Annotated in this window: 45 protein-coding genes, 1 tRNA gene and 2 pseudogenes; 36 read left to right on the top strand and 12 right to left on the bottom strand. The window is 68.3% G+C overall.

What is annotated here, in order from left to right:
- The 6 genes from U9983_RS05380 to U9983_RS05355 all read left to right on the top strand — a co-directional run.
- On the top strand, window positions 1-690 hold a 690-nt coding region (locus U9983_RS05380), incomplete at its 5' end, for a S16 family serine protease (protein WP_322752949.1).
- A 108-nt stretch (window positions 691-798) separates the two neighbouring features.
- A complete protein-coding gene (gene disA / locus U9983_RS05375) occupies window positions 799-1,878 on the top strand; it encodes a DNA integrity scanning diadenylate cyclase DisA (protein WP_322747676.1) in 1,080 nt (359 codons plus the stop codon).
- Between the two features lie 5 nt (window positions 1,879-1,883).
- On the top strand, window positions 1,884-2,774 hold the full coding sequence (locus U9983_RS05370; RefSeq protein ID WP_322752948.1) for an A/G-specific adenine glycosylase: 891 nt from the start codon (window positions 1,884-1,886) through the stop codon (window positions 2,772-2,774).
- A gap of 305 nt (window positions 2,775-3,079) precedes the next feature.
- Entirely contained in the window at window positions 3,080-3,349 is a 270-nt protein-coding gene (locus tag U9983_RS05365; protein WP_322752947.1) for a hypothetical protein, read from the top strand.
- Window positions 3,350-3,441: 92 nt separating this feature from the next.
- On the top strand, window positions 3,442-4,845 hold the full coding sequence (gene proS, locus U9983_RS05360) for a proline--tRNA ligase (protein ID WP_322752946.1): 1,404 nt from the start codon (window positions 3,442-3,444) through the stop codon (window positions 4,843-4,845).
- Between the two features lie 196 nt (window positions 4,846-5,041).
- Window positions 5,042-5,617 carry a DUF3618 domain-containing protein gene (locus tag U9983_RS05355; RefSeq protein WP_322752945.1) on the top strand — a complete coding sequence of 192 codons (576 nt, stop codon included), beginning with the start codon at window positions 5,042-5,044 and terminating at the stop codon, window positions 5,615-5,617.
- Between the two features lie 65 nt (window positions 5,618-5,682).
- Here U9983_RS05355 and U9983_RS05350 read toward each other — a convergent pair whose 3' ends face one another.
- Entirely contained in the window at window positions 5,683-7,209 is a 1,527-nt protein-coding gene (locus tag U9983_RS05350) for a GGDEF domain-containing protein (protein ID WP_322752944.1), read from the bottom strand.
- Window positions 7,210-8,477: 1,268 nt separating this feature from the next.
- Between U9983_RS05350 and U9983_RS05345 the strand changes: the two genes are divergently transcribed.
- The 4 genes from U9983_RS05345 to U9983_RS05330 all read left to right on the top strand — a co-directional run bounded on the left by U9983_RS05345 (window position 8,478) and on the right by U9983_RS05330 (window position 13,478).
- Complete coding sequence (locus U9983_RS05345; protein WP_322752943.1) at window positions 8,478-10,751, top strand: serine/threonine-protein kinase; 2,274 nt, start codon at window positions 8,478-8,480, stop codon at window positions 10,749-10,751.
- A 166-nt stretch (window positions 10,752-10,917) separates the two neighbouring features.
- Entirely contained in the window at window positions 10,918-11,676 is a 759-nt protein-coding gene (locus U9983_RS05340) for an HD domain-containing protein (RefSeq protein ID WP_322752942.1), read from the top strand.
- Window positions 11,673-12,299, top strand: a complete 627-nt coding sequence (locus U9983_RS05335) for a potassium channel family protein (RefSeq protein WP_322752941.1) — start codon at window positions 11,673-11,675, stop codon at window positions 12,297-12,299. Before U9983_RS05340 ends, U9983_RS05335 begins: the two co-directional genes overlap by 4 nt.
- A 222-nt stretch (window positions 12,300-12,521) precedes the next feature.
- On the top strand, window positions 12,522-13,478 hold the full coding sequence (locus tag U9983_RS05330) for a TQO small subunit DoxD (protein ID WP_322752940.1): 957 nt from the start codon (window positions 12,522-12,524) through the stop codon (window positions 13,476-13,478).
- 247 nt (window positions 13,479-13,725) lie between these two features.
- Here U9983_RS05330 and U9983_RS05325 read toward each other — a convergent pair.
- Both U9983_RS05325 and U9983_RS05320 read right to left on the bottom strand, forming a co-directional pair.
- Window positions 13,726-13,802: transfer RNA gene (locus U9983_RS05325), tRNA-Pro, on the bottom strand.
- Window positions 13,803-13,900: 98 nt separating this feature from the next.
- On the bottom strand, window positions 13,901-14,842 hold the full coding sequence (locus U9983_RS05320) for a metallophosphoesterase (RefSeq protein WP_322752939.1): 942 nt from the start codon (window positions 14,840-14,842) through the stop codon (window positions 13,901-13,903).
- Window positions 14,843-14,970: 128 nt separating this feature from the next.
- On the opposite strand from U9983_RS05320, the gene U9983_RS05315 reads away from it, so the two are divergent.
- Window positions 14,971-15,426, top strand: a complete 456-nt coding sequence (locus U9983_RS05315) for a GatB/YqeY domain-containing protein (RefSeq protein WP_322747688.1) — start codon at window positions 14,971-14,973, stop codon at window positions 15,424-15,426.
- A 36-nt stretch (window positions 15,427-15,462) separates the two neighbouring features.
- On the opposite strand, the gene U9983_RS05310 is transcribed toward U9983_RS05315, so the two are convergent.
- The gene (locus tag U9983_RS05310; protein ID WP_416211281.1) at window positions 15,463-17,949 is read right to left on the bottom strand and encodes a penicillin-binding protein; all 2,487 of its coding nucleotides are present in this window, start codon (window positions 17,947-17,949) and stop codon (window positions 15,463-15,465) included.
- Window positions 17,950-18,332: 383 nt separating this feature from the next.
- Between U9983_RS05310 and U9983_RS05305 the strand changes: the two genes are divergently transcribed.
- Window positions 18,333-18,689 carry a WhiB family transcriptional regulator gene (locus tag U9983_RS05305; protein WP_322747691.1) on the top strand — a complete coding sequence of 119 codons (357 nt, stop codon included), beginning with the start codon at window positions 18,333-18,335 and terminating at the stop codon, window positions 18,687-18,689.
- A gap of 442 nt (window positions 18,690-19,131) precedes the next feature.
- On the opposite strand, the gene U9983_RS05300 is transcribed toward U9983_RS05305, so the two are convergent.
- Both U9983_RS05300 and U9983_RS05295 read right to left on the bottom strand, forming a co-directional pair.
- A complete protein-coding gene (locus U9983_RS05300; protein WP_322752937.1) occupies window positions 19,132-20,334 on the bottom strand; it encodes an ArsA family ATPase in 1,203 nt (400 codons plus the stop codon).
- A 14-nt stretch (window positions 20,335-20,348) separates the two neighbouring features.
- Window positions 20,349-21,368 carry an ArsA-related P-loop ATPase gene (locus U9983_RS05295; RefSeq protein ID WP_322747710.1) on the bottom strand — a complete coding sequence of 340 codons (1,020 nt, stop codon included), beginning with the start codon at window positions 21,366-21,368 and terminating at the stop codon, window positions 20,349-20,351.
- A gap of 182 nt (window positions 21,369-21,550) precedes the next feature.
- On the opposite strand from U9983_RS05295, the gene U9983_RS05290 reads away from it, so the two are divergent.
- The 5 genes from U9983_RS05290 to U9983_RS05270 all read left to right on the top strand — a co-directional run bounded on the left by U9983_RS05290 (window position 21,551) and on the right by U9983_RS05270 (window position 28,177).
- Window positions 21,551-21,718 (top strand): DUF4177 domain-containing protein, encoded by a 168-nt coding sequence (locus U9983_RS05290; protein WP_322747694.1) that lies wholly within the window; start codon window positions 21,551-21,553, stop codon window positions 21,716-21,718.
- Window positions 21,715-22,221 (top strand): RidA family protein, encoded by a 507-nt coding sequence (locus U9983_RS05285; protein WP_322747695.1) that lies wholly within the window; start codon window positions 21,715-21,717, stop codon window positions 22,219-22,221. Before U9983_RS05290 ends, U9983_RS05285 begins: the two co-directional genes overlap by 4 nt.
- Before the next feature lie 3 nt (window positions 22,222-22,224).
- Complete coding sequence (locus tag U9983_RS05280; RefSeq protein ID WP_322752936.1) at window positions 22,225-23,118, top strand: NUDIX hydrolase; 894 nt, start codon at window positions 22,225-22,227, stop codon at window positions 23,116-23,118.
- A 31-nt stretch (window positions 23,119-23,149) separates the two neighbouring features.
- Window positions 23,150-24,055 carry an MBL fold metallo-hydrolase gene (locus U9983_RS05275; RefSeq protein ID WP_416211280.1) on the top strand — a complete coding sequence of 302 codons (906 nt, stop codon included), beginning with the start codon at window positions 23,150-23,152 and terminating at the stop codon, window positions 24,053-24,055.
- Between the two features lie 252 nt (window positions 24,056-24,307).
- Window positions 24,308-28,177 carry a tetratricopeptide repeat protein gene (locus U9983_RS05270; RefSeq protein ID WP_416211279.1) on the top strand — a complete coding sequence of 1,290 codons (3,870 nt, stop codon included), beginning with the start codon at window positions 24,308-24,310 and terminating at the stop codon, window positions 28,175-28,177.
- A 237-nt stretch (window positions 28,178-28,414) separates the two neighbouring features.
- On the opposite strand, the gene U9983_RS05265 is transcribed toward U9983_RS05270, so the two are convergent.
- The gene (locus U9983_RS05265; protein WP_322747713.1) at window positions 28,415-29,104 is read right to left on the bottom strand and encodes a Crp/Fnr family transcriptional regulator; all 690 of its coding nucleotides are present in this window, start codon (window positions 29,102-29,104) and stop codon (window positions 28,415-28,417) included.
- Between the two features lie 221 nt (window positions 29,105-29,325).
- Window positions 29,326-29,562, bottom strand: coding sequence for a hypothetical protein (locus U9983_RS05260; RefSeq protein WP_322752935.1), 237 nt, complete (start codon window positions 29,560-29,562; stop codon window positions 29,326-29,328).
- Window positions 29,563-29,614: 52 nt separating this feature from the next.
- Between U9983_RS05260 and nth the strand changes: the two genes are divergently transcribed.
- The 4 genes from nth to U9983_RS05240 are packed head-to-tail and all read left to right on the top strand — an operon-like array spanning window position 29,615 to window position 33,034.
- The gene (gene nth / locus U9983_RS05255) at window positions 29,615-30,418 is read left to right on the top strand and encodes an endonuclease III (protein ID WP_416211278.1); all 804 of its coding nucleotides are present in this window, start codon (window positions 29,615-29,617) and stop codon (window positions 30,416-30,418) included.
- A gap of 26 nt (window positions 30,419-30,444) precedes the next feature.
- Window positions 30,445-31,287: a CoA pyrophosphatase gene (locus U9983_RS05250; RefSeq protein WP_322752934.1), complete on the top strand. Its 843-nt coding sequence runs from the start codon at window positions 30,445-30,447 to the stop codon at window positions 31,285-31,287.
- Window positions 31,288-31,340: 53 nt separating this feature from the next.
- The gene (locus U9983_RS05245) at window positions 31,341-31,838 is read left to right on the top strand and encodes a cupredoxin domain-containing protein (RefSeq protein WP_322752933.1); all 498 of its coding nucleotides are present in this window, start codon (window positions 31,341-31,343) and stop codon (window positions 31,836-31,838) included.
- A gap of 20 nt (window positions 31,839-31,858) precedes the next feature.
- Window positions 31,859-33,034 carry a MarP family serine protease gene (locus tag U9983_RS05240; protein ID WP_322752932.1) on the top strand — a complete coding sequence of 392 codons (1,176 nt, stop codon included), beginning with the start codon at window positions 31,859-31,861 and terminating at the stop codon, window positions 33,032-33,034.
- A gap of 26 nt (window positions 33,035-33,060) precedes the next feature.
- Here the strand turns inward: U9983_RS05240 and U9983_RS05235 are convergent, their stop codons facing one another.
- Window positions 33,061-34,050 (bottom strand): alpha/beta hydrolase, encoded by a 990-nt coding sequence (locus tag U9983_RS05235; RefSeq protein WP_322747702.1) that lies wholly within the window; start codon window positions 34,048-34,050, stop codon window positions 33,061-33,063.
- 306 nt (window positions 34,051-34,356) lie between these two features.
- Entirely contained in the window at window positions 34,357-34,839 is a 483-nt protein-coding gene (locus U9983_RS05230; protein ID WP_322752931.1) for a phage holin family protein, read from the bottom strand.
- Window positions 34,840-35,512: 673 nt separating this feature from the next.
- Here U9983_RS05230 and U9983_RS05225 point away from each other — a divergent pair.
- The 8 genes and pseudogenes from U9983_RS05225 to U9983_RS27725 form a co-directional block, all read left to right on the top strand.
- Window positions 35,513-36,433, top strand: a complete 921-nt coding sequence (locus tag U9983_RS05225; protein ID WP_322752930.1) for a hypothetical protein — start codon at window positions 35,513-35,515, stop codon at window positions 36,431-36,433.
- A gap of 446 nt (window positions 36,434-36,879) precedes the next feature.
- Window positions 36,880-37,998: a septum site-determining protein Ssd gene (gene ssd / locus U9983_RS05220; protein WP_322752929.1), complete on the top strand. Its 1,119-nt coding sequence runs from the start codon at window positions 36,880-36,882 to the stop codon at window positions 37,996-37,998.
- Window positions 37,995-39,380, top strand: a complete 1,386-nt coding sequence (locus U9983_RS05215; RefSeq protein ID WP_322752928.1) for a TadA family conjugal transfer-associated ATPase — start codon at window positions 37,995-37,997, stop codon at window positions 39,378-39,380. The genes ssd and U9983_RS05215 overlap by 4 nt, the downstream gene beginning before the upstream one ends.
- Window positions 39,374-40,312, top strand: coding sequence for a type II secretion system F family protein (locus U9983_RS05210; RefSeq protein ID WP_322752927.1), 939 nt, complete (start codon window positions 39,374-39,376; stop codon window positions 40,310-40,312). The genes U9983_RS05215 and U9983_RS05210 overlap by 7 nt, the downstream gene beginning before the upstream one ends.
- Window positions 40,309-41,280, top strand: coding sequence for a type II secretion system F family protein (locus U9983_RS05205; RefSeq protein WP_322752926.1), 972 nt, complete (start codon window positions 40,309-40,311; stop codon window positions 41,278-41,280). The genes U9983_RS05210 and U9983_RS05205 overlap by 4 nt, the downstream gene beginning before the upstream one ends.
- A gap of 457 nt (window positions 41,281-41,737) precedes the next feature.
- Complete coding sequence (locus U9983_RS27730; protein WP_416210104.1) at window positions 41,738-41,875, top strand: DUF4244 domain-containing protein; 138 nt, start codon at window positions 41,738-41,740, stop codon at window positions 41,873-41,875.
- Window positions 41,876-41,907: 32 nt separating this feature from the next.
- A complete protein-coding gene (locus U9983_RS05195; protein WP_322752924.1) occupies window positions 41,908-42,399 on the top strand; it encodes a TadE family type IV pilus minor pilin in 492 nt (163 codons plus the stop codon).
- A 71-nt stretch (window positions 42,400-42,470) separates the two neighbouring features.
- Window positions 42,471-42,875 (top strand): annotated as a pseudogene (locus U9983_RS27725) (Rv3654c family TadE-like protein); the annotation flags it as partial.
- Window positions 42,876-42,947: 72 nt separating this feature from the next.
- On the opposite strand, the gene U9983_RS05190 reads toward U9983_RS27725, so the two are convergent.
- The gene (locus tag U9983_RS05190) at window positions 42,948-45,371 is read right to left on the bottom strand and encodes a DEAD/DEAH box helicase (protein ID WP_416211277.1); all 2,424 of its coding nucleotides are present in this window, start codon (window positions 45,369-45,371) and stop codon (window positions 42,948-42,950) included.
- A 307-nt stretch (window positions 45,372-45,678) separates the two neighbouring features.
- On the opposite strand from U9983_RS05190, the gene U9983_RS05185 reads away from it, so the two are divergent.
- From U9983_RS05185 to U9983_RS05175, 3 genes are all read left to right on the top strand, one after another.
- Window positions 45,679-46,020, top strand: coding sequence for an anti-sigma factor antagonist (locus tag U9983_RS05185; protein WP_322751973.1), 342 nt, complete (start codon window positions 45,679-45,681; stop codon window positions 46,018-46,020).
- Between the two features lie 160 nt (window positions 46,021-46,180).
- Window positions 46,181-46,687: an ATP-binding protein gene (locus tag U9983_RS05180; RefSeq protein WP_322752923.1), complete on the top strand. Its 507-nt coding sequence runs from the start codon at window positions 46,181-46,183 to the stop codon at window positions 46,685-46,687.
- Window positions 46,688-47,205: 518 nt separating this feature from the next.
- Complete coding sequence (locus tag U9983_RS05175; protein WP_322752922.1) at window positions 47,206-49,545, top strand: sodium-translocating pyrophosphatase; 2,340 nt, start codon at window positions 47,206-47,208, stop codon at window positions 49,543-49,545.
- Window positions 49,546-49,832: 287 nt separating this feature from the next.
- Here the strand turns inward: U9983_RS05175 and U9983_RS05170 are convergent, their stop codons facing one another.
- Entirely contained in the window at window positions 49,833-50,276 is a 444-nt protein-coding gene (locus tag U9983_RS05170) for a hypothetical protein (protein ID WP_322752921.1), read from the bottom strand.
- On the opposite strand from U9983_RS05170, the gene topA reads away from it, so the two are divergent.
- The 4 genes and pseudogenes from topA to U9983_RS05150 all read left to right on the top strand — a co-directional run.
- Window positions 50,242-53,067 (top strand): type I DNA topoisomerase, encoded by a 2,826-nt coding sequence (topA, locus tag U9983_RS05165; RefSeq protein ID WP_322752920.1) that lies wholly within the window; start codon window positions 50,242-50,244, stop codon window positions 53,065-53,067. The genes U9983_RS05170 and topA overlap by 35 nt on opposite strands.
- Window positions 53,067-55,418, top strand: a complete 2,352-nt coding sequence (tmk, locus tag U9983_RS05160; protein ID WP_322752919.1) for a dTMP kinase — start codon at window positions 53,067-53,069, stop codon at window positions 55,416-55,418. The genes topA and tmk overlap by 1 nt, the downstream gene beginning before the upstream one ends.
- Window positions 55,419-55,515: 97 nt before the next feature.
- On the top strand, window positions 55,516-56,754 hold the full coding sequence (locus U9983_RS05155; RefSeq protein WP_322752918.1) for a DNA polymerase III subunit delta': 1,239 nt from the start codon (window positions 55,516-55,518) through the stop codon (window positions 56,752-56,754).
- Between the two features lie 498 nt (window positions 56,755-57,252).
- Window positions 57,253-57,480: pseudogene (locus tag U9983_RS05150) on the top strand (3-oxoacyl-ACP synthase); the annotation flags it as partial.

The raw sequence follows: 57,480 nt of genomic DNA, 5'->3' as shown, positions 1-57,480 counted from the left end.
GTCGACGTCGTTCTGCACTTCGAAGGTGAGCGGCATTCGTCGCTGCGCCTGGTCCGGGCGAGCAAGAACCGTTTCGGCCCCTCCGACGAGGTCGGCTGCTTCGAGATGGGCGACGGCGGCATCCGTGGGATCGCGGATCCCAGTGGGCTGTTCCTGTCCCGCTGGCACGACGGTGGGCCGACGGAGGGCGTCGCGGGCACCTGTGTGACGGTCACGGTCGAGGGCCGCCGACCGCTGGTCGCCGAGGTGCAGGCGCTGGTGGCAACGTCGACGGCGACCGTGCCGCGACGAGCCGTGTCCGGGCTCGACTCGGCCCGGGTCGCGATGATTCTTGCTGTGGTCGAGCGCCGCGGTCGACTTCAACTTGGCAGATCGGACGTATACGCGGCTACCGTCGGTGGGGTCCGGCTCGCCGAGCCGGCCGCCGATCTCGCCGTCGCGCTGGCCACGATCAGCAGCGTTGAGGACCGTCCCATTCCGGCGAACCTCGTCGCCGTCGGCGAGGTAGGTCTGGCCGGCGAGGTCCGGTCGGTGGGTGCGGTCCGCAGGCGTCTGACGGCCGCGTCCCGCCTGGGTTTCCGCTGGGCGCTCGTGCCTCCCGAGGCGGGTCCGGCGCCCGAGGGCATGACGACGATCGAAGTGTGCGACCTGAACAGTGCAATACGGCATATGTACGGCGGTAATGAGTGAAAATTACGGCAGGTAAAAGTATGGCTACAACATCACGGGGGCAGCATGGCAAAGCAGCCCACCCGATACCATCACGATGGCGGAACGCCGAGATACAGAGGGAGCCAGATGGCAGGACCACCCGGGGATGACATCTTCCGGGCGACACTGGCCGCTGTCGCCCCAGGGACCCCATTCCGGGATGGCCTCGAGCGCATCCTTCGCGGCCATACCGGCGGCCTGATCGTCCTCGGCCACGACAAGGCGGTCGAAGGCATCTGCACCGGCGGATTCGAACTGGACGTCGAGTTCTCCGCCACCCGACTGCGGGAGCTCGCGAAGATGGACGGCGCGATCGTCCTGTCGTCCGACCTACAGCGAATCGTCCGGGCCGCCGTCCACCTGGTGCCCGACCCGACCATCTTCACCGACGAGTCCGGTACCCGGCACCGCACGGCCGAACGAGTGGCCAAGCAGAGCGGATACCCGGTGATCTCGGTCAGCCAGTCGATGCGGATCATCGCGCTGTACGTGGCAGGTCTGCGCTACGTTCTTGATGACTCGGCCGCCATCCTGTCCCGGGCCAACCAGGCGCTGGCGACGCTGGAACGGTACAAGATGCGCCTGGACGAGGTCGCCGGCACACTGTCGGCACTCGAGATCGAAGACCTCGTCACCGTCCGTGACGCAATTTTGGTGAGCCAACGGCTGGAGATGGTTCGGCGGATCGCGGACGAGATCGAAGGCTACGTGGTCGAACTCGGTACCGACGGCCGGTTGTTGTCCCTCCAGCTCGAGGAACTGATGGCGGGAGTCGAGACCGAACGAGAACTCGCCGTCCGCGACTATCTGCCCTCAGGGGGTAAGACAGCCACCGCCGCCGAAATCCTCGCCCGGCTCTCCGGGATGTCATCGACCGATCTGCTGGATCTGACCGTGCTCGCCCGCGCACTCGGCTTCCCCGGGGGCGCGGATGTGCTCGACAGCCAGGTCAGCCCCCGTGGTTACCGGATGCTGGCCAAGGTGCCACGACTGCCCCGAATGGTCGTGGACCGACTCGTCGACCACTTCGGCACCTTGCAGAAACTGCTGGCAGCCGGCGTGGACGACCTGCAGACCGTCGAGGGTATCGGCGCCGCACGCGCCAGGGCCGTACGCGAGGGGCTGTCCCGGCTCGCCGAGTCCAGCATCCTCGAACGCTATGTGTGAACCGCATGGGTGAACCGCCCGCACTCGCCGACGCCGTCCTCGACTGGTACGAGGTCTGCGCCCGGGATCTCCCCTGGCGAGACCCGCGGGTGAGCCCGTGGGCGGTGCTCGTCAGCGAGATCATGCTGCAGCAGACGCCGGTCAACCGGGTTCTGCCCGTGTGGCACGAATGGACCGACCGCTGGCCCACCCCGGCCATGCTTGCCGCCGAGCCGGCCGGCGAGGCCGTACGGATGTGGGGGCGCCTTGGCTACCCAAGGCGGGCGCTGCGGCTGCACCAGACCGCAGTCGCCGTCACGCAACGCCACGGCGGAGCAATCCCCGGGGATGTGGACGAACTGCTGCGGCTACCGGGAGTCGGCACCTATACAGCCCGCGCCGTCGCAGCGTTCGCCTTTCGGCAGCGCCACGCGGTGATCGACGTCAATGTCCGGCGGTTTGTCAGCCGTGCGATCGATGGCCGCGACGACCAGCGGACGGCGACATCGCGTCGGGATCTGGAGCGGGTCGAGTCACTGCTGCCCATGGATCCGCAGACCGCGGCCCGGGTCAGCGCGGCATTCATGGAACTCGGGGCGCTGGTCTGTGTCGCGCGGAGTCCCCACTGCGATGCCTGCCCGGTGACGGAGGATTGTGCGTGGCAGCGGGCGGGCCGCCCGCCCGCTGACGGCCCGCCCCGGCGCCCGCAGGGCTATGCCGGGACCGACCGTCAGGTACGTGGACGCCTGCTCGCGGTCCTGCGCGAGGCACCCGGCCCGGTACGCCACGAGCTCCTCGACGCAACGTGGGACGAGCCGGTGCAGCGCGGCCGGGCGCTGGAAGGCCTGCTTGCCGACGGTCTCGCCATGCTGGTCGCGCCGGGTGTCTACGCGCTGCCCGGGCATCGCGCGATCTGAGGATCATCGCGCGCGATCATGGACCTGCCAGCCTGCTGACAAAAACCTGAAAGAGCACCTGACAGCCATATACCGCAGGGTGCCAAAAGTGACCCCACATACCCCTGGATCACGCCACCCTCCGAGTATTTGCTATAAAGCAATATCGATGGCGTCATGCATCCGACAACACGACTGTCCGACCGGTGAGAAAAGGAACCAAAGCGACAACGCGGAACACCTGTGCACGACTCGTGGAAGGACCACAAAGTCGGCTGCACGCGCATCGATCCGAGTTGCTACGTTCACACCGAGGAGGCCCGAAAATGGACACCGACGGCGACCTTGTACCCGAACCCCGAGGCGTACCCGGCGCGGCACCGACCCCACTCGCCGAGGTGGTGACCGTCCGACACGGCCTGCTGGTCGAGCACGAACTCGTCCTTGCAGCCGGCGCCACCGCGGCCGATCTGACCTCCGCCATGATCGTGGTGCCACCGCGAGCAGCGCTGGTCAACTTCCACGGCGACGTCGACCTGTCGCTGGTCTTTCGCGAAGTACCGGGTGACGATGACAACACGCCAGGCCAGGCCTGACGCCGACCCGAGCTGACCAGGGCGGTGCCCAGGTCGAGGCAGCGGCTGGCCTGGTGCGTCGACCCGGCACCGTCAGGCAATATCGTGGGTAGGTGGCCATACTTACTCCCCGCGGCGAGGACTTCCCCCGCTGGTACCAGGATGTGCTCGCCAAGGCGGAACTGGCCGACAACGGCCCGGTCCGCGGGACCATGGTCATCCGACCGTACGGCTACGCGATCTGGGAACGGATGCAGGCCGACGTGGACGCCCGGATCAAGGCGGCCGGAGCGGTCAACGCCTACTTTCCGTTGCTCATCCCCGAAAGCTACCTCCGCCGGGAGGCCCAGCACGTCGAGGGCTTCAGCCCCGAGCTCGCCGTCGTCACCCACGGCGGCGGCAAGGAGCTGGAAGAGCCCGTAGTGGTCCGGCCGACCAGCGAGACCGTCATCGGCGAGTACATGGCGAAGTGGACGCAGAGCTACCGGGACCTCCCACTGCTGCTCAACCAGTGGGCGAACGTCGTCCGGTGGGAGCTGCGCCCCCGGCTTTTCCTGCGCACGAGCGAGTTCCTCTGGCAGGAGGGGCACACCGCGCATGTCGACGAGGCGGACGCGGCCGCGTACGCCCGGCGCATCCACCTCGAGGTCTATCTGGACTTCATGACCTCGGTGCTCGCCATACCCGTGTTCATCGGCCGGAAGACCGCCAAGGAGCGGTTCGCCGGCGCCACCAACACCCTGACCCTCGAGGCGATGATGGGTGACGGCAAGGCGCTGCAGATGGCGACCAGCCACGAGCTCGGCCAGAACTTCGCCCGCGCGTTCGACATCGGCTTCCTGGGCGCCGACCGTGCGCAGCACCTGGCGTGGACGACGTCCTGGGGCTCCTCAACCCGCATGGTCGGTGGTCTGATCATGGCTCACGGGGACGACAACGGGCTGCGGATCCCCCCGCGGCTCGCGCCGACGCAGGTGCTCGTGCTGCCCGTCAAGGATGACCCTGCGCTCACCGAACGCGTTTCCCTGCTCGCCGACGGATTGCGGGCAGCCGGGCTGCGTTGTGGCGTGGACGCACGCCCTGGCCTGTCGTTCGGCCGGCGGGTCACCGACGCCGAGCTGAAGGGCATCCCGGTACGCGTGGAGCTCGGCCCGCGCGATCTCGCGGCCGGTGCTGTCACGCTCGCCCGCCGCGATACATCCGAGAAGATCGTCGTTCCACTCGACGATGTGATGACCAGGGTGCCGACGCTGTTGGACGAGATCCAGAACGCCATGTACGAAGCGGCGCTGGCGACCCGGGACGCTCGTACCCGCGACGTCACGACCGTCGACGAGGCGATCGAGGCGGCATCGGAAGGCTTCGCCCGCCTGCCGTGGGCGGCCGTCGGTCCCGGCGGTGAGACGCGACTCGCCCAGGAGTCACTGACCGTACGCTGCATCCAGCGGCCGGACGGCACCATTCCCGACCGCGACGACGAACCCGATCTCGTCTGCCTGGTCGCCCGCTCCTACTGATCCACCGACTGATCCACCGAATTGATCAGCCGCGCTGATCCTCCGTGAGCGAACTGCCGGTTAGCCACGCCGTTCCCGGGTAATTCGAAGATCAGGCTTATCACAGGCGAGGGCCGCTCCGATGGGCGTCGATGCGATCGAAGATCTGTCGGACAGGTCGCGACCAGCCTGTGCCCGAAGATGCGGGAGGACGCTCGTGGCCGAGAATCCGGATTCGATCAAGACTGAGATTGACACAACCAGAACACGGCTCGCCGACGAGCTCGCCGCCCTGTCGGAGAAGGTACGCCCCGCGAAGGTCGCGGGACGTACCGCCGAAGATGCCAGGATCGTCGCCGCCCACACGTGGGAGCGGGTGGCCACCGGCGCGGCAGGCGCTCGGGTGCGCCTGGCCGGGGCGACCGAGGACCTTGGCCCCAGGGCATCGGCAACCGCCCACAAGGCGTCGGCCACCGCTCACCGGGCGAAGGACACCGCGGGCCGGACCGTACACCGGGTCGGGCAGAATCCTCAGGTCGCTGGAACCGCCCAGCATGCCAGGGCCGCCGCCAGCCAGGCTGCGACAAAAGTCGGCCACAATCCGCACGTGACCGCGACCGCCGAGAAGATGCGGGAATCCACCGAGCACACGGCGCGGACCGTGGCGACCGTGCGCCAGCGGGCCGTCGACAACCCCCGCGCGACCCGTGCCGCCGTGGCAGCCGGCGTGGCGGGCATCGCGGTGACAGCCGCGCTGGTCGTCGTCGTCCGCAGAAGATGCCGCGCCCAGTGACCGCGCCCAGTGACACGGCGCTGCGACAGCAACATCACAGCTGACGACGGTAGCAGCTCGTGAGGTTACCAGCTCAGACCGGTAGCCTCACGGGCTCCGTCAGCAGCTGCCGTACCGGTAGGCGGGATCTCGGCGATCACCACTCGGTCCCGCCCACCTGCCTTCGCGGCGTACAGTGCGCGGTCCGCCATGGCTACCAGCTCGGCCTGATTCGAGACGTGGGTCGGGAAGGCACAGGCTCCCACCGACACGGTGGCGAAGATCATGGTGTCGACGTCCACGGCGATCGGGCTTTCCGCCACCCGGGCACGCAGCCGTTCGGCGAGCGCGCTCAGCTCGCTCAGGTCCACGTTGGACGCCAGAAGCGCGAACTCCTCGCCACCGTGGCGGGCAAGGACGTCGCCTGGTCGGGTCGCTGCGCGCAGCCGGGCGCCGATCTCGGCCAGGACCCGGTCACCCGTGGGATGACCATGCTCATCATTGATCGACTTGAAGTGGTCGACATCAATGATGACCAGGCCCAGCGAACCTCCGCCACGACGCACCCGGGCGACCTCCACGGGCATCGCCGCCTCCAGGAAACGACGGGTGTACAGACCGGTCAGCGGATCGATCATCGCCAGCCGGCGCTGGTCGGAGACGAGCACCGCCATTCGAGCGATCGTCAGCAGAAACATCAGTGCGCACGCCATGGCCATGACCGGAATGTCATGCGTGATCCCACGGGAATATTCGATCATCATCGTGACCGGTGCAGCCAGCGCGGCCCCCAGCAGCGCGGCCAACCGAACACCCCCGAGGTCCTGCTCCGCCGCGGGCGCGGGTACGGCCAACCGGACCATCGTCGGATGAAGTGCCGCCGCACCCAGGGTCACGTTGGCGGCAAGCCACATCCCATCCAGGAAGTTTCCCGCCCGGTAGGTACCAGCGAGCTGCTCCAGTCCGTAGACGGTGTCCGCAACGGTGATCAGGCCAAGATTGCCCATAAGCAGGAAGCATGCCGGCGGCCGGCGGCCGGGCCCGAGAAACAGCCTCAGTCCGACCGCGAGCAGGGCAATATCCATTATTGGATATCCGACCAGGGTCGTAGCCTCGAGCAGCCGGCCGGATCCACCGCGAACATAGGGCCCGATCAGGTACAGCCACGACAGCATGAGAGCGGCGACGGCCAGCGTACCGGCCTCCAGCAGGCCGGGCAGGTCACGCCCGGGAGTGCGATAGCGAATGAAAAGGACGAGACCGGCCAGTGCCAGCGGGTAGCGGGCCAGACCGAAAACGATGGAAAGGACGGGGACGTCCATGACACCAACGATGTCTCTCAGGTCGACTCCGACAACCTGGTGTGGCGAAAAAATGGCTGTTCCAGCGATCACGTACATAATCTGGCTGGCGGCCAGCAACAGCCAGGGCAGCCGCGGTGTGGGCCGGAACCAGCCGACGCCGACGAACACCGCCACCGCCGTACAGACGCTGACCAGAAAGTAGCTCACAACGCGCACCGCACGTCCGCCACCATGTGGCGGCACCAGATGGTAACCGACAATCAGACAGAACCCGAGTATCAGGTAAAGCAGCCATGACTGGCTTGCCACCAGCCGTCTACGTCCTTTTCCCGACCTCATCAGATCGTCCCGTTTTAGCCAGTCTCTCCATGCCGTGGAAGGCGCGGAAGGCGCGGAAAAAACCATTGGTGCGCCGTCTCCAGGAAGTCGGGTGGTACCCGGGACCAGTCGGTCCGCACGGTTCGGCTAGGTGTCGGAGTTCGTGTCATCTGGGCAGTGACCTTCGCGGCGATTCGGCCGTCTCGGGCCCGTCCCGGAGCGCGGAAGAATCATTCCGGGGACTCGACGCGCAGGCTCTGCCGCAATGGCGATAAAACGCGTTTATCACTGGACAACCGGTTCTCCCGAATATAGCCTGGTTTCCTGTGAACGTCCCGTGAGGGTCGACCCCACCATTTGATGATCTTCTGTGGCCGCCTCCGAACCGGGCCATCCCGTCCTCGCCACGATGCGTAACGGAAATCGGCTCTTCCTCATGTGTCCAGCACCCCCTTTGCCGACCGGCAGCCTGTCCCTGGTCGGCAGGCCCCCCGCCGACCAGGGACAACGGCCAGCACCGGCAAAGCGGTACGTGACCGACATCCCTTGTATCGAGTTGTACATCCATCTTCGGTCCCAGTGAAACAGTATGGGGGGGTGGTTTCCGCAATCGACATATGGGGCCGTATCCGCGCAACGGTCGCCGAGCGCGACCATGAGATCAGGGCGCTGCGCGCCGCTCTCGGCCCGCCATGGACGCGGCGGTGGCACCGGCGACCGCCCTGGCCGCACAACCGCCACGACTGGACGAACATCGCCTGGGAACTCGGCATCCGGCGCAAAAGGACGGTCGGCAACCTCGTCCTGGACACCGACGGCAGCTCGGATGCGACCTGCGCGACACACCGGAGCCACCGCCTCCGACAAAGTGATCAGAAACACCACCGGCAACTGACAAGCCGCGAAGCCGATCCACAGCGGGCTCGTGCGCGAACTATCTTCCAGGGTTCCGATCCCGAAAACGGCCTTTTTGATCTACAAAGTTCGAAAAATCCCATGCGGGGACTACCACGGCCCCGCCGCCGGTCCCCTGGTGCCATCTGACGATCAATTCGATCACGATCGACCGACGCCTGGACAACCTTTTACCTATACACCTCAACCATCCGGCGACATACGGGTGTGATCGATCATACGTTTGTGTTCTGTGATCGGGTTGTTACCTGCTCGAGAAAGTTGATGCGCCCACAGTCGCAAACCCCGCCGGGCTCGGTAGCGTGATCCCCGAGTGGGGTGCGGGTCGTAGGAGAGGAGCGGGCGTGCTGGCGCCGCTGACCGACGCTGATCCCCGAAAAGTCGGGAGGTACCGGCTCCAAGGACGACTGGGCGCCGGCGGGATGGGCACCGTCTATCTCGGCTTTGACGAGGATGGCCACCCAATGGCGGTGAAGGTCATCCGCCCGGAGCTGCTCGGTGACGCGGACTTCCGGAAACGGTTCCGCCGCGAGGTCGCGGCGGCGCGCCGGGTCCGCGGGAACTATGTGGCCGAGGTGCGTGACGCCGACGTCGACGCGGAACGCCCGTGGATGGCGACCGAGTACGTCGACGGTGTGAGCCTTGCCACGGCCGTGGCCGAACGCGGCCGGCTCGGCGGCTCCACACTGGTCAACCTCGCCACCGGCCTGGCAGACGCTCTCGTCGCCGTCCACGGGGCCGGGCTTGTGCATCGTGATCTGAAACCGTCGAACATCCTGCTGGCCTGGGATGGCCCGAAGGTCATCGACTTCGGAATCGCCCATGTCGTCGACACAACCGAGCACACCCAGACCGGTCACGTCATCGGGACCGTCGCCTGGATGGCACCGGAGCAGCTGCGCGGCGAACGGGCCGGGCCCGCCGCCGACATCTTTTCCTGGGGTATGTGCGTCGTGTTCGCCGCGACCGGGCGCCACCCCTTCGCGGCGGACACACCCACCGCCTCCGCGCTTCGCATGCTGCGGGAAGAACCCGACCTCAGCGGCATTCCCGATGGCCTGGCACCGTTGACACGACGTGCACTCAACAGAGATCCGGGCCGGCGACCCACCGCCGTCGAACTGGTCACCGGTGTGGTCCGCAATTATGTGGACAGCGTCGATCTCGCGGATCAGGTCACCCGGCATGTCCTGATCACACCGCCGCCGCCACCACCGTCGACGCCCACACCGCTACCGGTGGCGATTCCCGTACCGACGGTTCCGGCGGTAGCTGCCCTACCTGGGACACCGGCCGTGCCTGCGATGTCAGCCGTGCCTGCGACGTCAACCGTGCCACTGACACCGGAGGTGCCGTCGGCCGATCGCGCGGGGAACCCCGCCGCGGCCGACCGGGTAGCCCGCCGAGTGGGCCGCCGAGTGGGCCGAGGGACCGCCACGCACAGTCCACCTGGCGCCGGGACCGCCGCGGCCGGCCGCGTCACCACTCCCGCACGCCGTTGGCAGCTGGCGCTGGTCACCGTCGCCGCGGGGATCGCGCTGGGTATCAGCGCCGGACTGGTGGTCGCCGTGGCACTGCGAGTCGCTCCCGGTACCAGCACGGGCGCCAGTGGCGCCGTCCCGGCGCCCGCGGGCAGGCCCGTCCCGAGCGGCGGCATGATCCCTCCAACCGTTGCGGGGTTGTGGACGTCCAGCCGGCCGATGGACTCCGCCAGACCACCGGTGGACGCGCCGTCGGTAGCCGGCGAGGGCATGTCATCGATGCAACCGGCGGGCGTCCCGTCACCGCCGGCCGCCGAGCCGGTGGCACCTGCGCCCAACGCGGCGAACGTGCCCAACGCTGCGAACATCGACAGGACGTCGCCGCGGCAGCCGGCCACGTCGATCCAGCCGGAGCCCACGCAGGCGCCCGCACCGGCCCCGGCCACCACGAGCCCGGCGCAGTCACCGCCCAGGCCATCGCCGACCCCACCCGAGGCGACCCAGACGAGCGCACCGCCGCCGGTGGCCACCACCCCGGCACAGCCGCCACCCACCACCGCATCCAGCGCACCAACAACCTCAGCACCCAGATCTCCGTCCGCCACGACGTCAAAGCCTGCGGCGACAACGATGCAACCGGTATCCACGCAGTCGGTGCCACCGTCAGCGACTGGCTCGAACGTCACGCGATCCGCCGAGCCACGGCCACGGCGGATCGCGCCCTTAGCGCCGTCCCCACGGCGGACCGGAACCCACCACGGCGTCAAAATCGCAAAAGATACGATCGGGACCCAGGATGTCAGGAACGGCGTCACGCGCTGCCCACCTCGCGGTCAGCCGCCTTCCGGTCGTGACACCGAGTGGCTGCTGCGCATCCTGGAGATCGAAATGCCGCGCGGCGCCGGCTGGAGGAGCGACGTCCACAGGCCGGCCGTTCAGATGTCGACCGTTCAGATGTCGACCGTGAATATGCGGTCCGTTCTCATGTGCGCCGCAACCGCCCGATTCTCCGAATTTCTCCAAGCCACCGGGACCGCGGCGGGAGCGGGCACGACCGGTTGTTACTCGCAAATCGTAAGATATCGGAATGAACGAGTCATAACATCTGCAGGTAGCTGTACCGACTTCTCGATATGATCTTCTCTGCCGGGATCGACGCGGCCAGAATGAGCCGGCCTGTTGGGTGATGGGACGAGCCTGGACGGGCATACCGCTCCCAGGCCCGGCGGCTTGTCGTTGCCCAGAATCCAGCACCCAGGCTGCGGCTTGGGCGCCGCCGTGATCCCCGGACACGGAGGACCCTGTGACCGACTCCAGCACCGATCTCACCGGCAACGGCCACCGGCACGGCAGCTCCATCTCGTCGCCACCGCACCGGTTCGACGCGACGATCGCCACCGCCCGGACGATCGCCTACCTGCTCCTGGCACCGCTGCCAGCCCGCTGGGCACACTCTGCGACGGTGGCGGCCCAGGCAGACGAGATCGCGTCCACTGTCGCGTCGTCCGACCGGGGCCTGCTGGTCTCCGCGGCCTGGCTGCACGACATCGGCTACTCCCCACTGCTGATCGATTCTGGCTTTCATCCGCTTGACGGCGCGCTCCACCTCATCCGGGCCGGCGCACCGATGCGGCTTGCCGCGCTGGTCGCGCATCACTCCGAAGCACGGCTGCTCGCGCAACCACGCGGGCTGCTCGACGCTCTCGATGAGTTTCCACGGGAGGACGGATCTGTCACGGACGCGCTCGCCTACGCGGACATGACCGCGGGACCAACCGGTGAGATCATGTCCGTGGCACGACGCTTCGCCGACATCCGCGAACGGCACGCCGATGAACCTCCGGACCTGTTCGCCGCACGGCGCCGGCGAGAGCCACAGCTCCTCGCCGCGACGGCACGCGCCGCGCGGCGCCTGCGAGGCTGCGGACCGCAAACGTACGTCCCCGAGTCGGCGCGGGACCTGACGTACGCCGGTTCGGCTGCGATCCATGGCACCACGATCCGTGGCACCACCGGCGACAGCACCACCGGCGACAGCACCACCGGCCGTGCACACCCGTGATCTCACCGGAGCCACGGGGCACAGGCACGAACGCACGGCACGAGGCTCGGCGGCCGGCGCGACGCCGTCGGGCCATCCTGCACTCCATCCTGCGTGCGTTACTGACCACGACAGTGCTGGTCGTGCTCTACTACCTGCTGCCGCTGGACCGCCCGCCCGCAAGCAGCGCCGGCGCAGCCGTCCGGGTGGCCGTCGGTCTGGTCGTGTTCACCACTGTGATCAGCATTCAGGTCTGGCAGATCGCCCACGCCCCCTACCCAAGACTGCGTGCCGTGGAGTCCATCGCCGCGTCCCTGCCACTGTTTCTACTGCTCTTCGCAATCACGTACTTCCTGCTCGCCCAGGAACAGGCAGCCGCCTTCACGGAGCCGTTGACCCGTACGGACGCCCTGTATTTCACGATCACCGTGTTCAGCACGGTCGGATTCGGCGACATCGCGCCCCGGACCGAGGCGGCCCGGGTCATAGCAATGATTCAGATGCTGGGCGACCTCGTCGCCATCGGCGTGATCGCACGAATCTTCGTCAGTGCGATCACAGCCGGGCTCCAGCGCCGATCCACAACGACGACGGAACCCGACAGTGAATCGGTCGACACCGACCCATCCACGATTGACAGGTGACGACCACCACGAGGATGCGCTGACATCACGTCGGAGTCCTTCGCAGTCGTTCAACGGTGTTCGAAGGCGTCCGAAGGCGTCCGAAGGCGTCCGAAGGCGATTCGCCCGGACGGGTGGTTCGGGTCCCCCCGGATCCTCGGGGCACGCGACGCGAGCCATGATCGCATACCCTGCGGCCCTGCGGATGGGCACCACGGGTAGCCTGCACCGACCGTGAAGAGCATGGACAACGCCACGAACGCGGGCGGCAACCGGCGGAGCCGACTCACCGAGCCGGGCTGGCTGCTGCTGCCGTTGCGGGTGTTTCTCGGCGTCACGTTCACCTTCGCCGGACTGCAGAAACTCGCCGACCCCGCTTACCTCGACCCGGCATCGCCGACGTCGGTCCATCGACAGATCGGGTCCTTCGTCCATTCCAGCCCGATCGGAGCACTTCTCGGCCTGGCCCAGCCGTATCCGGACACCGTCGGAATCCTGATCGCAATAGGCGAGGTCGCCGTTGGCATCGGGACCCTCATCGGCCTGTGGGCCCGGCTCGCCGCCGTCGCGGGCACCGTCTTCTCCCTGATATTCCTGCTCACGGTCAGCTGGCATACGCGGCCGTACTACTACGGCTCGGACATCGTCTTCGTCGTCATGTGGTTGCCGTTCACCGCGGTGGGCAGCGCCGGGGTGCTGTCGGTGGACGCCTGGCTCATCCAGGTGCACGGTCACGACGCTCGGCGCCGCGCGCTGCTGCGTCAGGGTGCGGTGACCGGCCTCGCAGCGCTGGGCGCTCTGGGCACCGCTGGCCTGACCGCCTGGCTAGGCCGGGCGGTCGGTGGGCGTACGGTTTCCCATCCAACGGTAGCGGCGGCACCCGACGACAACGTCGGCGGCACAGTTGTCGCGCGGACGGACGAGATCGATCAGGGATCGGCGAAGAGCTTCACCAACCCCCGTTCCGGGGAGCCGGCCTGGCTCGTCCATCTACCGGCAGGTGGATTCGCCGCGTTTTCGGCCGTGTGCACCCATGCCGGATGTGCCGTGAGCTTCCAAACCTCTGACCAGCAGTTCGCCTGCCCCTGCCACGGCGCGTTCTACTCGGCCTCGAGCGGGGCGGTCCTCGGTGGCCCGGCGCCGTTCCCGCTGACCCGCCTGCCGCTGCGCCTCGACGGCGACAACGTCGTCGTCGACTGATCTCAAAAGTCATCCGCGTGGGATGTCAGCCCGGTCGGTTGGTCGAAGGATGTGAATCTCATGCTGCTGGAACAGCATCAGATTCACATCGTCAGGAGTGCCGCCACGAGGAGCGCTCGCCACGATGATCATCGATCAAGAAAGGGGGCTCAGGCCCTGCTGACTTTTCGCTGACCTCCGAGCCTGAGCCGGACCTCGAAAACGAGGAAGACCCTCCACCGGAGGGTCCATGGCCTGCGAGAACAGATGGTCGGGGTGGCGGGATTCGAACCCACGACCTCTTCGTCCCGAACGAAGCGCGCTACCAAGCTGCGCCACACCCCGCGACCATCACGAAGTCTACCTGATCCACCGACGGGCACGGGCACGGGTACGGGCGCGGGCACCGGCGCCGGGCAGCGGCGCCGGGCACCGGCCAGCGCTCAGGCCGCGGCGGTGAGGCTGATCAAAGTAGCCTCAGGTCGGCAGGCGAAACGAATCGGCGCGAACGGCGAGGTCCCCAGGCCAGCGGACACGTGCAGCCACGACGTCCGCCCGCCCGCCTCGTACCGGGAGAGTCCGCGCACACGGGCCCGGTCGATGCCGCAGTTGGTCACCAGCGCCCCGGCGAACGGCACCCGGATCTGGCCGCCGTGGGTGTGGCCCGAGAGGGTCAGCGCCACCCCGTCGGCGGTGTAGGCGTCCAGAACCCGCGGCTCCGGAGTGTGTGACAGCCCCAGCCGCAGATCGACATCGGCGTCGTCCCGGGCACCGAGCACTGAAGGCACATCGTCCCTGCACAACCTGGCGTCGTCGACGCCACGCACGTCGATCTGCCGTCCGGCGACGCGCATCACAGTCCGGTAGTTGGTGAGGTCGATCCATCCGCTGTCGGCCGCCAGGGTCTTGGCGAACGCCGCCCAGTTCAGCGGAGGCCCCTTCGGCATGGTGTCGTCCTTCGACGAAAAGTAGTGATGCGGGCTCTTCAGCGTCGGCACGAAATAATCGTTGTTCCCCGGTACGAACACACCGGGAAAGCCGAACATCGAGGACAGTGCCGCCAGGGTCGGCTCCGCTGAATCCGGATGCGACAGCACGTCACCGGTCAGGGCCACGAGATCGGGCATCAGCCGGGCCAGGTCCGAGATCCACGCAAGTTTTCCGCGCTGCTTGGGGGTGATATGCAGGTCGGAGATGTGCAAAATGCGCAACGGGCCGGCCCCGTCAGCAAGCGCCGGCACCACCAGACGGCGCAGCGTGTAGGCAGTCCGCTCATAGCCTGCGGCGTAGGCAAGGCTCACCGCACCTGCTACGCCAAGCCCGGTGGCCGCACGCCCGGCGGCCCTTCGCAGCGTCCCCGAGGAGAACCGTCGCACACTCGTCATTGGACCAGTGTGGCCCAGGTTCCGCCCATTGCAGGCGTTCTCCGCGCCGCGCCACGCGGGCAGACGGCCACGGGCAGCCTGACGATCGTGAACACCAGGGCGCCCGGGAGGCGTTAGGGTCAGGTCGCGTGAGCGAACTCAAGGATCGCCTGCGGGCGGATCTCACCACGTCGATGAAGGCCCGGGACGCGCTGCGTACCTCCACTCTACGGATGGCCATGGCCGCGGTGAAGGACGAGGAGGTAGCCGGTCGCAGCGCACGGGAGCTGTCCGACGCCGACGTTGCGAAGGTGCTCACCCGCGAGGTCCGCAAGCGGCGCGAAGCCGCGGACGCGTTCGCCGCAGCCGGGCGTGCGGCCCAGGCCGAACAGGAGCGGAACGAGGGCGAGATCCTCGCCGGCTACCTTCCCCAGCAGTTGAGCGACGACGAGCTCACTCTGATCATCGAGAGAGTGCTCGCCGCGCAGGACCTCTCCGGCCAGCAGGCGATGGGTGCCGCGATGAAGGCTGTGCAGTCCGAGGTGGCCGGGCGAGCGGACGGATCCCGGGTGTCCGCCCTGGTCCGTGCCCGGCTGACCTCCTGACACGATCGGGCCACACCTCAGTTCCCGCTGAACACCTCAGTTCCCGCTGAACACGTCGAAGATGCTCTTGCCTCGCCTGCGCGTCGGGCTCGGAGTCACCGTCGCGGGCTGTTGAGTGGGTACCGTCGCCGCGCCCGGCGACAGGGTTGAGGTTGCGCCGCCGTCCGATCGGGGCTGGGAGTCAGGACCCTGCGAGACCATCAGCACCACGTTCGAGCCAGCCTCGACATCCTGGCCGCCCGACGGATTCATCGCCAGCACCGTACCCGCCGCCGCCGGGTTGTCGACCTGCTGGACCGTCACCCGGAAACCCTGCGCGGTCAACAGCACCCGCGCCAGAAGAACGTTCTGACCGACGACATCGGGCAGCATCTCCTTGGGTGGATTGGGTTCGCTGTCGTCGGGAGCGGGCATGGCCGCGACCGGCAGGTTGAGCCCGTCGATCGTGCCGCGCATGGTTCTCGCCCACGCCGCGGCGGGCAGGTCACCGCCGTAGACCTGGTTGAGGCCCTGCACGTTGCGCAGCGGGTAGGTCGTGGGCGACCGGGGGTCCGCGAGGGTCACCGCGACGGAGAGCTGCGGGATGTAGCCGGCGAACGACGCGGTACTGAAGCCCTGCGCCGTCCCGGTCTTGCCGGCCGCAGGTCTGCCGATCTGCGCGTTTTTCGCTCCGGTCCCGTGCAGGATGACCCCCTCCAGTACCGAGGTGACCTTGTCCGCAACGTCTGGCGCGAGCACCTGGCGGCACGCCTGGGGCGTCGTGTAGGTGACCGGCCGGTCCGTACCGCCGACCCGCTGAGTAATCGATTCAAATGGTTGTGGATCGCAGCGGACGCCACGAGCTGCGAGCGTGGCGTAGGCGGTCGCCAGGTCCATCGTGGAGATCTCGTTGGAACCGAGGACGGCCGAACCGTCGCGCGATCCGATACCGCCGGACGGGCAGCGCTGGCTGAGAGTCGGCGTCTGATCCTGCACCCGGCACGACGTCACACCGAGTCTGCGCGCCATCTCGGCGGTGTTCTGGATGCCGACATTCTCCGCGAGCTGGATGTAGTAGGTGTTCACCGAATGCCAGGTTGCCGTCGTCATCGAGTACAGACCGGCCTCGGTGGGGTCGGCGTTGCCGAAGCAGTCCGCGGGGCTCGCCCGCGTGCTCCCCTCTGCCCGAGGATTGTTGAAGACATTCGAGTGATAGCACACCGGCGAGTAATACGTCGTGCCCAGCGGCATCCCCTTCTCAATGGCCGCCGCCAGGGTGAAGACCTTGAAGGTCGACCCCGGTGAGAACGAGGTCTCCTCGAGCGGAATGATCTGCTTTGTGTGGGTGAAGTCGGTGGTCCGATCCGGCGCCAGCCCGTCCGAGGACGGTCCGTAGACCCGGTTGACGGCCAGCGCCAGCACCTTTCCGGTACCAGGCTGGATCATCGCCACACCCGCGGCGACCCGGTTACCCGGCGGCAGAACCCCGGTCACGGCGTTCTGCGCGGCGGCCTGGGCAACCGGATTGAGCGTGGTACGGATCGTCAGACCGCCTTCGAACAGCAACCGCTCACGGTCCGCCCGGGTCGCGCCGAACCGGTCGTCCGCGAGCAGGGTGCGCCGGACATAGGCACAGAAGAACGGAACCGACGACAGCTGGCAGGGGTCTACCGCCTGGGGCGGGCGGTTCAGCTTCAAGGGCATTGCCCGGGTTTCGCTCAGTTGGCCGTCGCTGAGATGGCCGAGTTCGTGCATACGATCCAGGACGATGTCACGGCGGACGGTCGCAGCCTGCGGATGCAGCACCGGATTGTAGGCCGTGGGATTCTTCACCAGGCCGGCCAGCACTGCCGCCTGCGGGAGGGTGAGCTGACTCACGTCCACGTTGAAGTAATGTTTCGCCGCGGTCTGCACACCGTAGGCGCCGTCCCCGAAGTACGCTATGTTCAGATACCGTTCGAGAATCTGATCCTTGTTCAGGTGGTCCTCGAGGTACAACGCGTAACGCGCTTCACGAAGCTTTCGCTTGACCGTTTGTTCGGTCGCGGCCTCTTTCGTCTCCCTGGTGGTCGCGGCCTGGAGCAGGACGTTCTTCACGTACTGCTGCGTAAGAGTGGAGCCACCCTGCGTGACCGAACCGGATTCCTGGTTGGTTACATAGGCCCGGATCAATCCCTTGTAATCAAGGCCGGTGTGTTCGTAGAAACGAGAGTCCTCAATGTCGATGATTGCCTGACGCATCACCATCGGCACCTGGTCAAGTGCCACGATCTCCCGGTCCTGCTCACCCCGCAGGTACCCGATCACATTTCCCTGGGAATCCAGCATGCGGGAGGCCTGGGGCAACGGCGGAACGGTGAGATTGGCCGGTAGCTCCAGGAACGAGTCGGCCCCGCCCTTGGCCGTCAGACCCACCAGAGCCGCGAACGGCACCGCCACGAAGGCAAGCAGGACGCCGGCCAGCCCAGTGATGATCACGAACCGCGCGGCCCGGCCGACAGCTCTCCGGACCCGCGACCGAAGCGTCCGGGGCCTCGCCGGCATGCGACCGCCGGCGGGTGCGCCGCGCCTGGCGGTGCCGGAACGACCGGAACCGGCCGGAGGCTCCGGATACCGACGGTGTGACTCCGTCGTCGCTGTCACGTCCGGGAACCTCCAAACGGGCCCCCCTCGCGACCACTCGGCCGCGCAATCGGCACAAGCCTATGACCCCAGCCGCCAGACACGTGACTGTCACGCGGACGACACGAACCAGTGACAGAACGCACCACATTCACGACCCGGATCAATGGCCCGGACGGGTCATTTGAACAACCACCCGTGTGGGGTCTGTGCCGTGGCAAGGGCGCTCCGTACGGTTTCGGGCGAAGCCACGTCACCACCCGCACGGGCCCCCTGACCCGGACTCGAGAAGAAAGGCAGGTGGCATGACCAGCAGCCTGGCTACCCGCACCAGTGCCGCACGACGTGCCAGCACAACCCAGCTGATCGGCTCGACCGTCGACGGCGACTGGACAGCGAACGCGGCCTGCCGCGATCTGGACCCCGACGATCTCTTCGTCCAGGGTGCCGCGCAGAATCGGGTGAAAACTCGCTGCTTTGGATGCGTCGTTCGGACCGAATGCCTCGCCGACGCCCTTGACAACCGAGTCGAATTCGGAGTCTGGGGCGGCATGACTGAACGGGAACGCCGCGCACTTCTGCGGCGGCGGCCCGATGTCGCGTCCTGGCGGAAGCTGCTCGCAGACGCGCGTGCCCATCATGGGACCGCCTCCGCGGGTTAGGACCGTCCGCACTCAGGGTCTGTCCGATGGATCTTCGATCACGCGGATCAATGCCCGGAAGGCGCCCCGCCACGTTGTCGTCGTCACCGATAGAACACCACTATCGGCTCCTCCTCCGCCTCGCGGGCCGCTTTCTGGATCATCGCTCGCATCGACCAATATCCATCGGACGGACCCTAGCCCCCAGTCTGACGATCCAGCCTCCGACTCGTCCCTCGCACCTCATTATCACACCCCGATGAGGTGCGCGGGATGGCGACGCCCCCGAAGAGACAACTTCTCGATGACGGCGTCCCGGGAGGCCCGACAGCGTTCCGGGGACTTCGGCCTCCGGGCGCGCGATCTGACGATCGTCGCGCACCCTTTGGCCCGATATTCAGGTGGCGAGGTGCGTGCCCCCGTCCTGCGACGCCGCGTCCGCTATCGCCGGCCCTTGATCAGGTCAGCCGGCATGGTGGAGAACGTACTCCCCGACGAGCGCGGCACCGACCTCGCGTAGTCCAGCAAGATCGTGAACATCTCCGGCAAGCGCGTCGACCTCGACCAGCGGCGTATCAGGATGCGCGCTGGTGAAACGCTCGCGCAACCGGTTCTCGCGAGTGGACAGCCGTACTCTTTCCGCATGGACCCGCAATACCGCCGCTGCCAGCGGATGCTCGGCGTGCTCGACAAGTGTTTCCGCCGCAGCGAGGCTGCGTTCCACGGTCAGCCCGCGGGCCCCGCGGCGCACCGGGTGAACCCGATTGATGACGAGGCCCGCCAGCGGCATTCCGTCCGAATCCAGCCGGTCGACAAAGTAGGACGCCTCCCGCAGGGCGGCAGCCTCGGGCGCGGCGACCACGACAAATGAGGTGCCGGGCGCACCCAACAACTGGTATGTCTGCTCGGCGCGCTGGCGAAAACCGCCGAACATGGTTTCCATGGCCGCCACGAACTGACTGACATCCGCCAGGAGCTGCGCACCGACAATCCTGGTCAGGATCTTGCCGAACACGCCGAGCCCGACCCCGACGACTTTCAGGTACATCTTCCCCCCGGCCTTCGCCGGGGCGAGCAACAGGCGGAGCAGCCGACCGTCCAGAAATGCTCCCAGCCGGGTGGGCGCGTCGAGGAAGTCCAGAGCCGACCGGGTCGGCGGGGTGTCGACGACGATGAGATCCCAGTCTCCCGTCGCGTCCAACTGGCCGAGCTTCTCCATCGCCATGTATTCCTGGGTACCGGCAAAGGATGACGACAACGACTGGTAAAATGGATTGTCGAGCAGCTGCCGGGCCCGCTCCGGAGTTGCGTGGACCAGAACGATCTCATCAAACGTCCTTTTCATGTCGAGCATCATCGCGTCGAGGCGGCCACCGGCCGATCGGTCGACCCCGGCGACCTCCCGCGGAATGTTGTCCAACTCCGTCAGGCCCATGGACTGTGCCAATCGACGCGCCGGGTCGATCGTCAGGACGACCACCTGGCGGCCCTGTTCCGCCGCGCGCAGGGCCAGCGCCGCGGCGATGGTGGTCTTCCCGACGCCACCCGATCCGCAGCAAACAATGATCTTCTCACTGTCAAGCATCGCATCGACATCCAACGGCGGTACCGGCAACGGCGGCGCGGGCAACGGCCGCTGTGAGAGCTGCCTGTGCGTCCCGCTCATCCCATCCATCCGCGTTATCCGACCATCCGCTGTGTGCGCAGCAGCTCGGCAAACTGGTAGATCACACCGACATCCACTCCATCGGCAACCAGGGGCAGCTCGTAGACGGGACGGCCCAGCGCCTCGACTTCAGCCCGTTCGGCCGTCTCCAGCCGCACCCGGCGCGCGTGCTGGGCCGCCTCGGTCGCGAGAGCGCCGATCAGCTCGGCGCTCGGCAGAATGCCGGCCTCCTTCACGCCCGCCGCCAGTTCCTCAAGATCCAATTTATCGGTGCCGGCCCGCTCAATGTCCTCGGCCGCCAGTAACGGCTTCCGGATCATGTTCACGATAACGCCACCGACCGCGAGGCCCGCGGTTTTCAACTCGGCGACCCCGTCCACCGTCTCCTGGATCGGCATCTCCTCGAGCAGGGTGACGAAGTGCACGGCTGTGGTGGCGGATCGCATCACCGCCATCACGCTGTCGGCCTGGGTACGGATCGGACCCACCTTTGCCAGTCCGGCGACCTCTGCGCTAACGTTGAGAAACCGGGCGATCCGACCGGTCGGCGGCGCGTCAAGAACGACGGCGTCATATGCCTTGCCGCCGGAACGGGTCGCGTCCGGACGGTTCACCGCTTCCTTCACCTTGCCGGTGAGCAGCACATCGCGGACCCCGGGCGCGATCGTGGTGGCGAAGTCGATGGCGCCGATCTTGCCAAGCGCCTTGCCTGCGCGGCGCAGGTTGTAGAACATCTCCAGGTATTCCAGCAGCGCCTCTTCCGCGTCGATGGCGAGCGCGAACACCTCACCGCCACCGGGAGCGCTTGCCACCTTACGCTCGGCGTAGGGCAGCGGCGGGGTGTCGAACAGCTGCGCGATCTGCTGACGCCCCTCGACCTCGGTGAGCAGCACCCGCCGACCGCCGGTGGCGAGGGCAACCGCGAGCGCGCCGGCGGCGGTCGTCTTGCCGGTACCGCCCTTGCCGGTGACCACATGCAGGCGGCACGACCACGGCCCTCGGGCGACCTCCGGCGGCACGGCATCCGGCGGCACGGCATCCGGCGGCACGGTGTCCTGCGGCGTCACACCGACGACCGTACCCGGCCTGGCCGGCCCCTTCCCGGCGGATGCAGGCGGATGCACGACGGATGCACGACGGATGCGTGGCGCTCGGACCTCATGTCCGCCGCTACGTTCCGCCATGTCCCGGCGATAGACCATTAAGGTCTCGTGTCATGACGACCTGGGAGTACGCGACAGCCCCGCTACTGATCCACATGACCAAGCAGATCCTCGACAGCTGGGGGACGGACGGTTGGGAGCTCGTCCAGGTCGTGCCCGGCCCCAATCCGGAGAGCCTGGTCGCCTACTTCAAGCGCCCCACGAACGCCTCGGCGAGATGACGCCCGCGGACGCCGCAGCGGCCACCCCGTCGCAGCGTCTGGCCGCGCTCGGCCTGGCGCTGCCAGCGGTACCCGTGCCGGCGGGCGCGTACGTGCCGGCCCGTCGCCACGGCGATCTGGTGTGGACGGCCGGGCAACTGCCGCTGGTGGACGGCACGCTCACCGACCACGGCCCGGTCGGCGCAGTGGTCGACGGCGGCCTGATCACCCCCGAGCGCGCCGCCGAGCTGGCCCGCGTCTGCGCGCTGAACGCGCTTGCGGCCGCGGCCGCGGTGGCCGGCGGTCTCGACGCCATCAGCGGAATCGTCAAGGTCGTCGGCTTCGTCTCCAGCGTGCGCGCCTTCACCGGCCAACCGGCGGTGGTCAACGGCGCGAGCGAGCTGCTCGCGGCACTGTTCGGCGACGCCGGACGCCATGCTCGCTCCGCCGTGGGCGTGGCCGTCCTGCCGCTGGGCGCCCCGGTCGAGATCGAGCTGGTCGCCACCATCTGTTCTAACATCTGACGAATGGCGGATCCGACGAACGGAGTGACCGAGGACGAGCTCCGGCGCCTGCCCCAGCGGCTGCCGGCCAGCCTCGTCGAAGCGGCGCGGTCCTACCGCCCCGGTCTCGACACACCGGCACCTGCCCGCGCCGCCGCCACGGTGGTACTCCTGCGTCCCGCCCGCGGCGGGCCGGGCGCCTCCGGGGTCGAGATCTGCCTGCTGCGCAGGGTGTCCACGATGGCCTTTGCCGCCGGCATGTACGTCTTTCCGGGCGGGACGGTCGACCAGGCGGACGGCGACGCCGAGCTGGACCGCTTCGGCGCTGCGGAGGCGACCTTGCCGCCCGGGGCCGAACCTGCGCTGGCCCGGGCACTGGTCTGCGCGGCGGTACGCGAGACGTTCGAGGAGAGCGGTGTCCTGCTCGCGGGACCGGACGGGGGCACATCCGCCGACGTCAGCGACCCGAGCTGGGAGGCTGACCGCGTCGCTCTGGAGAGCAGGACGACCAACCTCGCCGCCGTGCTGGCCCGCCGCGGTCTCGGCGTGCGAGTCGATCTGATCCGCCCGTGGGCACGCTGGATCACGCCCGAGGTCGAACCCCGCCGGTACGACACCTGGTTCTTCGTCGCGGCGATGCCGGCCACACAGCGGACCCGCCAGATCCCCGGCGAGTCCGACCGGTTGCTGTGGACGTCGCCGGCGGCGGCGCTCGAGGAATTCATCGCGGACCGGCTGAACCTCATGCCACCAACTGCCTACACCCTCGGCGAGCTGGTCGGTTACGACAGCGTCGAGGCGGTCCTGACGGCTGCCGGGACCCGGGCCATCCAACCGATCATGCCGAAGATTTCACTTGACGATGGTGGGGCCCGCCTCGTCTTCCAGCACGACGCCGACCATGACTCGATCGGCTGACGATCGCGGACGGGTGGTGGCTGCGGCTGCGATGCCGTCCGGACCGGCGATGCCTCCGCAGGTCATGCCCCCGCAGGTCATGCCCCGGCAAGGCCTGCCCCGGCAGGTGACGGCGCTCGCGGCTGTGCTGCTCGCACCCAACCCGGGCCCGATGACGCTGGACGGCACGAACACCTGGATCCTGCGTGCCCCCGGGGCCACCGGCGCTGTGGTCGTCGACCCCGGCCCATCCGACCCGCGCCATCTCGACGCGATCGTCGCGGCGGGACCCGTTGACATGATCCTGCTGACCCATGGCCATCGTGACCACAGTGAGGGCGCGGCACCGCTGCACGACCTGACAAATGCTCCGGTGCGCGCCCTGGACGTCACGCACCGACTCGGCGACGAGGGGCTGGCCGCAGGTGACGTGATCGTGGCTGCCGGCGTGGAGATCCGCGTGCTGGGGACGCCGGGGCACACCAGCGATTCGCTGTCGTTCGTCCTCACCGGCGACCGCCGTGCCGCCCCAGCCGGCCCCGGCCCGACCGGCCAGACCGGCCCGACCGGCCCGACCGGCCCGACCGACGACGGAGTCTCGGTTCTCACCGGCGATACGATCCTCGGGCGGGGCACCACCGTGGTGGCACATCCCGACGGCCGACTGGGCGACTACCTGGCGAGCCTCCGGCGCCTGCGCGAACTGGGCGACGCCATGGTCCTTCCTGGTCACGGGCCCGAACTGGCATCGGCTGGGCGGGTGGCCGAGGCCTACCTCACGCACCGGGAGGCCCGCCTGCAGGCGGTCCGCGCGGCGCTCGAGGCAGGTGACGCAACGGCCCCGGAGATCGTCCGTCGGGTCTACGCCGACGTGGACCCCGCGCTGTGGCCGGCGGCTGAGCTCTCGGTCCGCGCCCAGGTCGAGTATCTGCGCCCGCCATCCCGACCGTCCTGTTGAGGTAGCCGAATTATCACTGTACGAAGCAGAACACGACTTCTTCCGGACATCCCAGGTAGCTCCCCGGCCATCCGAAAGCAGTTAAGATCAGCAAGAACAGAGGATCTCGTCCGGTTGGCTTATGCTCGCGGCCGGGAGGCGACTACCCGTGCGTAACGCTCCGCATTTGTCCGACCGCGCCAGAATGTCTCGACTCTGGACGCGATACCGGCAACACCCGCATACCGGGCAAGCCGGCTCGATGCTGTTGCCATGCCCCGGCCGCAGGGCGTGCCGATGATCACATCGCCCATCGCCGGAACCTTGCGCTGCCCGCGCTGCGGCACACCCACCGTCCCCGGCGGGCGCTTCTGCTTCCACTGCGGGTTGCCCCTCCAGACCGAAAACGGCCTGGGTGCGGACGAGGGCGCCGAGCGCCGGGTGGTCACCGTCCTGTTCGGTGACCTCTCGGACTTCACCGCGTGGGCCGAGGATCTCGACCCCGAGCGGGTCGGCGAGGTCACCGACCGGGTACTCGCCGCGCTCGCCCGCGATGTCGCCGAGGTCGGCGGACGGGTCGACAATCTCACCGGCGACGGCATCATGGCCGTGTTCGGCGCGCCGACCGCGCACGAGGACGACCCGGAGCGGGCCGTCCGCGCAGCCGCCGCCATGCAGGAGACCGTCCGCCGGCTGGTCACCGACGAAGCCGGGGGCGGGCGCCATCTCGGCCTGCGGGTCGGGATCAACACCGGCGAGGTGCTGGCCGGCATCCAGGCGTCCCTGAGCTACACGGTGATCGGCGACACCGTCAACACCGCCGCCCGGCTGTCCGACGCGGCGGCAGTCGGTGCCGTGTACGCCGGGCACCACACCGTGGTCGCCACCACCTCGGTGGCAACCTGGCGGGGGCTGCCGGCGCTGAAGCTCAAGGGCAAGCGCGAACCCGTCCCGGCCTACGAGCTGGTCAGCCTGCGGCCGTCGAACGTCGCCCGGCCCGGTCACGGTGACGATGCCCCGTTCACCGGCCGCGACCAGGAACTCACGGTGCTCGTGTCCGCCTTCCGGGACGTCGTCACCCACGGCCAGCCGCGGACGGTGATCGTCACCGGTGAGGCCGGGATCGGCAAGACCCGCATCGCGGCGGAGGTCGCCCGCCGGGTGGGCGCTGCGCCCGACGCAAGGGTGCTGTGGGGGCGCACCGTCCGGCACGGCGACGGGCGTGACCTCGCGCCGTTGATGGACATCGTGCGGACGGCATCCGGGGTCGGCGAGGGCGACAGCCCGGACCGGGTCGCCGAACGGGTCCGGCGTACCGTCAGCCGCCTGGAGCACCCGGCCGCGCGCACCCGCATCCCCAGCGGTATCGCGGACAAGCTGCTCGCCCTGCTGGGCGTCCCGCCCGAGGGCCGCTCAACGGTCACGCCGGACACCCCGCCGGGTGATCCGGCGGGCCGCGACGGTCGTCCTGACAATCCCGCCGTCCGGGCTGTCGACGCGATCGTCGACGACGTCGCCGTGCTGCTCGGGGGATTGTCCGACGACGGCCCACTGATGATCATCCTGGATGATCTGGAGTGGGCGACAACCGCGCTGTGGCAGGGATTACGGCGTTTCGCCAGCCGGTTGCGCGGACCGATCCTGCTCGTCCTGCTCGACCGTGAGGCCCCGCCCCTGACCGGGCTGCCCAACCCGGAGCTACTCGCCCTGGCGCCGCTGCCGGAGGCCGCCGCGGCGAGACTGCTGCGCGACTACCTCGGCGGCGCCGAACTGAGCAAGGACGCCCGCGCCGCACTGCTCGGGCGGGTGCACGGCAACCCGTTCTTCCTCACCGAGCTCCTGAACCTGCTGGTGGACCGCGGTGTGCTGCACCGGGGTCCACAGGGCGCGGACCCGGTGTCGGTCCGCCCCGAGGAACTCGACGCATCGGGTTCCACCGTGCAACGGACGCGCCGGCGCCAGGCGGCGGGCATCGAGCCGTCCTCCTGGGTCCTTGAGGGATCCCTGCCGGAGACCACCTTGCCGGCCGGGGTGCAGTCGGTTCTGGCCGCCCGCATCGACGACCTGGACCCGATCGCGAAGGCCGTCCTACGGTCCGCGTCGGTGCTCGGCAGCCGGTTCCCGGCGGACGCGCTGCCCGCGCTGGAGGACCGCCGCAGCGACCAGGTCCACCGTGCCCTGGCAACCCTCGCCGAACGCCAGCTCCTGCGGCCCGCGCATCCCGCGGAGCCGTTGTGGACGTTCGTCCATCCGATGGCCCGCGACGTGGCCTACGCCGGCCTACCCAAGGTCGAACGGGCCCGCCGGCACGCAGCGGCCGCACAATGGGGGGTGGAGTTCCTCAACGGTTCCGAGGCCGAAGTCGCGGCCTTTGTCGGACACCACGCCGAACGCGCGCACGACCTGGCCGCATCGATGGCGCTTGCCCCGACGGACCCCGCGTGGTCGGCTCGCGAACCCGGGTTCCACGCCCTGGTGCGGGTCGCCCGCTCGGCGTTGGCCCGCGACGACCATCGCGGCGCCAGCGATCTGATCACGAGCGCCCGCCGGCTCGGCCGTGGTGTCATCAGCGAGCTCGACGATCTCGGGGCAGTCGTGCTGCACGCCGAGGCGCTGGCATCGCTGCGCCGGCTGGACGAGGCTGAACGCACCCTTCGGCCCGCGCTCCGGGTCACCACACCGGAGCTTCGGGCGGCCGCGTACCGCGTCCTGGGCGATCTCCGACACAAACAGGGTCGGGACGAGCAGGCCGCGGCCGCGCTGGTCACCGCATTGGAACAGGCCCAGCTCGCCGGCAGCGACCGGCTGGTGGCGGCGACTCTGCGCCAGCTCGGCCTGGTGGAGTACGCCGCCGGCCGGGTGCGCCACGCCGAGAAGCGGTTCACCGATGCGCTGACCCTGGCCCGCCGGGTCGGCGACCCACGCGGGGTCGGCTGGGCCCTCCAGCACCTCGCCTGGAGCGCAACCACCCGCGGGGACTACCCGAATGCCGAGCAACATCTGCGGGACGCCTCCGAGGTCTTCAGGCGGTTGGACGACACCGGCGGCCTGGGTTGGTGCGCCGGTACCGAAGCGCTGGTCTGGCTGTTGTCAGGTCAACTCAGCCGGGCCCGCCAGATCTCGCGTGAGCTGATCGAGATGGCCGAGGCGCTGGGCGAACGATGGGGCCTGGCCGTATGTCTGACCATCGACGCGGTCGCCGCCGCCGAACTCGGGGACGTCGCCGAGGCCGAAGCTGGGGCCGAGCGCGCGGCGGAGTTGTTCCACGCCACCGGCGACACCTGGGGAGCCGCACTCACCCTTGTGGCCAAGGGGCTCGCCGCCCGCGGCGCGGGCGACCCGGAACGCGGCGCGGCCCACCTGGAAGACGCTCATGCCGCCGCGAACATGGGCCGCCACGCGGTCGTGGGTGCGCTGGCTCTGGTCCTGCTGGGGCTGACCCGGCTCGACGCCGGGCTCATCGACTCGGCCGAGCAGGCCGCGTCCCTCGCCCTGGAAACCCTCGACGGTCTTGAGCTGCAACCCCAGGCGCAGCTGGGGGCGAAGGTACTGGTCGCCCAGGTCGCCCGGGCCCGCGGGCGACTACAGGAGTCGATCAGTCTGCTGGAGGAGGCACTGGCCGCCGGGGAACCGGCGACCCTGCTGTTCCCACGCCGGCAGGCCTACGCTCACCTCGCCGGCACCCTCCTCGACGCCGGCAGGCCGGCCGAGGCGCTGGCCATTGCCCGGCGAGCGGTCGAGGTGGAGGCGGAGGACGTCCGCGCCCAGGTGCTGGCCTGGCGGGCGCTGGGCACCGCGCTGGTCGCCAGCGGGAAACCCGCTGAGGCCCGGGCCGCCTACGAGAAGGCGCTGGACGCGGCGACCGCGACAGGCGCGGTGAGTGAGGTCCCGCAGACCCGCCGCCTGCTCGCCGCGGTTCCAACCGTTCCAACCGTTGCGCCCGTTCCAACCGTTGCGCCCGTTCCAACCGTTGCGCCCGGCCCCGACGTGCCGGTGAACAGCTGCGCCACGGGCCTGACGATGGTGCCGGCCGGGCAGGCAGCCGGGCAACCGACCGGGCCGCCGACGGCGCCGCTGGCCATACCCCCGACGTCCCCACCGATCATCCCCAGACTGGCCGCGGAGCCGAGCGGACAAGCATAGCGCTACCGGCAACAGAGGGCTCAAAGCAGCAGCTCGGGCACACAGTGGTGGATCAAGCGCAAAGTGTCGGATCGGACCGATCTCGAAGCGGTGCGGTCTCACGACAGCTCGGGTCTCACGACAGCTCAGGTGTAAAAACAGCTCAGGTGTCAAGGCGGGTCCAGGCAGCGCACAGGTGCGCTGCCTGGACCCGCTGGTGTGGGATGCGGGCCGGCCTGTGCCCCCTTCAGGCCGGATCTAGCGAGCGCGCCGGGCGAGCCGTTCCCGGTCAAGCAGAACGACCGCACGGGAGTCCAGCCGCAGCCAACCGCGGGTGGCGAAATCCGCCAGCGCCTTGTTGACCGTTTCGCGGGACGCCCCGACCAGTTGGGCGAGCTCCTCCTGGGTGAGGCCGTGCTCGACGCGGACCCCGGCCGCCTCGTTGCCTGGCTGAGCCGGTTCACCGAACCGTTCAGCCAGATCAAGAAGGGCCTTGGCCACTCGTCCAGGCACGTCGGTGAACACCATGTCGGCCATGGAGTCGTTGGTTCGCCGCAGGCGTTGTGCCAGTACCCGAAGCAGCAGCGACGCCGCCTCGGGGCGGGTGGCCAGCCACGGCCGCAGCGCGGTGTGCTCCAGGGAGACCAACGATGCGTCGGTCACCGCGGTCGCGCTGGCCGTGCGAGGGCCCGGATCGAACAACGACAGTTCACCGAAGAGGTCCCCGGGACCCATCACCATCAGGAGGTTCTCACGGCCGTCGGGTGCGGCGCGTCCGATCTTGACCTTTCCTGCGAGGATGACGAAAACGCGATCTCCGGTTTCACCTTCGCGAAACAGAACGTCGCCTCGGGTAACATTCTGGCGTTCGAGATGATCATTAAGGGCCTGCCGATCCTGTTCGGATAGGCCGGCAAACATGGGAACACGGGCAAGCAGATCGTCCACGGCGTCCGAGCATGCCAGGAGTGGAGCCAAAGGGCACGACCTGAAAGCCGTGACAGGCTGTCGGGTCTTGAACAGGTCCGCCCAATCGGGGTATTTCAGGCTCGACCAGCCCGCCCGCAGCCAGGATCATGCGCCGATACAGGCACACACCGAGAGGATGCATAACACTCTGTAGTCAGAAAAACGAGAAAAATCAACGGAAGTCCAAATGTGGGCCACCTTCACACCGCTCGATGTTTACCCGGCGGCGATCGCCGCAAACGTCGGCGGTAGCGCTCCAGCGCCACCGGAAGACCCTGGGAGACGAAGGTGCTCACCTCGTCCGGCCGGGCGTTGTCAAGGAAGCCCTCCAAGCCCTGCCCCGTATCGGCGGCACGCAGGGGGCGCTCGACCCGCTCCATGGCCAGCAGCAGGGCGAGCAGCACGAGGGGGAAGGAGATCGCGGCAATCAGAAACATGGCGGGCACTATGGTGACGGACGACTGTGCGTAACCAACACGTGGGGTCTGGATGTGTCCTGCGACATTGGACACACCCGCCACGCCGGCCGACGGCTGGCGTGATCGGCTCGCCCGCTACCCTGGGAGCGTGCCCGCCGTCGTCGACACCGCCACGGAAAGCCCGCTGGCGCGGACACGCCGAGCCCGTAAGATCGTCCGGATGCTCGGTGAACTCCACCCGGATGCCCGGATCGCGCTGAACTTCGGCAACCCGCTCGAACTCCTCGTCGCCACGGTCCTGTCCGCGCAGTGCACGGACAAGAAGGTCAACGAGGTGACGCCGGCAGTGTTCGCGCGGTATCGCAGCGCCGGCGACTACGCCGGGGCGGACCGCGCGGAGCTCGAAGCCGTCCTGCGGCCGACCGGCTTCTTCCGAGCGAAGACACATTCGATCATCGGCATCGGCGCCGCTCTGGTCGACCGTTTCGCCGGCACCGTGCCCGGCCGCCTCGACGACCTCGTGACCCTGCCCGGTGTTGGTCGCAAGACCGCCAACGTGGTACTCGGACATGCCTTCGACATACCCGGGATCACGGTGGACACCCACGTCGGGCGCCTGTCCCGCAGGTTCGGCCTCACCGCCAACACCGACCCGGTCAAGGTCGAGAGCGACCTCGCCGAACTCCTCGAGCGGCGCGACTACACGATCGCCTCCGATCGGATGATCTTTCATGGTCGACGGATCTGCCACTCCCGCCGCCCTGCATGTGGAGCGTGCGGTGTCGCCCGTCTGTGCCCCTCGTTCGGCCTCGGCCCGACCACCCCGCAGGACGCCGCGCGGCTCGTCCGCGGGGACGTCGAAGCGGTCAGTTGAGCAGCGGTCAGTTGAGCACCGGTCAGTTGAGCACCGGACCGCATCCGGACAGATCCGAAACTCCCCGACCGGCACCGGGCCCTCGGGGGGTTCCGACCGCACGGCCGGCCGCCGGGGGTGCCGCGCCGGAACGCTCCGTCGAGCTCGGCCGGCCCGCTGTGCCGGCCGGGCCTGACCAGCCTGGCTGGCTCACCGACCTGGCCGAAGCCCTCAGTGCGGCCCGTCCCGACGATCTCTCCCGCGCCCGGGCACCGGCTGCGGGCGACGCCCGGCCGGCGGCCGTCCTCATGGTGCTCGCAGACGGCCCGAACGGGGCGGACATCCTGCTCATCCAGCGTGCGCCCGACCTACGCAGCCACGGTGGCCAGCCGGCGTTCCCTGGCGGCGCCACCGACCCCACCGACGTCTCCCCGGCCGCCACCGCGCTGCGGGAGGCACACGAGGAGGTCGGACTGGACCCGGAGTGTGTCCGGGTGGTGGCTACCGGCCCCGCGCTCTACCTGCCGCCCAGCCACTTCCTGGTCACGCCGGTGCTGGCGTGGTGGCACACGCCGTGCCCGGTGGCGGCGATGGACCCGAACGAGACGTCGTCGGTCGCGCGGGTACCCGTAGCGACGCTCGCGGATCCGGCGAACCGGCTGCTGGTCCATCACGCGCGAACCGGCTATCTGGGCCCGGCCTTCCGCGCCCACGACATGTTCATCTGGGGCTTCACCGGCGGACTACTCGACGCGCTGTTGCGGATGGGCGGCTGGGAGCGCCCATGGCTCCCGGCCGAGCAGGTCGAGGCCCCCGCACCTGTCATGTCAGTGCCCACCGCAGTGCCCACCGCCAGTCGGGCGCCGGAACCGACGGGTGACTCCGAATGAGTGCGCACCCGGGCGATACGGTCAGGCAGCTCGATGAATGACCGGAGGCAAGCATGAGCGCAACGACGGGCCCGCGCAGTTCCCGGCGCCCGCAGCCCCGACCCGATGTGCCCGGTAGGCGTCCGGCCGGCATCCGGATGGGACCGAGCGTTGGTCGCGCTGCGATCAGCGTCGTCCTTGCGGCGCTGCTCCTCAGCCTCAGCCTCAGCGGCTGCGGAAGCGACCAGCCGGCCGGTGCGGCCACAGCCGCACCGAGCGCCACACCGAAGATCGAAAATGGCGTCCAGATCTTCGACGTCGTGGGCACCGCATCGCTTGAGTTCTCGCCCTCAACACTGATCGCGAAACCCGGAAAAATCACGGTGAACCTGACCGTCGAACACGGCTCTCCGCTGCACAACTTCGTGATCCCGACGATTCCGACCGCCCGAACCAACTACGCCTCGACGGATACACCGCGATCGGTGACATTTACAGTGGATCAACCCGGGCAGTACCCGTTCGTCTGCACGATCCACCCGAACATGCGTGGCACACTAACAATCAGCTAACGGATAGCAGGCCGCCAGACATGGTCGACAGCATCCTGCTCGTCGCGGTGATTGTCTTTGGCGTGTCCGGCTACCGGCAGGGCTTCGTCGTCGGGGCACTGTCCTTCGTCGGTTTTCTCGGTGGCGGCGTGCTGGGCGCGAACATCGCTGCGCCGTTCGCGCGGCTGATCGGAGCCGAGGCCAACGGTGCCGTCGTCGGCATCCTGGTCGTCCTCGTGCTCGCCCTGATCGGACAGATCGCCGCCACCGCAATCGGTGCGGCGCTGCGCAACCGGCTCACCTGGCGCCCCGGCCAGACCGTCGACTCGGTGGCCGGCGCGTTGCTTTCGGGAATCTCGGTGTTGCTGGTGGCATGGCTCCTGGCGACGGCCATCGACCGATCCCCGTTCAGCTCGCTGGCCGAACATGTCCGCCGATCAGCGGTGCTGAGGACCGTCGACGGGGCCATGCCGGACACTTTTCGTAATGCCTTCGCGGACCTCCGCCAGCTTGCCGACCAGAAGGGCTTCCCGGAAGTCTTCGCCAGCCTCGGCGGCGGCCGGATCATCCCGGTCGAACCACCGGACGCACAGGCTGCCACCACCACCGGCGTGCAGGCGGCGTCTGCCAGCATCCTGAAGGTCCGGGGTGTCGCGCCCTCATGTTCCAAACAGGTCGAGGGCTCCGGCTTCGTCTACGCCCCGGAGCGGGTGATGACGAACGCCCATGTTGTCGCCGGAGTGCCGCGGCCGCAGGTCGAAGTCGGCAACACCATGATGGCGGCCAGGGTGGTGTTGTTCAACCCGGACACCGACATCGCGGTTCTGTACGTGCCCGGGTTGCACCGGACGCCGCTGGCCTTCCAGGCCAACCCGGCGGGCCATGCGGGGGACGATGCGGTTGTCGCAGGTTACCCGCAGGACGGCCCCTACACGACCGCGGCGGCACGCATCCGCAACCGGCAGACCGCCAAAGCACCCAACATCTACTCACAGGGCACGGTGCTGCGTGACATCTACGCCGTCCGCGGCCAGGTGCTGCCGGGTAATTCGGGCGGACCACTGCTGTCCGAGACGGGAACTGTCTTCGGAGTCGTGTTCGCCGCCGCGACGAACGACTCGGAGACCGGGTATGCGCTGACCAGCGCAGAGGTGGACGCCTCGGCGAACGCCGGCCGCGTCGCGACCGCCGCTGTCAGCACCCAGGGCTGCGACTAGGGCCTGCAATATCCATCGGACAGACCCTAGGGGGTAGGACTGCGACTGGCAGATTGGTCCAGAACAGTATTCTGTGCCCGTTTTTGAACCCCGGTCTCCTGATGTGCGAGCCAGGTGAGGATCTCATCGGTGATGACGGCCGGTGCCTCCTCCGGCAGGAAGTGCCCCACCCCGTCCAGCAGCTTCCAGGTGTAGGGACCGCTGACATAACGTCCGGAACCCTGCGCGGTGGACGCCAGCATGCACCGGTCGAGGCGACCGTGTAGCTGCAACGTCGGCGCGGTCACCGACTCGCGGCGCAGCGCCGCTGCAAAACGGGCACCGTCCGGGCGGAACAGCGACCGGAAAACCCACCGGTGGTACTCCATGGAACTGTGCGCAACCCCGGGGATGCGGATCGCTTCACGATAACGGCGCTCCATCTCGGCGTCGGGATAGCCCGGACCGCCCCACAACCGCAACAGCTGCCCCACATAAGCGCCGTCGTCGGCGACCAGCTGCCGCTCTGGACGCCACGGCAGCTGGAACGTGATCAGATGCCGGCCCGAGAGGCCCTGGCGTCGTGGGCTGGCCACCATCTCATGGCGGACCCGCAGCGGGTGGGGCATCGCCAGCACCACGAGCCCACGGACCAGCCGTGGAAAAAACGCCGCCGTCGTCCACCCCGCAACGCCCCCCCAGTCATGCCCGACAATCACCGCATCCCGTTCGCCGAGCGCCCGGACCAGACCCGCGACATCGCCGGCCAGGGTGAATGCGTCATACCCGCGCGGCGGTTTGTCACTGGCGCCGTAGCCGCGCAGGTCCGCAGCCACCACCCGATACCCGGCCGCGGCGATGCCGGTCAACTGATGGCGCCAGGCCCACCAGAACTGCGGGAAACCGTGCAGCAACAGCACCAGCGGGCCGTCGCCGAGTTCGGCCACGTGCAGGCGGGTGCCGTTCGCGGATACGTCACGATGCTGCCACGGACCGTCTACAAGAACGGCGCTAAGCTCTGGAACTGCGGCCTCCATCGCATCTCAGAATTACTCAGAGCCCCCGACAACGGGGACGCTCCTGCTCGCGGCTCGATCGATCCGCGCCCGCCCAGCTTGCCGACACCGGTCCCGCGCGCGACCCCCAGCGCGTCTTCCATGTGCCCGATATGTTCCTTCCGAGCTTTCTCCATGTTACTACCGTCTGATTTTGATCGTTATGAGATTTTTGTGTGATCACTATGGGTGATATCGCTTTGGCCGGCAACGCAGCCGGGGCGTCCGGTCGTTGATCGTCCAGGTAGGAGATGTTGATCGCCCGGGTAGGAGGTTCAGAACAGGCTCTCAGGGGATGGGCACCGAGTCCCGCGAGTTACCGGACACGTGCCCGTTGGAGTGGCCTGCCCCGGTGCCCGTGACTGCCGTCGGGTGCTTGAGCCAGGCGATGTCCTCCTTGACCGTCTGCAAGGTGCGCTCAGGCGGCGAAATCTTCTTCAACCGCTTTGCCCCGAACAGGCCGAACAGCCCGGCGACGACCAGATAAAGCAGAGCGGTCAGGAAGTACGCCCAGAACCGCTCCACTCCGGCCCAGGTGAACAGCTCGCCGAGCCCGATCGTGACGGCGATCAGCGCGCCGAACCCAAGGCCGGCGGCAACCACCAGAAAGCCGGCGCCGAGCGCGGCAGACGTCGCCTGTTTCGAAAGCTCGGCCTTCGCGAGATCGATCTCCTGCCGGACGAGCAGCGACAGGTCTCGTACCGCGAGCCCGACGAGCTCACCGAGCGTCGCTTCCCGGGTGGCTGGTCGGTTCTGCGTTGGAGTCGACACCGTTGGTCCTCCTTCTGGCGGCCCTGGAGCCTCGGGCGCGCGATACGATTCCTGACCGCATGCCTCGGCCCACCGGGCACGGGTTGCCCGTCGCAGCGGTGACTACCGGTCGTACAGGTCGCGGCACGAGGCGGCGCCCGATACCGTCCAGGTCACCAGATGGTGCCCGATCGGCGACAGTCAACACATCCGCAACGCTCGTCCACGGTTGTTGTGCACGCGTTTGAAGCCCACCTCGGCGGCCCGCAACTCCCCCGCGTTCGTCCAGTCCTCGGGCCGTCGGCGGCGCGAAAACCATAATCATGTCATCCTTTGATCGGGTGGGGTACGACAATCCCGTATCACCCGCCGCGGACCCCTCTTGCGAAGTGTCCCGCGTCCAGAGCTTGTCCGCCGCCCAGACGCGCTGTGATGCGCATACCTGGCCGGTCCGGGCAATTTTTCCCGGACCTTCGGACGCCGCCAGTGTGACAGATGGACCGTGACGAGATTGCGTTCGCCCGCTTGCGCAACGGTCACCGGATGTCCACCGCATCGACCACCGCATCGACCACCGCCCATGGGCCATGGACCTTCCCACCCAGCCGGAGACCCACCGTGCCTGCCATGGCCCTGCTGCTCATCCATGGGGCGGGCGCCATCCACGGGGCGGGTAGGCGGTAGCGTACCGGCAATGACCGCCGTAGTCGGGCCGGACCCCGTGGCCCGCCTCGCCGCCCTGCCAGGCGTCACCGACGCGGTCACCGCCGCCCGAACGTCCGTGGACACCCTGTTACGGCACCGGGTCATGCGCCGCGACAGCGCCAAGGTGACAGCCGAGGCATCGTTGCGCACCGCGCGCGCATCAGCAGCGCTGGACGGTCACGACATCGATCTGGACGATCTGCGCGAACACCTTGGCCACGATCGCCGGCTTGCGACCGGCGACAGCGACAGCGACGCGCTCAGGGTGACGCTCGGCACGGTCCGGCTCCACGCGGAGCTGGGGACGCTTCGCGACACCTGGGATCGGGCACCCCGCCAGGCACTCGCCCGGATGCACGTCCTCGTCGCGCGCGGCCTGGTCACCGACGCTGACCTCGGACGCCCACGAGTAGCGGGCAGCCACACCGACCCGACGGATCCTCTCGGCCTCGGCCCGACACCGACACCCGCCGAAGCCACCGCCCGGCTGGACGGGCTCACACAGCTGCTGCTGACCAGGACGTCCGCACCGGCGATCATCATGGCTGCGATCGTGGAGGGCGAACTGCTGGCCATCCGCCCGTTCGGTGCCTTCGACGGGATCATCGCCCGGGGGGCCGGCCGGCTGGTACTCATCAGCCGGGGCCTGGACCCCAAGGCCGTGACCGCCACGGATGTCGGGCACGTCGAAGCCGCGCGGATCCCCGGCGGGCAGACGTGCACCGACGGCGCCGCAGGTGGCAATGCCGCAGGTGGCAATGCCACAGGTAGCTATGCCGCGGCGGTCCGCGCCTACATCGGAACGGGCGCCCAGGGCGTCGGTCAATGGATCATCCACTATGCACGGGCCGTGGAGCTGGGTGCCCGCGAGTCCCTCGCCATCTGCGAGGCCATCACCCGCGCCAGCTGAGGCGCGCCAGCCAGTCGACCATCAGTCATCCGGGCACACCGCGGCCGCGCCCGGATGACGGTTTCGCCAGCCACGGAAAGGGTACGCATCGGCAGTGTCGAGCGAGCCCACCGCACCCTCGTCCGGCAATCGTGGGATCCCTGGCGGTTGACGGCGAGATCCCACGGACGGCTCCCGCGACGCCCCCCAAACGGGAGCCGTCCCCCCGGTCGCCGGGCACCTCTTTTCCAGGCGCCTCCCTTCCAGGCACCTCGTGCCGGACCCCGGTTTGCCGGACCCTGCTTTGCCGTACCCCGGTTTGCCGTACCATGCGTGCCGGGCACTCCGTGTCGGTATAAATCTTAATTAGACCATATATGGGGCTTGTGGAGGGAAAATCCTCCACAAGCCCCATATGCGTCATGGTGAGCTTCCGTCCCCATCCCCGACGACGGAAGGGCCCTGCCATGACGTCCGCACCGCCCGTTCTCGCCCTCGCTGTACCCGAGCCCCAACCGAGCCTCCGGCCGCTGACCATCACCGATGATCCACAGCTGCTCGACGACATCCTCCGGCTCGCCGCGGCTGCCGGCGTCACCGTGAACGCCGTAGTCGACGCCCACCTCGCCCGCAGGTACTGGAACAACGCCCCGCTCGTCGTCGTCGGCACCGACCGGGTGGCGTCGTGCGTGGCCGCCGGCCTGCCACGGCGTCCGGGGGTGGTCCTACTGAGCTCCGACCTCGACGACGGCGGCGTATGGGAGGCGGCGGTACGTCTCGGCGCCGAGCATGTGGCCTTCCTGCCGGACGCGGAAAACTGGCTTGTCGAGGTGTTGGCCACCGCCACCGAACCGGACCAGCGCCGCGCCACCGTCGTGGGCGTGATCGGTGGGCGAGGCGGTGCAGGGGCCACCAGTCTCGCGATCGCGTTGACCCTGGCGTCCGTGCGCCGGGAGCTCCATACCGTGCTGGTGGACGCCGACCCGCTCGGCGGGGGGATCGACCTTGCTCTCGGGATTGAGGATCGACCAGGCATGCGCTGGCCGGACCTCGCAGCAGTCCGCGGGCGAACGTCCCGCCGGGTGCTGGCCGAGTCGCTGCCCTGTCTCGGGGACCTTGCCGTGCTGTCCTGGGACAGAACCAGCCCGACCGCGATCCCGCCGGCCGTCATGAGTGCGATGCTGACCAGCGTCCGGCGCGGTAAGGATCTGCTCGTCGTCGATCTTCCCCGGTTTCCCGACCAGGCCGCCGCCATGGCGATGCACGTGGCAGAAATGATCATTGTGGTCGTTCCGGCCGAGGTCCGCGCCATCGCCGCCGCCGGCCGGATCTGCGACACCGCGAACCGGCACTGTTCGGACGTCCGTATTGTCGTGCGGCTCCCGGGCCCGGCCCGGCTGGATGCCGAGGCGGTCTCGGATGCGCTCGCGCTGCCGGTTGCCGGGGTGCTGAGGCACGATTCGGGCCTCGCGACCGGACTGGAACGGGGAGAACCGCCGGGTAGCCGTCGCCGGAGCTCGCTGGCCCGGGTCAGTGGGCGGATCCTCGACGACCTGGATCTGGCGCACGCGGACGTGGCTGCATGAGCACGTATCCGGCCGGCAGCCCGAGTGTGGGGGCCACGCCGGGTCATCCGGTCCACGACATCGCGGTCGAACGAACCGGAGCAGATCACGTCCGACGCGCACCGGGCACGACGGCTGCCTGCGGTGTGACGGACGGGACACAGCCGGACGAGGCGCTCCTTGCCGGCATTCGGCGAAGGCTGGCAAGCGCGGACGGGACGCTGACGTCCTCGCGCATCGCCATGGCGGTCCGGGCGGAAACCGGACCGGTCGACAGCGGCTCGCTCGCGCTACACCGGTCGCTCCAGTCGGAGCTTGTCGGTGCCGGGCCACTCGAGCCACTGCTCGCAGACCCGTCCATAACCGATATTCTGGTCAATGGGCCAGACGAAGTCTGGATAGATCGAGGCGTCGGTCTCGAGCGGTGCGCCGTCACCTTTGCCGACCATGACGCGGTACGTCGCCTCGCGGTCCGGCTGGCCGCGGCAACCGGGCGGCGCCTTGACGCGGCGACCCCGTTCGCCGACGCGAGGCTCGGTGACGGCACCCGCCTGCACGCGGTGCTCGCACCGGTCTCGGTAGCAGGGACGTGTCTGTCGCTGCGGATCCCCAGGCGGCGACCCTTCACACTGGGCGACCTTGTTACGACCGGGACGATACAACCCGCCATGGCGGAGGTCCTGGACGCGCTTGTCCGCGCTCGCCTGGCAACACTGGTCACGGGCGGAACGGGTTCAGGAAAGACCACCTTGTTGGCCGCGCTTCTGGGCCGGGTCGACCCGGGCGAACGTGTCGTGGTCATTGAGGACACCGTGGAACTCGTCGTCGATCTCGCCCACGTCGTGCGACTGGAGTCCCGTCCACCCAACATCGAGGGTGCCGGCGGGATCGATATGAGCGATCTGGTTCGTCAGGCATTGCGGATGCGACCTGACCGAATCGTCGTGGGTGAGGTCCGCGGCGCCGAAGTCGTGGACCTTCTGGTCGCGCTCAACACGGGCCACGAAGGGGGCCTGAGCACCATCCATGCCAATACGCCGGCGGACGTCCCAGCGCGGCTGGAGGCTCTCGCCGCGCTTGCCGGGCTGGACCGCGCGGCCCTGCACAGCCAACTTGCCTCGGCGGTACAGGCTGTCGTTCATATCAGCCGAGATCGTGATGGAATGCGCAGAATTACTGAAATCGGCGTACTGTATCGCGACCAGAGCGGGCTCGTCCGCGTCCTGGGCGCCCTGCGTATACGCCAGCATCACCTCACCCCACCCGACCCCGAACGCGGGGCAACGGCCAGCGTGGTTGTGGCCGGAGCGGGCGCCCTCATCCTTGATCGACTACTCGCCGAACGCGGCGGTCCACGTCCCGGCATGCTTCGTGAAAGTGCCCCGGGCAGCCAGCGATGCTGATGCTGATGCTGGCCACCGTCTGCGCGGCCACTGCCGCCGCGCTCGCCTCGGGACCGATCGGACGGCGTCCGCCGCACGTTCGGGTGGCGACCACGAGGCCACCGGCGACCGGGCGGTCCGGCAGGGACGTAAATGACCCACCGGAACCGCGAGCAGCCCGTACCTGGGCACCACCGGCGATCTTGGCCGCCGCGGCAGCACTCAGCGGCGCCTGTTTCGGGCCGGTAGTGGCCTGCGTCACCGTCGTCGGCGCTGTGACAGCGCAGCGAGCCATGCGACGCGCCGCGGCACGACGCTGGCACGACGCTCAGCGTGCCGACGCACAGGAGGTGCTCGCAGCCCTCGCCACCGAACTTGAGGCGGGCCGAAGCCCGTCGCAAGCGCTGCGCACAGCCGTCGAAGACCTCGGTAACGAGACGGATCGGCCGCGCTTTGGCCAGAGTCCGCCGCGCCGCGGTACCCGTGTGAGCGACTCTCGGGCATTGCGCACCGGGCTTGCCCACCGGCTAGACCCGGCGGCCACGCTGGAGCGTTGCCAAGCGCCAACCTTGCGCCAGCTCGCGGCCGCCTGGCGGGTGAGCCAGATCGCCGGTATTCCACTGGCTCCGATGGCGAGCAGACTCGCCGCGGTGGTCCGGGCCGAGCAGGAGAACGACGGCGAGGTATCCGCAGCCCTCGCCGGACCGCGCGCATCAGGACGGCTGATCGCAGCCTTGCCTCTTGCCGGGATCGGGCTCGGCATCCTCATCGGCGCGTCCCCATTGGATGTCCTGCTCCACACCCCGGTCGGAACGATCTGTCTCGCGGTCGGCGCAATGCTCGATCTCGCCGGCCTGGCATGGATCAACAGACTCACCGAGACGGCTCGATCGCGGGGAGAGACCGGCCGGTACCGCTACGACGCCCAGCCGATGGTGGCGGTGGCACTGTGACCGGGCCGCCGCAGTGGACAATGCTTCTCGCCGCGGCTACAAGCATGGCATCGGCGTCGTGGCTGGCCGGAATCACAACGCTCTGCGATCAGGTTCGGCGCCGGGCAGGCTCGCTCACCCCGCCGACCCGGGCCGACATCACGCCGACGCGACCACACCTGACCAGGCACATGTCGAAGGGCCGCAACGATGGGGCGCAGGACCACGGCAGCGAAAGCAGCCGCCGCTCGAGCGCCCGTTGGGCGAACCGTTGGAGCCACGGTTCGAGCGGCGGTCCGCACCCCACCGCGGACCGCCGCTCGGTGCTTCGGCGGATCGCTCTTGGCACCGCAGCCGGGCTCGGTCCATTCGTAGTGTTCGGTGGTCCCGCGGGCATCGTCATCGGCCTCGTTCTCGGCGTGGCCGCGGTCCGCCTGTTGGCTGGTGTGCCCGAGCGCCATACCCGGCGCCGCCACGAACGCCTTGCCTGCGACCTTCCACTGGCCCTCGACCTCATTGCGGCGTGCCTGACCGCCGGTGCGCCGGTCGTGACGGCCTTGGAAATCGTCGCCGATGCGGTCGGCGGACCGCTCGGCACGGAGCTGGGCCTGGTCGGACGCGCTCTGCGGCTTGGAGCGCCTATCGGCGAGGCGTGTCACCGGTTACTCGATCCCGGCCCCGGGGGTAGGCCCGCGCCGAGCTGGTGGGCCATCACAGGTGTCGCGGAGGTCACAACAGCAGCGCGTGAGCTGGCGACCTTCGCACGGGCGCTGCACCGGACCGAGGACTCCGGCGCCCGACTGGCCGCGACGCTTGAACGACTCGCGGACCAGACCCGCGCGCAGCATCAGGAGCGCGCCCTGGCCGCGGCACGCCGAGCGGGAGTCGCCGCGGTAGCACCGCTCGGGCTGTGCTTTCTGCCCGCATTCATTGCGTTGGGGGTCGTGCCCGTCGTGGCAGGGGCTGGCACGGGTCTGGCGCTGCTGTAACTGCGCTTGTCGGGTTCGGCCGAACCCGGCCGGTGTCACACCAGGTCACACCAGGTCCGGCGACACGAGACGCCAACCTGTCAGAACCTGTTGTGAATCTTCTGTCCCGGCGATCCACGCCCAACCGGCCTGTGGATAACAGTCCGTCATCCACAGCACGATATTCGCGCTCGCCACCGACGCATTCGCAGGAAATAATACTTGTACGGATCAAAGAAACACTCCGAGCGAAAGTCGGAGCTCCCGCCACCGGCCGGAACGGTCGATCTGGAGGTCACCCAACATGTCCGCACTCCCGGCACGCTACCATCTGATCACGAAGCATTGGACGCAGCTGCTGATCAGCATATTCGTAGCGCTGCTCACACCATCGACGGCACGCGCCTCACATCAGGTTCGAGCTGGCGGCGGGAACATCGGGTTCAGATCGATTGGGAAGCGCCGCGACGACGCGGGAATGTCGACAGCGGAGTACGCCGTGGGCACGGTTGCCGCGGTCGGGTTCGCCGCTGTTCTCTATGCGGTAATCCACAGTCCGGCAACCCGCACGCTGCTGGCCAACGTGGTCAGCCGGGCGTTGTCGATTCCCTTCTGAGGCCTGAAACCGAAGAGAGCTCGGTCATACCTATGATCCGGAAACCGACGCCCCCGGTGATGCCAATGAGCCGAATAAGGCACTATAATGATCTTCCGTCTACGCCCGGAGACCACGGAGTAGCTGGCGTTTCATGTCCCGCAGTGGCTGTCGCCCAGCGGCACACGGCTCGCGACGGCGGCCAGGCAACCGCCGAACTGGCGGTCGCGATTCCGTCCCTGATACTCGTGCTGCTGATTGCGATCTGGGTTCTCAGCGCGGTATCCGTTCAGGCGCAATGCGCGGAGGCAGCTCGCGTCGGAGCCCGTGCGGCTGCTCGCGGAGAAACCGACGAAGTAGTGCGCTCGTGGTCGAGAAGGGCCGCACCACGCGGTGCCGAGATATCTGTCACCCACGGCGGCAATTTTGTTGTGGTGCAGGTCCGCTTAGGTGTCCGGGCAACCGGGGGACTCGCTGGAATCATGCCCGCAATCAACATCACGATGTCCTCAACAGCGCCGCTCGAATCAGCGGAAACAATCTGATCGAACCTCAAAACCCACCCTCTGTTGAACCGTGGGTTACAGCGGGAGGAAGAACAGTGAATTCTACCGGCATGGACCGGTCATACCTGTACGGGCGCCCCGGCTGGCGGCACCGCGGCGCATCTGACGACCGGCACACGCCGGGCCGAAAGCGCCCCGGCGACACGGGCTCGGCGACCATCCTCATGATTTCCGCATTCCTCGTTCTCGGGACCTTCACCGGTGCCGTCCTGATGGTCGCAATGATCGCGGTCTGTCGCCAGCGGGCCGCGAACGCCGCCGACATGGCCGCGCTCGCGGCCGCGGGCGACCCATCGGGCGACCCGCTGTCCATGTGCGCACGTGCACGCGACATCGGGCTCGCGAACCACGGCCGGGTCGTGTCCTGCACGATATCGGGGGACACCGTGGAAATCGCAGCGGCGATCGAGCTTCCGGGCGCGCTCAGGGGCCTTGGACCGCTGGTTGCGCGAGCCCGCGCCGGCCCGTGGGACGGCGCCAGCAGTGATGATATTGCCGGCCCCACCGTCGCGACGCCGGCTGACAGCCTACGAAGGCGTGTCCCGGCCAGGTCCGGCCGGATCGAGTCGCCGCAGTACGGTCTCCAGCAACCGGCGCGCGGCCGGCTTGTCCAGCGGCTCGTTCCCGTTGCCGCACTTTGGCGACTGCACGCACGATGGGCAGCCAGCGGTGCACTCACAAGCCGCGATCACGTCTCGAGTCGCCCGGAGCCACGGTTCACCGCGCAGAAAGCCCCGTTCGGCGAAACCGGCTCCACCCGGATGGCCGTCGTAGACAAATACCGTGGTCCGGCCCGTGTCCGGATGCAGCGCGGTGGACACTCCCCCGATGTCCCACCGATCACATGTCGCGAACAGCGGGAGGATGCCGATCGCCGCGTGTTCAGCCGCATGAACCGCGCCAGGGACGTCATCCTCGTCGATCTCCGCCTCGGCCAACAACCCGTCGGTCACCGTGTACCAGACTGCCCGGGTACGCAGATGCCGTGGGGGAAGATCGAGCGGCTCCTCTCCGACGACCCGTCCGGTCACGATCTGGCGCCGCTGGTAGGCCACTACCTGGCTACTGACCTCAACCGTCCCCAGCTGCAGTTCGACCTCGCCTACCGTCCGGGAACGGGCCACGTCCAGCACCTTGATGTCCGTCAGCTCCCGGGCCCACGTCGTCCAGTCGGGCGTGTCCGCCTCAACGAAGGCGACCGCCACGTCAAGGTCGAGTTCGATGACCACGTAAAAACTGCCCTGGTGGAGATAGACCGCTCCACGGTGGACCGTCGAGTGCGACGTCGCGGCATCCACCGTCCCGAGCAGGCGCCCGGTCGATGCCTCGACGATCCGCACGGGCGCACCACCAACGCCACGGATATCAACATCAGGTCGGTAACGGTGGGTCCAGTACCAGCCTGCCGGCCGACGCCGGAGCCGGCCACGACGCACCAGGTCATCGACCGTGGTGCGGGCAGCCGGCCCGAAAAGATCAAAATCGGCCTCGGTCAGCGGCAGTTCCGCGGCCGCGCACTCGAGATGGGGGCCGAGCACATAGGGGTTGTCAGGATCAAGCACGGTGGCCTCGACCGGCCGACCGAACACGGCCTCCTGGTGGTGCACGAGATAGGTATCGAGAGGATCATCACGAGCGACCAGGACCGCAACGGCTCCCTGACCGTTACGACCCGCACGGCCAGCCTGCTGCCACAACGAGGCAAGAGTGCCCGGATACCCGGTGATAATGGCGGCATCCAGCCCGGTAACGTCCACACCCAGTTCCAAAGCGTTCGTCGCGGCAACCCCGAGCAGCCGTCCCGAGCGCAGATCCGCCTCCAGCGCCCGGCGTTCCTCCGGCAGGTAGCCCGCGCGATAGGCCGCGACCCGGTCCGCGAGATCCCTCGAAACGTCCGACAACGCTCGGCGGGCCGACTGCGCGACTACTTCCGCCGCCCTGCGCGACCGCACGAACACAAGAGTACGGACGCCGTCGGTGACGAGATCGGCAAGCAGGTCCGAGGCTTCCGCAGTCGCCGAACGGCGCACCGGCGCACCGTTGTGACCATGGATCGGCGACTCTCCGTGTCCTTCAGGTCCCATCCCACCGGGCGTCGGCGCCACCACAGCCGATGCGGGCGGCCGCCAAGAGGTGACGAGTGGAGGTTCATACAGCACAAACCGAGTCGCGCCTCTCGGGGAGGCGTCATCGTCGACGACCTCGACATCGAGCCCGGTAAGGCGGCCAGCGGAGCGGCCCGGGTCGGAGACAGTCGCCGATGCCAGCACGAACACTGGCGTCGACCCGTACCGCGCAGCCACCCGTCGCAGCCGCCGCAGTACGTGTGCGACGTGGGAACCGAACACGCCCCGATAGCCGTGACACTCGTCGACCACGACGTATCGAAGGCCCCGCAGGAATGCGGCCCACCGCCGATGGGACGGCAACACACCGTGGTGCAACATGTCAGGATTGGTCAACACGAACGTCGCGTGAGCCCGGACCCAGTCACGTTCGGACGCGGATGTGTCGCCGTCGTACGTGGCGGCGCGTACTCCGGTCAGGTTGAGCGCACGAACAGCGCGGAGCTGGTCGTGCGCCAGTGCCTTGGTGGGAGCGAGATAAAGCGCCCGGGCCGACGCTTGGGCCAGCAGGACACTGAGCACGGGCATGAGGTATCCCAGCGACTTACCCGACGCCGTACCGGTCGCCAGTACGACGCTGCGTCCGCCATGTGCATGCTCGGCGGCGTGCACCTGATGGGTCCACGGCTCATCGATCCCGACGGCACGCAGCCGTGAGACCAGCACGGGATCTGCCCACACCGGCCAGGGAAGCCGCGTACCAATCCGGGCCGGTACATGCTCCACGTGTGTCACGCACCGCCGCCGGCGGGCGTCCGCAAAAAGTCGATCAAGAATCACCGCACCGCGATCCGGTGCGTCTTCGGGCACCACGGTTCCGCCCACAGCAGCTCAGCGTAGGTCAGGACGCCCGAACCCGGGTACCCCGGCTCGGCGGACGTGCTCATCCACCGGGTCTCGCGGCCGGTGACAACCGTTGGACCGCCACTGCGTGGCAACGACAAGCAACCGACGGCACAACCGGTGTCAGGCAAGGAGAACACAAATGGATCACAATGTGATGTCGGATTGCGACGGATGCACGCGGCGACTGTGTCGCGGTGAGCCGGATTGATCCGAGCGTGGGAGGGTAGTGGCGCCGTGATGTCAGCTGTCCAACCGGGCGGCTGTGGAGCACACGCCAGGAGGAACCGTGGACCTGTCTCTCACGACCCGGGTGGAAGGGGACTTCACGATCGTCGTCGTGGGCGGCGAGATTGATGTCTACACCGCGCCGAAGCTGCGCGAGCAGCTCATCGATCTCGTGTCGGGTGGGTCATACCATCTCATCGTCGACATGGAAGGCGTCGAATTCCTGGACTCGACCGGCCTCGGTGTACTCGTCGGAGGCCTCAAGCGAGTCCGCGCACACGAGGGGTCGCTGCGCCTGGTCTGCACCCAGGAACGGATACTGAAAATCTTCCGGATCACCGGTCTGACGAAGGTCTTCCCCATCCATGCCTCCGTCGAGGAAGCGCTCGCAGCGAAGGACTAGGGCCTGTCCGATGACTATTGGTCGATGCGGGCGATGATCCAGAAGGTGGCCCGCCAGGCGTCGGAAGCCGGACGGTCCTATGCTCGGTCATTCCAACTACGCCAGAACGGTCAACTACCCCAGAACACCATCTCCGCATCGAGAGGCAGGTAAGCGACGCATGGCCACCGTCGAGTTGCGCTTCGCCGCCCTGCCGGGCCATGTCCGCACAGCCAGGATGATCGCGGGTGCGGTCAGTCGACGTTCGGGGGTACCCGACGAGCTCATGGACGAGGTCAAGCTCGCGGTCGGCGAAGCGTGCGCCCGGGCCGTCAGCGTGAACCGCCGGTTCGACCCACAGGCCCTCGTGATTGTCCGGGTCGGTGATGATGACGACGTGTTCGAAGTATCGGTGTCCGACTGTGGGCCGGGAGGTGGCCGGATTTCGCCCGCTTACCCCGACGGTCGGGTCTCCACGCCAGCACCGATCAATATCGACTGCGCTCAGGCCGACGATGAAATCAGTGACGAGCTGTCCTCGGTGGTTCCCACCGGGCTCGGTCTCGCCCTCATCCAGGGCCTGGTGGATGACGTCACCATTGCCGCGCGGCCAGACTCGGCCGGAACGGTTGTCACGATGCGCTGGCCGATCAGTAAGACGGCGGACAGATCGATCCTGGCGATCTGACCCCGGTCCGCCACCGCCGAGGCCGTCCTGGACCACCAGACGAGCCAGTGCACAGCTTTGCCTCGACAGCTTCATCCACCATAGCTACCCGAATGACCTGCGCCACGTGTCAAACCGTAACATTCACCCACCGGGGTCACTCGAAAAGCGAGCGCGTGTTACAGCCGTATGGATAGACTGCGCCGCATCGCACACTCGGTCGATCAGGCCGGGTGGGATGCCGTGAGTGCTCCCCATGGTACCGGACGGAGGTTCGGGGGGAACGCGGGCCAGCGCGCTAGTTGCCGTATATCGGTGCGACAGCGGGCCGGGTGACCACCCGGGCCTGTCCCAGCCGGCAGTCATGCCGGCAATCGCGCCCCATGCGTCGACGTATGCGCATGCCCGGCGTCCCTTCACACCCGGACGGTGACCTCGGTGACGTCGTCAGGTGCGACGTCGGGCCGTGCACGCCCATCGCGACGCCATAATGGCGCCGGGCGAACACGGAGGGTGCACCGACCTGACCGGGAGGGCCCATGGTCCCGCTCCAAGCCGAGGCAGGTACGAAGCCAAGTGCTGTCGCCATTGAACTTAGCGGAGGTCAGCTCGGACTGGTCGCTGGTGTGGCAGCCGTCGCAGCGATCGCATTGGTAGTTGCCGGCTACCTGGTCCGCGAGGTGCTCGCCGCGAGCCAGGGAAGCCCCCAGATGATCGAAGTCGGTCGCGCCGTTCAGGAAGGCGCCGTAGCCTACCTGCGCCGGCAGTTCATCACAGTGGCGGGCTTCGTCGTCGTGATTCCCTTCGTGCTGCTACTGCTGCCGGCGGACACTACCGGCGCCCGGGTGGGACGTTCGGTTTTCTTCGTCCTCGGGGCCGTCTTCTCCGCGCTTGTCGGCTTCGTCGGCATGTCGCTTGCCACCCGGGCGAACACCCGTACCGCCGCCGCAGCCATCCACCAGGGGGAGCGCGCCGCCATGCGGATCGCCTTCCGCACCGGCGGCGTGGTCGGGATGTTCACGGTCGGTCTTGGGCTGCTCGGAGCGGCGGTCGTCGTGCTGGCATTCCGTGATACGGCCCCGCAGGTCCTGGAGGGATTCGGGTTCGGCGCCGCACTGCTGGCGATGTTCATGCGAGTCGGTGGAGGTATCTTCACCAAGGCTGCGGACGTGGGAGCCGACCTCGTCGGCAAGGTCGAACAGGGCATCCCCGAGGACGACCCGCGCAACGCGGCCACGATCGCCGACAACGTGGGCGACAACGTCGGTGACTGCGCCGGCATGGCCGCCGACCTGTTCGAGTCCTATGCGGTGATGCTGGTCGCCGCGCTGATCCTCGGGGTCAAGGCCTTCGGCGAAAACGGACTGGTCTTCCCACTGCTCGTGCCGGCTGTGGGCGTACTCACCGCGATCATCGGAATCTTCTCGGTCGCCCCCCGCGCCGGTGACCGCAACGGCATGGCGGCGATCAACCGGGGCTTCTTCATCTCGGCCCTGGTCTCCGCCGTCGGGGTCATCATCGTTTCGTTCGCCTACCTGCCGGACAGCTTCTCCGGTTTCCCCGGTCTTGAAAACAGCAGCCAGAGCGGCAACCCGCGGTTCATCGCGATCACCGCAGTCCTCATCGGCATCGTGCTGGCCGCAGCCATCCAGCTACTCACCGGATACTTCACCGAAACCAACCGCAGACCGGTCCAGGACATCGTGAAGGCGTCCACGACCGGTCCCGCCACCAACATTCTTTCCGGCATCGGGGTCGGGCTGGAGTCAGCCGTCTATTCGGCGTTGCTCATCAGCGCGGCGGTGTTCGGCGCATACCTGCTCGGATCCGGCAGTACCACGGTGGCACTGTTCGCCGTAGCTCTGGCCGGCACCGGCCTGCTGACGACAGTCGGAGTGATCATCGCCATGGACACCTTCGGGCCTGTCAGCGACAACGCCCAGGGCATTGCCGAGATGTCCGGTGCAGCCGCGGACGGCGAGGGTGCCGCGATCCTCACATCCCTCGACGCGGTCGGTAACACCACCAAGGCCATCACCAAGGGCATCGCGATCGCCACCGCGGTGCTGGCCGCCACCGCCTTGTTCGGATCGTTCACCGACACGGTCAACGCGGCACTCATCAGCGCCGGCCGGACTGTCGAGGGCTCGCGTACCCTCAATATCGCCTACCCCGATGCGCTGGTCGGACTCATCATCGGTGCCGCGGTCGTGTTTCTGTTCGCCGGACTCGCGATCAATGCGGTCGGACGCGCCGCGGGGCGGGTGGTCGAGGAGGTACGTAACCAGTTCCGAACGAAGCCAGGGATCATGGCCGGCACCGAGAAGCCCGACTACGGTGCCGTCGTCGACATCTGCACCCGGGACTCCCTACAGGAGTTGATCACTCCAGGCACGCTTGCGGTTCTCGCTCCGATCGCAGTTGGCTTCGGCCTCGGTTACCCGCCACTGGGTGCATACCTTGCCGGAGCGATCGCCGGCGGCGTCCTCATGGCCGTCTTTCTCTCGAACTCCGGTGGGGCCTGGGATAATGCGAAGAAATTCGTCGAGGACGGCAACTACGGCGGCAAGGGTTCCGATGTCCACGCCGCCACGGTCATCGGCGATACCGTCGGTGATCCGTTCAAGGACACCGCGGGGCCTTCAATCAATCCTCTGATCAAGGTAATGAACCTGGTCAGCCTGCTGATCGCACCATCTGTGGTGAAGTACTCGGTTGGTGCTGACGAGAACAAACCACTACGGATCGCCATCGCACTCGTGGTTGTCGCGGTGATTGCCGCAGTGATCATCTATTCGAAGCGACGCAGTACCGCCCTGGCGGTTGTACCGTCAGTGACCGAACAGCGCGCAGCCGCCAATCCAAAGGCAACGGTGTAGCCCATCCCTTCGACGGCGTCCGCCCGGCCCACGGGCGGAGGCGCAACCACCACCATCGCGGAGCGCGGCTATCCACCGGCGGCGATTAGGAGCGGTTCGAGGCCGCCTGGTCGGACACCGACAGACCTGTGGGCGCGACACGGCGTACGGTCTCCTGCGGCGTCCACAACACCGGACGCCGCAGGGGCCGCCGCGCGGCCGGCTGACATACCGGTGTGCGTCGACCTACTGTCGAGACATGGACCCGGGGCTTGGCAATGAGCCCAGGGCCGGTTTCCACCGGCGATTCAGCCGTCCGCACCACGCCCGCCGCAGCACGCCCGACGCACCACGCCCGCCGCACCACGCCCGACGCACCACGCCCGACGCAGCACACCCGCCGCACCACGAGCCGCAATGCCGAAGTCGAACCACCCCCCTGCAACGAGGAGAGAAGTGCCCCCGCGCACGAAGCCGACAAACAGCGGGACGCGCCGGTCGAGCGCCGGGTCATCGACACCCGTCGTCGAACCCACGGCTTTCGACACCGGCGCCGCGCCCCACACGGACGCCCACACCGACGCCCAGACGGACGCCCAGACGGACACGGACATGTCCGGCAACGGCGCCGCGTCCCGTCCCAGCACACGTACGAACACGCGTGGTAGCCGATCCAGCACCTCGACGAGCGCTCCCACCACGACCGGAACCCGGCTGGTGATCGTCGAGTCGCCCGCGAAGGCGAAGACCATCGCCGGATACCTCGGCCCCGGCTGGCAGGTCGAGTCCAGTATCGGGCACATCCGGGACCTGCCGCGTAACGCCGAGGAGGTGCCGGTCGCGTACAAGAGCAAACCGTGGGCGCGGCTCGGGGTGGACGTCGACAACGGCTTCGAGCCGCTCTACGTCGTTACCCCCAACAAGAAATCCCAGGTCAGCAAGCTCAAAGCCCTGGTCAAGGACGCCAGCGAGCTCTACCTCGCCACAGATGAGGACCGCGAGGGCGAGGCGATCGCCTGGCACCTGCTGCAGACGCTGAAGCCGACCGTGCCGGTGAAGCGAATGGTCTTCCACGAGATCACGCCGCAGGCCATCCAGCGAGCGGTGGACAACCCGCGCGAGATCAACGAGAACCTCGTCAACGCCCAGGAGACGCGGCGGATCCTCGACCGGCTCTACGGCTATGAGGTCAGCCCGGTGCTGTGGAAGAAGGTGATGCCGAGGCTGTCGGCGGGCCGGGTTCAGAGCGTGGCAACCCGCATCCTGGTGGAACGCGAACGCGCCCGGATGCGCTTCACCTCGGCCGAGTACTGGAACATCGAAGGTGTCTTCGGTGCGCTGGCCACGGGTGAGGGTGGTTCGCAGGGCCGGGCCGCAGCCGCCCAGGCACCCGACGCCACTCCACTGCCGGCGAACCTGGTCGCGCTCGACGGCCGCCGACTGGCCACCGGACGCGACTTCGCCGCCTCCGGCGAGCTCACCTCCGCGGACGTGGTGCGGCTCGACGAGCCCGCGGCGCGCGCCCTGGCCGGCCGGCTCGCCGACGCCGTCTTCACGGTCCGGTCGGTGGAGACCAAGCCGTACCGCCGCTCGCCCTACCCGCCGTTCATGACGTCCACCCTGCAGCAGGAGGCCGGCCGCAAACTGCGCTTCTCCAGCCAACGAACGATGCAGGTGGCACAGAAGCTGTACGAAAACGGCTATATCACCTATATGCGTACGGACTCGACGAACCTGTCCGAAACCGCGCTCGCCGCCGCCCGGGACCAGGCCCGGACTCTCTACGGGCCGCAGTACGTGCCCGAGCGGCCCCGCACCTACACGAAGAAGGTCAAGAACGCCCAGGAAGCGCACGAGGCGATCCGTCCGGCCGGGGATCACTTCCAGACCCCCGGTGAGGTGCGCACCGCACTCCGGGACGACATCGACGGCTATCGGCTCTACGAACTGATCTGGCGGCGGACAGTCGCCAGCCAGATGGCTGACGCCCTCGGTACGTCGGCGACGATCCGGCTCGGTGGGGCATCCAGCGCCGGGGAGGACGCCGAGTTCTCGGCATCGGGAAAGGTCATCACCTTCCCGGGCTTCCTGCGCGCCTACGTCGAGGGTGCCGACGACCCCGATGCGGAGCTTGAGGACCGTGAACGCCGCCTGCCAGACGTCCGCCAGGGCGACCGATTGGCCACCCGCGAGCTGAACCCGCGCGGGCATACCACCAACCCGCCGCCGCGCTTCACCGAGGCGAGCCTGGTCAAGACCCTCGAGGAACTCGGCATCGGGCGACCGTCCACCTACGCATCGATCATCGGGACGATCCAGGACCGCGGTTACGTGTGGAAAAAGGGCAGCGCGCTGATCCCCAGTTTCGTCGCGTTCGCTGTCGTCGGCCTGCTGGAAGACCATTTCGGCCGGCTGGTCGACTACCGCTTCACCGCCTCGATGGAAGACGATCTCGACGCCATCGCGGCCGGTACGTCGGCGTCGATCGACTGGCTAACCCGCTTCTACTTCGGCTCGGACGCGGGCCAGCCCGGCGGTGTCGCGCGTTCGGGTGGCCTCAAGCACCTGGTCAGCGAGCGGCTCGGGGAGATCGACGCCCGCGAGGTGAACTCGATCCCGCTGGGTACGGCGGACGACGACCAACCCGTAATGATCCGAGTCGGCAAATACGGCCCGTATGTCCAACACGGCGACCAGCGGGCCAGCGTCCCCGAAGATCTTGCTCCAGACGAACTCACCGTGGCCAGGGCGATGGAGCTGCTCGGCGCGCCGAGCGGGGACCGGCCCCTTGGCACCGACCCGGCCAGCGGCGCGGCCGTCACTGTCAAGATCGGACGTTTCGGTCCGTACGTCAGCACGGACGAAGACCCGCCACGCCGGGCGAGCCTGCTGGCCACGATGTCCCCCGAGACGGTCACCCTCACCGAGGCCCTCAAGCTGCTCACCCTGCCCCGATCACTGGGCGTTGCCCAGGACGGCGAAGAGGTGACGGCCCAGAATGGCCGGTACGGACCGTACGTCAAGAAGGGGTCGGAGAGCCGGTCGCTGGAGTCGGAGGAGCAGCTGTTCAGCGTGACGTTGGATGAGGCACTGGCGCTGATCGCCCAGCCGAAGGCACGGGGACGCAGGCAAGCCGCGCAGAGCCCGCCCCTGCGCGAACTGGGCGCAGATCCTGCCACCGGTGCGCCGATGGTGCTGCGTGAGGGCCGATTCGGCCCGTACGTCACCGACGGTGAGACAAACGCGAGCCTGCGCAAAGGCGATGAGGTCGCGTCGATCACCGTGGAACGGGCAGCCGAACTGCTCGCCGACCGCCGGGCCCGCGGACCGGCGACGCCCAGACGGCGGACGGCCCGCGCCGCCGGATCAGGCAGCGCCGCCGGATCAGGCAGCAAGGAGCCGGCCGTTCCGAAGACCGGCACCACGAAACGGGCCACCACCAGGAAAACCCCGGCCAAGAAGGCCGCCACCGAGAAGACCACGACCGGGCCGGACGGCGGCACGTCCAGTGCCCCGTCGACCCAGCCGCGCCGGACGGACTGATGGGCATTCCGGTAGACGGCGACGCCGGCCCGCCACGCTCGCAGACGACCCCACTGGTGTCGTCGGATGTCGGCGGGCCGTCTACCGGCAGCACGGCGCCACTCGCCAGCCCTGATGATCCGCATCAGCACACCGAAGGAGATTTTCGCGCGGTCCTGCGGATCGCGCAGTTCCGCCGGCTCTGGCTGGCGCTGGCCCTGTCCAGCCTGGGTGACTGGATGGGCCTGCTCGCGACGACGGCCCTGGCCAGCTCGTTGCGAGCGAGCTTCTCCGACAAGGCGTTCGCCATCGGCTCCGTACTGATCGTCCGACTGCTGCCCGCGCTGATCCTCGGACCGTTCGCCGGTGTCGTGGCCGACCGACTCGACCGGCGGTTGACGATGGTCGTCGCGGACATCCTGCGATTCGGGTTGTTCCTGTCCATCCCATTGGTTGGGACGCTGACCTGGCTGCTCATCGCGTCACTCCTGATCGAGTGCGTGAGCCTGTTCTGGAACCCGGCCAAGGACGCGAGCGTGCCGAACCTGGTACCCGCGCGCCGGCTCGCGGCGGCGAACACGCTGAGTCTGATCACCACGTACGGCTCGGCGCCACTGGGTGCAGCGATCTTCTCACTGTTGGCCACCCTGTCGCGTGCGTTGGCGTCCGGCGTGTCGTTCTTTCAGACCTCCCCGCTGGACCTCGCACTCTTCTTCAACGCGGCGACGTTCCTGGTATCAGCGATCGTGATCTTCCGGCTACGCGGGATCGGCCGGGCCGAGCACCAACGCACCGACCAGCATCTGGGCCTGTGGTCGTCGATCACGGAAGGCTGGCGGTTCGTCGGCCACAACCGGCTGGTCCGCGGTCTGGTGATCGGTATTCTCGGCGGGTTCGCCGGAGCCGGGTGCGTGGTGGCGCTCGGGCGACTCTACGTCCAGATTCTGGGCGGCGGTGACTCCGCGTACGGCGTCCTGTTCGGTGCGGTGTTCGTGGGGCTTGCCGCCGGGATGGCGCTGGGACCGCGGCTGCTCGGTGACTTCAGTCGCTCCCGTCTCTTCGGCCTGAGCGTCACCGCCGCCGGGGTGGCCATGCTGGCGGTGGCGGTCATGCCCAACCTCGTGCTGGCCTGCGTCGTTGTCGTCCTCGTCGGCATGTTCGCCGGGATCGCGTGGGTAACCGGCTACACTCTGTTGCAGGCGGAGGTGAGCGACGAGCTGCGCGGGCGGACATTCGCGCTGGTCCAGTCCCTGGTCCGCATTGATCTGCTACTGGTGCTGGCCGCCGCGCCCGCGCTGGTGGGCCTCATCGGAGCACACCGCATCAGCCTGTGGGGCAGCGTCCATCTCCGCGCCGACGGGGTCACGATCGTCCTGCTCGCCGCCGGCATGCTCGCGGTGGCCGTCGGCCTGTTCGCTTACCGGCAGATGGACCAACGCTCGGGCATCGCAGTCCTGCCCGAACTCTGGAACGCCCTGCTGGGACGTGGCAGCACACCGCTACGCCCTCGCCACGCCGGTCTGTTCGTAGCCCTCGAAGGCGGTGAGGGATCCGGCAAATCCACCCAGGTCGAACGGTTGGGATCATGGTTGGCGTCGTCCGGACGCGAAGTTGTGATCACCCGCGAACCGGGTGGGACCACCATCGGCGCTACGCTGCGGGACCTGCTGCTCGACCCCTCGGTACGGCTGCACCCGCGCACCGAGGCGCTGCTCTACGCCGCGGACCGCGCCGAGCATGTCACCCGGGTCATCGAGCCGGCACTGGCCCGGGGTGCGATTGTGATCAGCGACCGCTTCATCGACTCGTCCATCGCCTATCAGGGCGCCGGGCGCCGGCTCGGGGCGGACGAGGTCGCGGCGCTGTCGCGGTGGGCCACCCAGGCCCTGGTCCCCGACCTCACGATCCTGCTCGACCTGCCCGCCGAGATCGGCCTGCGTCGGGTCCGGGAACGGGTCGGTACGTTCGGCTCGAGTGTCGATCCGGCCGGGCCGGCGACCAAGCCCACGGCCGGCCTCGACCGGATCGAGGCGGAACAGGTCGCCTTCCACGAACGGGTGCGCGACGGGTTTCGCCGGCTCGCCGACAGCGCGCCCGGCCGCTATGTGGTCCTCGACGGGAACCGGCCGCCGCAGACACTGCACAGTGAGATCCGCCACGTCATCAGCGAGCGGCTGCGCACTGATCTCGACCCGGTTGCCGCGGACCCACACATGCAGCCCACACCGGCCGAGACCGTGCGGCCAGACAGCGTGCGGCCAGACAGCGTGCCACCGAACAACATGCCAATAGACACCGTGCCACCAACATCCGTAGCACCCGGCATGCCGCCCGATCGCGCAACAACGAAGAGAGCCCCATCGGCCCGGTAGCTCCTCCCGACCGTCTCCCGACCGTCCAGACGGCGCTTCGCCGGTCGCCGGACGGCCCGCCGGTAACCGCCGACCAACGGAGTCGGACAATGGACCGGTGAGCGTCTGGGATGTCCTGATCGGCCAGGCTCCGGTCGTCGAGATCCTCGCGGGCGCGGCCAGCGCGGCCGCCGGGGTGACCGCGACTGATGCCCGTCCCGCGGCCCGTGCAAGCATGACGCATTCATGGCTGTTCACCGGCCCCGCGGGCGCTGGGCGTTCGATGGCGGCGCGCGCCTTCGCCGCGGCGTTGAACTGCAAAAATTCACCCCCAGGATGCGGTGAGTGCAACGGGTGTCACACCGTACTGACAGACACCGCGGCCGATCTGCGGACCGTGCGTCCAGAAGGCCTGTCGCTGGGAGTCAAGGACATCCGGGAGCTCGTCCGCGATGCAGCCAGCGCACCGACATCCGGCCGCTGGCGGGTCCTGCTGCTCGAGGACGCCGACCGGCTCACCGACCAGGCCGCCAACGCGCTGCTCAAGGCGCTGGAGGAGCCCGCCACACGGTCGGTGTTCCTGCTGTGCGCACCGTCGGTCGACGACGTCCTGCCGACCGTGCGGTCCCGCTGCCGGGTGGTCGCGCTGCGCCTTCCCACCCCCGCGCAGGTCGCCGGCATGCTGGAGCACGACGGGGTGGATCCCGCTCAGGCCCGGCTCGCGGCCCAGGCGACCATGGGCGATGCGGACCGAGCCCGGGCGCTGGCCACCGACGAGGCGACGCGGCTCCGGCGCGCCGAGGTGCTGCGCCTCCCGACCCGCCTGCAACGCACCGGGGACTGTCTCGCCGCGGCCGCGGACCTGGTGGCGGCGGCGAACGCCGACGCCGAAGCGGCGAACACGACCCGCGACGACGCTGAGACCGACGCTCTGAAGACCGCGCTCGGTGTGGGTGCGACATCCGCCGGGACGACGGCGAAACGCGCTCGGGCGCCGAAGCCCGGTGCAAAGGCCCGTGCCCTGACCGTCCGGGGCGCCACCGGAGCTCTCAAGGAGCTGGAGAAGACACAGAAGAGCCGTGGACGACGGACCGTCCTGGACTCCCTTGACCGGGCCCTGCTCGACCTCGCCGGCTGGTACCGCGACGTCCTGGTGCGGCAGCTCGACGCACCGGTCGAGGCGATTCACCCGGACCACGGCGTTGCCGTGGCGGAGGAGGCGCGGACGTCCACCCCGGAGCAGACGCTGCGTCGACTCGAGGCCGTCCTGCGGTGTCGGCGGACCCTGGCGGCCAATCCCGGCCTCGTCCCGCTACTCACCGTAGAAGCACTCACCCTCGATCTGCGGACCGGTTAGAGCGCCCGATGGATATCGGTCGATGCGCCTTCTGGGCATCGAGAGCAGGGACCCGCACGAACTCGAAGCGTTCGGGTGGGGGGCGAAGCGATCGAAGATCCATCGGATAGACCCAAGGTCATGGCCCGCCGCTGCGCAGCCGGCGTTTTCCGCCCATTTTGTCGCCCGACATCAGCGGATACAGTATGATAAGGCAGTAGTCGGTACAGAATTTCCCAGGCCGGATCTATTGATATAAATCAGCCGCCAGGGTGCCATACCTCACATGCGGATGCCGTTCATTTCCGGCCAATATGACCATTATATTCGCACCACTGATTCGCCCGCCGCCGAGGCCGCCCGGCCTCACCACTCCCTGGGGGAATACGACATGGAACGTGGGATTCCGCGCACGGTACGGACCGGAGAAAGTATCTCCCCAGCCGGCTCATCGGCGGCCCGCCGATGAATGGAATCATTCATACCCGGCTCCGCCCCACCGGCAGTCGGATTCTCGGGGTGGGCGCCTACCGGCCCATGAAAGTGGTCCTCAATTCCGAAATCTGCCAACAGATAGAGTCGACACCCGAGTGGATAGAAGCCCGCTCCGGTATTCGTAGCCGGCGATTCGCGACCGCGGATGAATCACTGGGCGCAATGGCTGCAAGCGCCGGTGGAAAAGCCCTGGCCAGTGCCGGAATCGAAGTAGCGGACGTCGGGTGCATCGTGGTCGCCACCATGTCCCAT

Origin of the sequence: Protofrankia sp. Cas3 (assembly GCF_963555955.1) — a bacterium.
In the GTDB taxonomy this organism is placed as follows: Bacteria; Actinomycetota; Actinomycetes; order Frankiales; family Frankiaceae; genus Protofrankia.
The sequence above is the reverse complement of the archived record's forward strand: the minus strand, read 5'-3'. Positions and strand labels throughout refer to the sequence as shown.

What these genes read in the sequence shown, in the direction of transcription:
- disA (WP_322747676.1), top strand. Translation starts at nt 799, where the DNA reads ATGGCAGGACCACCCGGGGATGACATCTTCCGGGCGACACTGGCCGCT.
- U9983_RS05370 (WP_322752948.1), top strand. Translation starts at nt 1,884, where the DNA reads ATGGGTGAACCGCCCGCACTCGCCGACGCCGTCCTCGACTGGTACGAG.
- U9983_RS05365 (WP_322752947.1), top strand. Translation starts at nt 3,080, where the DNA reads ATGGACACCGACGGCGACCTTGTACCCGAACCCCGAGGCGTACCCGGC.
- U9983_RS05330 (WP_322752940.1), top strand. Translation starts at nt 12,522, where the DNA reads ATGGACAACGCCACGAACGCGGGCGGCAACCGGCGGAGCCGACTCACC.
- U9983_RS05320 (WP_322752939.1), bottom strand. Translation starts at nt 14,842, where the DNA reads ATGACGAGTGTGCGACGGTTCTCCTCGGGGACGCTGCGAAGGGCCGCC.
- U9983_RS05310 (WP_416211281.1), bottom strand. Translation starts at nt 17,949, where the DNA reads ATGCCGGCGAGGCCCCGGACGCTTCGGTCGCGGGTCCGGAGAGCTGTC.
- U9983_RS05305 (WP_322747691.1), top strand. Translation starts at nt 18,333, where the DNA reads ATGACCAGCAGCCTGGCTACCCGCACCAGTGCCGCACGACGTGCCAGC.
- U9983_RS05300 (WP_322752937.1), bottom strand. Translation starts at nt 20,334, where the DNA reads ATGAGCGGGACGCACAGGCAGCTCTCACAGCGGCCGTTGCCCGCGCCG.
- U9983_RS05290 (WP_322747694.1), top strand. Translation starts at nt 21,551, where the DNA reads ATGACGACCTGGGAGTACGCGACAGCCCCGCTACTGATCCACATGACC.
- U9983_RS05285 (WP_322747695.1), top strand. Translation starts at nt 21,715, where the DNA reads ATGACGCCCGCGGACGCCGCAGCGGCCACCCCGTCGCAGCGTCTGGCC.
- U9983_RS05280 (WP_322752936.1), top strand. Translation starts at nt 22,225, where the DNA reads ATGGCGGATCCGACGAACGGAGTGACCGAGGACGAGCTCCGGCGCCTG.
- U9983_RS05275 (WP_416211280.1), top strand. Translation starts at nt 23,150, where the DNA reads ATGCCGTCCGGACCGGCGATGCCTCCGCAGGTCATGCCCCCGCAGGTC.
- U9983_RS05270 (WP_416211279.1), top strand. Translation starts at nt 24,308, where the DNA reads ATGCCCCGGCCGCAGGGCGTGCCGATGATCACATCGCCCATCGCCGGA.
- U9983_RS05260 (WP_322752935.1), bottom strand. Translation starts at nt 29,562, where the DNA reads ATGTTTCTGATTGCCGCGATCTCCTTCCCCCTCGTGCTGCTCGCCCTG.
- nth (WP_416211278.1), top strand. Translation starts at nt 29,615, where the DNA reads ATGTGTCCTGCGACATTGGACACACCCGCCACGCCGGCCGACGGCTGG.
- U9983_RS05245 (WP_322752933.1), top strand. Translation starts at nt 31,341, where the DNA reads ATGAGCGCAACGACGGGCCCGCGCAGTTCCCGGCGCCCGCAGCCCCGA.
- U9983_RS05240 (WP_322752932.1), top strand. Translation starts at nt 31,859, where the DNA reads ATGGTCGACAGCATCCTGCTCGTCGCGGTGATTGTCTTTGGCGTGTCC.
- U9983_RS05235 (WP_322747702.1), bottom strand. Translation starts at nt 34,050, where the DNA reads ATGGAGGCCGCAGTTCCAGAGCTTAGCGCCGTTCTTGTAGACGGTCCG.
- U9983_RS05225 (WP_322752930.1), top strand. Translation starts at nt 35,513, where the DNA reads ATGACCGCCGTAGTCGGGCCGGACCCCGTGGCCCGCCTCGCCGCCCTG.
- ssd (WP_322752929.1), top strand. Translation starts at nt 36,880, where the DNA reads ATGACGTCCGCACCGCCCGTTCTCGCCCTCGCTGTACCCGAGCCCCAA.
- U9983_RS05215 (WP_322752928.1), top strand. Translation starts at nt 37,995, where the DNA reads ATGAGCACGTATCCGGCCGGCAGCCCGAGTGTGGGGGCCACGCCGGGT.
- U9983_RS05210 (WP_322752927.1), top strand. Translation starts at nt 39,374, where the DNA reads ATGCTGATGCTGATGCTGGCCACCGTCTGCGCGGCCACTGCCGCCGCG.
- U9983_RS27730 (WP_416210104.1), top strand. Translation starts at nt 41,738, where the DNA reads ATGTCGACAGCGGAGTACGCCGTGGGCACGGTTGCCGCGGTCGGGTTC.
- U9983_RS05195 (WP_322752924.1), top strand. Translation starts at nt 41,908, where the DNA reads ATGATCCGGAAACCGACGCCCCCGGTGATGCCAATGAGCCGAATAAGG.
- U9983_RS05180 (WP_322752923.1), top strand. Translation starts at nt 46,181, where the DNA reads ATGGCCACCGTCGAGTTGCGCTTCGCCGCCCTGCCGGGCCATGTCCGC.
- U9983_RS05175 (WP_322752922.1), top strand. Translation starts at nt 47,206, where the DNA reads ATGGTCCCGCTCCAAGCCGAGGCAGGTACGAAGCCAAGTGCTGTCGCC.
- U9983_RS05170 (WP_322752921.1), bottom strand. Translation starts at nt 50,276, where the DNA reads ATGGTCTTCGCCTTCGCGGGCGACTCGACGATCACCAGCCGGGTTCCG.
- tmk (WP_322752919.1), top strand. Translation starts at nt 53,067, where the DNA reads ATGGGCATTCCGGTAGACGGCGACGCCGGCCCGCCACGCTCGCAGACG.